Below are 57,671 nucleotides of genomic sequence, written 5' to 3'. Positions count from 1 at the left end.
GCCGTATTTCTACAGGCAAAACTCAGCGTTCAAAATAAACTCGCATTTTGACACATAAACCCCATGCCATCAATCAATGTAACGAGGTTAATCTTGCGGTGTATCGCTGGTATCGATTCTATTCAACAAGTACTGCGTTAACATTGGTACAGGTCGCCCTGTGGCGCCTTTGTTTTTACCGCTGCGCCAAGCCGTGCCGGCGATGTCTAAGTGGGCCCAATTGTATTTTTTGGTGAACTTAGATAAGAAACACGCCGCAGTAATAGTACCCGCTGCTCGACCGCCTAAATTGGTAAAATCTGCAAATGGGCTTTCAAGTTGTTCTTGATAATCATCCCAAAGCGGTAGTTGCCATGCGCGGTCGCCACTTTGTTCACCTGCTTTCAATAAGTCGTGAGCCAGTGGGTTGTGGTTTGATAATAGGCCTGTTGCATGTGCACCAAGCGCAACAATGCATGCGCCGGTTAACGTAGCCACATCTACTACGGTTTCTGGTTCAAATGCTTCTACATAGGTCAGCGCATCACAAAGAACTAAGCGACCTTCCGCGTCGGTATTAAGCACTTCAACGGTTTGACCTGACATAGTGGTCAGAATATCGCCCGGGCGATAAGCGTTTGAGCTGGGCATGTTTTCACAGCCAGCAAGCACACCTATCACGTTGATGGGTAATTGCATTTCTGCTAATGAACGCATTAAGCCTAAGACACCTGCGGCACCGCCCATGTCGTATTTCATTTCATCCATTGCTTCGCCTGGCTTGATAGAAATACCACCGGAGTCAAAAGTCAGGCCTTTACCGACAAACACAATAGGAGCTTGATCTTCTGCGCCACCATTGTAGTGGATCACTGACATCACAGATTCATTGGCACTGCCACGACCTACCGCAAGGTAAGAGTGCATGCCGAGTTCTTCCATCTCTTTTTCGCCAACTAAGTTAACCGAAACATTGTCGAACTCTTCCAAAGACTTTGCTTGCTCGCCAAGATAGCGAGGGTTACAAATGTTTGGCGGCATATTCGCCACGTCTTTACATAGTTTGGCACCTGACGCGATGGCTAGGCCATGTTCAATAGCGGTTTCACCAATGGTAAGTTCACGGCGTGTTGGTACGTTGAAAACAATTTTACGTAGTGGACGACGTGGGTCGACTTTTTTGCTTTTGAGTTGATTAAATGTATATAAGCAGTCTTGAGTTGTTTCAACGGCTTGGCGTACTTTCCAGTAGGTATCACGGCCTTTGACGTGCTGCTCCGTTAAAAAGCAAACCGCTTCCATTGAACCTGTGTCATTTAATGTATTAATAGTTTTTGAGATGATTTGTTTGTATTGCTTGTCATCCAGCTCACGCTCTTTACCGCAGCCAACTAATAACACGCGTTCACTCAACACATTGGGTACATGATGCAGCAATAATACTTGTCCTGGTTTGCCTTCTAAATCACCACGACGTAATAAATTTGAGATGTAGCCATCACTGATTTTATCCAGCTGTTCACCGATTGGAGATAAACGACGCGGCTCGTATACACCGACAACAATACAGGCGCTGCGTTGCTTCTCTGGGCTACCACTTTTTACGCTGAATTCCATTGCGACTCCTGAGTCTAAGTTATGTCTTTTTGAACTTTATGCCTTTGAGATTATCAATACCTAAATACGCTATTATATCTGGCGTGTAGGTATGCTAATTAAATTTGATGGCATATAATAAACTGACTAAAATAACCAGTTTACTCAAAATCTCCCACTATTCCAGTGAAACACGAAGTTTTATAGGGGCAAACATTGCTAATTTTTCGTTATTTAACCGCAGAGGTATTAAAATCGCAGATCGCTGTGTTTCTGACATTGATGACGATTTTTCTCTCGCAGAAGTTTGTTCGGATTTTAAGTGATGCATCGGATGGTGACATTCCCGCACAGTTGGTTGCTTCCGTATTGTTGCTCAAGCTCCCACAGCTGGCTGTTTATATTCTTCCATTAAGCTTGTTTTTAGGCATTATTTTAGCGTATAGCCGTGTTTACGCAGACAGCGAAATGACGGTGCTGAGAGCTTGTGGTGTCAGTGAGTGGTATGTGGTTCGCGTGACGCTCGTTTCCAGTTGTTTCTTCGCGCTCTTGGCTGGCGCTGTCAGTTTATATATTTCACCGTGGGCATCTGAAAAAGAGTATCAGTTAAAGGAGCGAGCAGAAGCTGAATCCGGTTTATCGGCTTTGCGTGCCGGTCGCTTTCAACAAACAGGTAATGAAAAAGCGGTGGTATTTGTGCACAATATTTTAGAGCAAGGCACTGAGCTTGATAAGGTGTTTGTTGCCCAACTGCCTAATAAAGATTCTAATCAAGCAGCACGTATTGTATATGCGAAAAAAGGCCGTGTGATAGAGCAAGAGTCAGGGGAGCAACAACTGGTGCTCAATAATGGCAAGCGATACGAAACCGATGGCCTTAGTCAGGCACTCAACAAAACTGAATTTTCGAGCTATCAAGTGCAGATCCGCGAGCAAGTGATAGAGCATCAACGAAGAAAATTAGAAGCAATTCCAACCTTACAGTTATTGGACATGGATACACCAGAAGCTGCGGCTCAGTTCCAATTGCGTTTGTCGGTCCCAATTTCAATTATCTTGCTTACTCTGCTTGCTGTGCCATTGAGTGTGGTTAATCCGCGACAAGGTAAATTTGCCAAATTGGTACCAGCTATTTCGTTGTATTTGGGTTATTTCATTTTACTTAATGCAGGCAAGTTTTTAGTTGCTGAAGGCAAAATTCCGCCCGCAGTCGGCTTATGGTGGATCCATTTAAGCGTATTGTTTATTGGTGCCTACCTAATTGCAAAAGGTCGTCCGTTTGGGGTTTGGGTTCGATCATTACTAACTAAGCGAGCGACGACAGCATGATGAAAACATTAGACTGGTATTTAGGTCGAAGCATATTGCAAACAACAGGGTTTGCACTACTTGTGTTTGTGGGCATCAATACGCTGATCAAATATATTGAACAACTTAAGTCTGTAGGTCGTGGCAGCTACGATATGGTAGATGCCATGTTGTATACCTTGTACAGCATGCCTGGAGATATTGTGGTGTTTTTCCCAATGGCTGCACTGATCGGTGGATTAACGGGACTGGGGGCACTTGCGTCAAGTAGTGAATTAGTTGTGATGCAAGCTGCGGGAATGTCTCGTTTACAAATCATTGGTTCAGTAATGAAAACGGCTATTGTATTGGCACTATGTATGATGGCGCTAGGAGAGTGGGGCGTACCTCAAGCAGAAAGAGCAGCGAAGCAATTGCGTAATAATGCTATTTTTGGTGGGGAAGTGTTCAATGCGCAACAAGGCGTGTGGGCGAAAGACGGAAATAACTTCATTAATATTGGCAATATAGAAAAGTCGGGTGATCTCAAAAATGTCAGTATTTACCACTTTAATGATGACCTTGAATTGACCAAAATGACCCGAGTTCTACAAGGTCAAAGTGTACCACAAGGCTGGATTTTTAATGGTGTTGAAGAAGTTAATCTAGGTGATGACAAGATCTCCACACATTATCGTGAGTCACAGATCTACAATTCTCAACTCACAGCGGAAAAACTCGATGTGGTATCTGTAGACCCTGAAGCGCTATCATTTAGAGGTATTTGGTCTTATTTATCGTATCTTGAGCAAAACGAACAAGATACCAGTAGCTATGATTTAGCGCTGTGGCGAAAGGTAATGCAACCTCTAACGATAGCGGTGATGCTGCTGGTGGCTTTATCGTTTATTTTTGGCCCTTTGCGCTCAGTGAGTATGGGGGCGCGTATTATAATGGGCGTTGTGACTGGGCTTGCTTTTCACCTTAGCAATGAAATATTTGGTCCTATTGTGATGGTCTATAATGTGCCTGCGTTTATCGGGGCAATGATGCCGAGTGTGTTGTTTGTGGTTGTTGCGAGCTACTTACTCAAACGCAATAGCTAATAGTAAGTGGCTCGGGATGGAATAGTACCGAGCCTGTTCATTAATCTAAGCTGTTATATACGCGCCTATTTTCTTCTTTACTTAATACAACAACTTGCGTTTTACACACCCAATCTTGTAGTGCTCTTTTTTGTTTAAAGTCGAGGAGTACTAACAAGTTACCTAATCCACATAACGCGAATGCACTTCGTAACATAGCGGTCGGCCAGGGTAAGAGCTGCCCCGATTGTGTTTCAACTCGTAAACGCCATGCTCTCATGCCAATAGTTTGCCCACTTTTAGTCCAGAAGTAGGCAAAAAATAGCATGCTTACGGTGATTAAAAGGAGTGCTCTGATTGTGTATAAAGTGGGAGATGCTTGGATGTACGCAGAGACATCCGGGTGTTCGCCTAAACTCAGTACGCCTGCGGAAATTAACCCATTAATGACGAGTAAATAGACGACAGTTGCTAACATTGAAAATGCAATAACGACGAGACCGTCGTACATCAAAGATGCTAAACGACGGAAAAAACCAGCGCGAGGAAACTCGGACATAAAACGCTCTTCTAATATTCTTAACTGCGTTCTATTTTACACAAACAGTTTAATAAAGGCGAAATCAATATATTTGCGAGTTTTTGCATCATTTTGCTCAAATACCAGTCAGTTGACACAAGTTAGTAAAAAAACTGCTTGCCCAGTTAAGCGATGTTTGTATAATGCAAAGCATAGAGACGAAGGCAGTATAAACAAAGCCCTAGCTCAAAGTGGTTTTTCTTTATTTTCTCTTGTTTTAGAAGATGAAAGAAAAATTATGCCAGTGTGATGGAATTGGTAGACATGACGGATTCAAAATCCGTTGCCTTCGGGCGTGGCGGTTCAAGTCCGCCCACTGGTACCACTTTTTATAACCCTAACCGTTCGGTTGGGGTTTTTTTATGCCTGGATTTTAGGGAAGGCTCTAGGACTCGGCCGCCACGCTGGTGGCGCTAATACAAGTTAAGAGTCCGCCCACCGGACCCACTTTTTATAACCCTAACCGTTCGGTTGGTTTTTTTTTATGCCTGGATTTTAGGGAAGGCTCTAGGACTGGGCACCACGCAGGTAGCGCTAATACAAGTTAAGAGTCCGCCCACCGGACCTACTCTTTATAACCCTAACCTTTTAGTTAGGTTTTTTATGCCTGAGTTTTAGGGGGAATATCGCTTGCTAGTTCTAGCATCACGCTGTTTCAATCTGGTTGTTTGTGCTACATTGGCAGCAGAAATTAAAGGGTAGAGGCATGAAATGCTTGAGATGAACGACGTTGTTTATAGCGTCACTGGCTATCAATTTAACGAGATGGCGAAGGTATTTAAGCACCTTGCTATTGACGAATTAGATTGGCCTTATGCACAAGCCCAAGTAGAGTTTGAGTCGCTCATTACGGCAAAGCTAGCAAATCATCGTAGACAAATATCGCCTGTATTCGAGGTTGTGTCTGGCATTCCTTTTTCTGGAAAAAGTTCGTTTATTAAAAGCAAAAGGCGTGAGTTTGAAGGCTACTTGTTTATTTCTTTTGATGCGTTGATGAAAGAATTATCTTTTTATCAAGTGCTAATGAAGGTAGACCGAGCGCTGGCCTTTAAAAAGTGTGAACTGGTTGCGAGGGTCATTGGTTACGAATTATTGCAAAGAGCAGTAGAGTTGGGGTGTCATATTATCTTTGAACATAGTTCAACACCAACGCAACATTTAGCGCTTTATGAGGTTATCGAGAAGGAGTATGGATATAAATTGGTTATTAACTATATTCAATGTTCCTTGGCGTTGGCAAAGCAGCGCGCTGAGCAAAACAACGACTCATTCAGAGATGGTGGCAGATACACACCGACTACATACATTGATGAGCGGTTTCACGCATTGCAGACGATGATGAACCACTACAAACAGCACTTTCTTGTAAAGGAAGTGAAGCAAAGTGAATTCGCTCCACATTAAAGGTAAGAGTTAGCTGCACAACAAATAGAGCCAAGCGAGCGATAAAATGATAGGTAAACCAAACGCATTAATTCTACCTAAATACTTAGCCAAACCACTGGCTCCAAAATTGATTACTTGCTGAGGTGGTTGCATTTTACGTTCAATATCAATACTCACATATGCGGCTGATACGCCACATAAAGTCAGCAGAGCACTTGCAAGGCCGACCGCCGGTAAGACTAGAGCTAGCTTAGCGTCTAAATCAAAGCTACCTGCAAACACTTTAGAATAAGAAGCAAATAAGAAGCCTTGGAAAGCAAGCATCCAACCAAGCCGTCTATGGTTCAATTCTTCTTCATGAACGATTCTATCCTTTAATTCAGCCATATGAGTTCCTTAAATAGCAGTGAAATAATGACATCAGCTGCACTGCACATAAGAGAATTTGCCCAATACAGCTATTTAGCTCATTCTCTGCGTTATTTTCACTTGTAATAGCACGCTATTGATTCGCGAAAATACCTTGATATTAAGCAAAATATCAATCATTGGATATTGAAGGAGTTGCAACGCCTCTATTCTGAGCTATCAAAACTCTTATCCACAGTTAAGGTTAATTAGAAAATGCAGTAGTGTCACTTCGAGCACAGTCATATGTTTGCACTCAAGCATTTTGTGTTATTCGCAGAGCAATATTTATACTTTACTGAGTCCGGGAGTAAAGTGAAATAGATCTTTTTATTTGCTCACACATCAGCGCAAGCATTTTCTATTTAAGTGCGCTAAAATATGCGGTTATTACTTAAGCTGCGTTAGTTAATTTTACTTTCGGTTGAATCGCTAACAGCAGATAACACACGGTTTTTATTTGGTTCTCACGGGGTTTTTGTATGTCAGATAAGTGCTATATCACCGCACAGCAGCTTTTAGAAGATTCGTTTCGCCTAGCCGCACAAGTATATAACGATGGTTTCCGTCCAGACTTTATTATTGGTATTTGGCGAGGAGGCGCACCGATCGGTATCGCGGTGCAAGAATATTATGACTACAAAGGGATTGAAACGGACCACATTGCTGTTCGAACTTCTTCTTACTATGGGATAGGTAAGCAGTCAAAAGAAATTAAAGTGCACGGTTTGCACTATATTATCGAAAACGCCAATGCGGGTGATTCTTTGCTGATCGTCGATGATGTTTTTGACTCGGGTCGTAGTATTTATGCGTTAAAAGAAAAGCTCGCTGAGCTGATGCGCTTAAATTTACCGAAAGACATCCGTGTTGCGTGTCCGTACTACAAGCCAAAAAATAAGAAGGTGCCAATGACGCCGGATTACTTTATTCATGAATCAGATGAATGGTTAGTATTCCCGCATGAGTTGTCGGGTTTGACACCCGATGAAATCATTGAAGGCAAATCTGACCTCGCTAATATTCAGGATTTATTGCTTAAGTAAGTACGCAAACTCAAAAAGCTGACTGGTAGAGTCAGCTTTTTAAACCTGTGCAAAGCTATCCACAAAATCAGCCAAAGCATCCAAATCAACAGGTTTTAAGCCTTCACTGCTTCTCACAATCAGTCCCTTATCAACAAGTTCGGTTACTACGCGTCTATATGCTCGCTCTGTTGTTGCAAAGCGTTCCGCTTCTGCATTGACTGTCGGGTAGGCCCGTAGCAAGGTTGGGTTACTGTTTTCAGCTCGAAGCAAGCAATCTTTGGCAATGTTGTAGCTTAAAGGCAGTAGCAGCTTATCTAAGTTTATTTTTTGGTTTTCCGTAAACTTAGCTGCGATAGTTTGTGCGGTGTACAAACTAAGCTCTGGCTGGTCGAGTAATAATTGTCGCCAGTGTTTTAATTCGATCAGGTTATATTGTACTTCGCTCAAGCAAGTAACCGTGTAAATACAAGGCTGATTGTTAAGAGCTTCTATTTCACCAATGAGCGTATTGTTACAATCAAGCTGTCCCAATAATAGCCGACGTCCATTTCCCACATCATAACTAAATGAAACAGTGCCACTGCGAACCAAAATTAACTTAGTTAACGGTTCGTCTTGGTGAATTAAAACTTCCTTTTTGCTGTGGGTAAACGCGTTACCAGCGAAGCTTAATAACTGCTCAACAAGGTTAGTTGAAAAATGATATTGAAACATCTAGATGGCTCTTCGGACATTTGTCCTATTTATTGATATTGAATAAAGATAGCATGAAGACAATGATTTTACGCTAACTCACACCTGCTATTGAGGTTTTCCTCGTTTAGCCCCCATCCCGTGTTAGAGCTTACTAGGGTACTAATTTAAAGGGGTTTGTGAGTTAGTTTTTTTCTTCTAGGCTATATCTTATACCTGTCGTTTTTCACGACCCACTATGCTAACTCAACTCACAGGAGAGAACAAATGACTTGGGAATATTTAGGTTATATTGCCTCAGTTTTTTTAGTTATCTCTTTAATGATGAGTAATGTGGTTAAATTACGTTGGTTTAATTTAACCGGTTGTATTTGCTTTACCGTGTACGGTGTAATGATACAAGCATGGCCAGTGGCACTTACCAATGGCCTGTTAGCTGTCGTAAATATTTATCACTTGTATAAGTTACACCGTGCCAAGTAACTCGCTCTCCAAGCGTAGCAGATTATGGCTGTTGGTAAACTAGGTTGCCTGCTAGCCAAGTTTGCAAGACCTCAATATCGTCTATTTCCGAGCTTGGCACTGCAAAATAGTCTCTATCAATTAAGATAAAGTCGGCCCACTTACCTTGTTCTAAACTACCCACTTTGTGTTCTTGGAATGCGGCATAAGCAGCATCAAGCGTAAAAGCTTTTAGCGCTTGTGCTTTGCTTAATTGCTCTTGGGCACGCCAGCCGTTTTCAGGTTGTTGCGTTCGAGACATTCGGGTTACGGCTGCGTACAGTCCGTGAAACGGATTTGCCAATTCCACAGGGAAATCTGAGCCTGCGGCAATTTTACTGCCTTGCCTTAAAAAGGTTTGCCAAGCGTAGGCTCCACGCAATTGTTTTTCGTCTAAACGTTTTTCTGCCATATGCATATCTGAGGTTGCATGCACCGGTTGCATGGAAGGGATGATGGCCAACTGTTTGAAGCGAGGGATATCGTCTGGGTGTACAATTTGTGCGTGCTCGATTCTGTTGCGCAGTAGTTTTCCGCCTACTTGCTTAAACATGTTCTCATAGCTATCAAGTACAATTCGGTTGGCTCTGTCACCAATGGCATGGGTGTGCGCGCTATAGCCGCTTTTGAAAGCTTGTTTAAGAAGGCTTTCTAACTGGTTTTGAGTCTCAAGCATTAGGCCTTTATAGTTGGGCCTATCGTGGTAGTCATCTAGTAGCGCGGCGCCACGACTTCCCAAAGCGCCATCAGCATAAATTTTAATACTACGAATAAGTAGCATATCGTCTTTTTCTTTAACGACACCCCGTTTGAGCATCTCAGGAAGTTGCTCATCGGTTGCACTGAGCATGGCATATATTCTAACAGGTAGAGCTTGTTGCTTGGCGCGTGCTTGATACAGTTGCCATGTATCGAATTCTATTCCAGCATCATGTGCTGAAGTTATGCCTAAGCTGAGCAAGTGTTCCCCAGCTTTATTTAATGCGCGTTGTCTAGCGCTATTGGATTGAGGTGGGATGTGATTTTTAATCAACAGTTCGGCTTTGTCGATAAACACGCCACTGGGGGCTTTATTCGCAAGCTTAATAATTTCTCCACCTGCAGGTGATTGCGTCTCATTGCTGATACCTGCCAATGCCATAGCTTTGCTATTGACCCAAATGGCGTGGCCATCAACGCGTGTAAGTACAACTGGGCGATCGTTGACATATTTATCTAAGTCTTTAGCCGTCGGAAATTGCTTATTTGGCCACAAAGTTTGATCCCAGCCCCGTCCAATCAGCCAGCCATCTGGCGTTTGTTTAGCATACGTTTGTAATTTTTCGCCGATGGCTTGAATTGATTGGCTACCGCGCACATCCAATCGCAACAAATTATTACCTAAGCCAATGACATGACCATGAGCATCGATAAGACCAGGTAACATGGTTTTTCCTTGCCCGTCAATTTTGGTCGCTTTGGGAAATTGCGCCAAAATTGAGTCGTCACCGGTTTTTACAATTTTACCATTTTTAAATACTAAGGTTGAAAATGAGTCTATGCTGCCTTGTTGTGTCGGGGTATACCCTTTGACGTTATATATGGCGGTAGTTTGTGCTTGTGTGAAAGCACTGAAAAGTAGCATTGCATAAGCTAACGCCTTCATGATGATGTCCCTGTTTGTTATTATGCTAAAGATTTCACAATAACTTAGTTTTAGAACTATCTCAAACTAATGATTATTAAGCTCTTTTGTTTTTAAATAAGGAACTTTTATGCAGTTATTTATGGTGTATTTAGGTGGTCGAGTCACGGGCTGTCACATAGAAATGCACGACGTTCGTTTTGTCATTGGGGAAAAAATAGAAGACTGCTATCAAAAATTAAAGGCGCAATGGGTGGGTGACAAAGCAAATGTGCATATGGACTCATATGTCGCGATTAAACACGCGGATGGATTTGATGTGAAACTTGTCCAAGAAAGACCAGCAACACCACACAAACTTTATTTTGTGAATATGGGGGCATATGTGCCTGAGCGTTTGGCTGAGCAACATGATTTTGCTTTGTTTGTCGCTAAAGATGAATTTGAAGCCAAAGAAAAAGCGAAACAAGCGCTGCTTGGCGGAATGAGCCATTTACACAAAGATAATTTGCACGATGTGGATGATTGTTTTGCGATTGATTTGTTAGATGAACAGTACTTTATTGAACTGACGCCAAGCGGTAACACGCAAGAGATCAAGCCAGACTGGTTTGGTTATCATATTCTTTAATGTTTAAATACTCACTTACTCTTGTTTATCCGCTTTAATCGCTAACTTGATGGCGATGAGTACAATTGCAAACATGAGAAAGGGCAAGGCTGCCAAGGCATATTCTACAACGTGACTGTCTTGGTAGTTAGGCTGCAAAATAAAGTGACCACCAATACACAACAAGATAGTGACAAGAAGCAAAGGGAGCATGATCAACTCTTTACGCTTGGAGTGTGCTTTCATTGTTGTTCCTCTTTCTATTGGTAATCTCTGGTAGGTAAGTTTGCCTTGTTACCAGATTTAGAATATTGATACTGATCACATCGAAGCCAATCGTATTGTCGCTTCTTTCATTGCGGCGCGATTCTAGCACCGACCAAGGTAATGAACAAAATTAACTTGTGCAATTTGCTCGCTTTGTTATAACGGTTTTTTTATCTGTGAGAATGAGTGATGGTACAACAGACAATAGTCATAAAACTGGGCACGAGTGTATTAACCGCAGGTGAGACACATTTAAATAAACCTAGAATGGTGGAGTTGGTGCGCCAATGTGCAGCACTTATTAAACTAGGCCATCAAATTGTTTTAGTATCTAGTGGTGCCGTTGCGGCGGGTCGCTCACAATTAGCACAGCCCTGCGGCGACTCAATCTCTGAAAAACAAATGCTCGCTGCGATAGGGCAAGGACAGTTGATCCATCTTTGGCAGACTTTATTTGCATTGTATGATATTCCCGTCGCACAAATGTTACTCACCCGAGCTGACGTAGAGCATCGAGAGCGCTACCTCACAGCCAGAGATACCCTGACACAACTAATCAAGCATCAAGTTGTGCCGATCATCAATGAAAATGACGCAGTTGCCACTGCTGAAATAAAAGTGGGTGACAATGATAACTTATCGGCAATGGTGGCAATTTTAGCAAACGCCGACAAATTGGTTTTGCTCACGGATCAAGTGGGCTTGTTTACCGCCGATCCTCGTACTAACCCGCAAGCTGAACTTATTTCACAAGTGCATAAGATTGATGATGATTTACGTGCCTTGGCTGGGGATAGCGGTACTTCTTTAGGCACGGGGGGAATGGCAACTAAACTGCAAGCTGCTGATATCGCACAACGAGCGGGCATTGAAACGGTGATAGCCAAGGGCAGTGAAGCCGATATTATTCTGAACGTCATGAATAAAGAAGCACAAAGTACCACGTTTATGCGTTTTGATGCGCCTTTAGAAGGGCGTAAAAAGTGGTTATTGTCAGCGCCGAAATCGACGGGCACGATTACGGTCGATGATGGTGCATGTAAGGCATTGGTAGCACAAGGGGCCAGCTTATTAGCAAAAGGGATCACTTATGTGGCCGGCAGCTTCTCCCGTGGAGATTTGGTGAGTGTGATTAACCTGCAAGGGCAATTGGTTGCAAAAGGACTATGTTGCTTTTCAGATCAAGAGCTTGAAGCGATTAAAGGACATCATAGTTCGCAAATTGCAGACGCACTGGGTTATCAAGCCTCTAGCGTTGTGATACATCGTGATGACATGGTTTTGTTTTAAGCCCCATTTTTTCTTAAGTTTTCATGCGAAATGAGTAAGTTAGTCTAAACTTTAGACAAGTTCGTTGACACAAAAAGGATGAGAATGAAAAAGCGCTCATCATGTGGCTATGAGTGGACGCTCCAGCTCATTTCGCAAAATAATGATAACCTTTTAGACCGTTGCTTACATACAATATTAAGTGATGTGCTCCGTGAGGAAGGCATTTTTAGTCTGTACTTCAGTAAAAGCCTATCTATAAAACAGCGCCCTTGTTTAATGTTAAGTAATTACAATCAGTTTTATGATGATGACAATTTAGCTGAAATACCCGAGCATGAGGTTGTTGCTTTAGTTGAGCGTTTAGCCAAGCTTAATCATGACGTAGAAATGCTCTTTTTGTCTAATCGGCAAGTCATCCCTATTCGATACCAAGGCCTTGTTTTAGGTTTTTTAGAGCTGCATATTGAGCAACTCATTCCCACTAATATTATGAGCGTCTTAATGCATGTGTTGAATGTCTATGTTCACCAACTAGCCACACTGCACTATGCGCGCGTTGACCCAATGACCCAGTTATTGAATCGTCAAACATTCGATGAGAAAGTGATGGATATAGTGTCCGGCAATGAGTCTTGGTTTAAGCGCAAGGAAGATAAAGTTAGAACATGGTATATCGGTATGGCGGATATCGATTTATTCAAGAAAGTAAATGATACCTATGGCCATGTTATTGGGGATGAAGTTATTCTACTTGTTGCTCAGTTGCTTAAAAGTAGCTTTCGTGCGGAGGATTATGTTTTCAGATATGGTGGAGAAGAGTTTGCGATTTTGTTTCCCTGTGACAATGAAGATGCCGCATGGAATATGCTTGACCGTGTTCGAGAAACGATCGCTTCAACTCGGTTTCCACAGGTGAACAATGTGACTATTAGTGTTGGTTTTGCGCAGTTGAATGATGCGGCTGAAGTCACACAGTTTGTGAATAAAGCAGACAAAGCGCTTTACCACTCCAAAGAGCTTGGACGAAACAGGGTGACAGCGTATTCGAGCATCCAAGATGATCCTAATAATCCTTACTCAGATGATATTGAATTATTCTAGCTTGTGATAATATCGCCCCCAAAGAGTTAACTATTGGGAGCAGGCATGAAGTTCGTACGTTGGTTTTTAGGGCGTATTATTTTGTTATTAGATTTTATTTTTACGCCTCGTAGTAAAAAACGTCCGTCTGATGAGCAAGTTAAGTTAGATAAACAAACTGAACAGCTTAAGTTATATCAATTCAAAGCGTGTCCTTTTTGCGTAAAAGTACGCAGAGCGATTAAGCGTGAAGGCCTAAACATTGAAGTGCGTGATGCGAAAGACAATGCACAATATCGTCAAGAACTTGCACAGCAAGGCGGTAAAGTAAAAGTGCCTTGTTTACGTATCGAACAGGGCAATAAAGTCACTTGGCTATACGAATCAAGTGATATTGTTAGCTACCTACAAAAGCTTGATAAAGCCGCCTAATTAAAGGTTATGAAACGCACTCGAGCGTTCCAGTTACAAGGTGGTTGTGCTAGCATAACCGCCCATCATCTATTGTCAGAAATTTAAAGAGAAACACCATGACTATCCGTACTCGTGTTGCCCCATCACCAACGGGTGATCCGCATTTAGGTACCGCATATATTGCTTTATTTAATTACTGTTTTGCTAAGCAGCAAGGTGGTGAGTTCGTGTTACGTATCGAAGATACAGATCAAGTGCGTAGTACACCAGAATCAGAACAAGCGATTATGGATAGCCTACGTTGGTTAGGCCTTAACTGGGATCATGGCCCTGATGTAGGTGGTGAATTCGGTCCTTACCGTCAATCTGAGCGCAGTGAGCTTTATAAAAAATATGCGCATCAATTAGTTGAACAAGGTAAAGCGTTTTACTGTTTTGCAACAGCGCAAGAGCTGGATGAAATGCGTGAACAGCAAATGGCTGAAGGCTTGCGTCCAAAATACGATGGTCGTGGTTTATTACTGAGTGAAGACGAAGTAAAAGCAAACCTTGAAGCCGGTAAGCCTTATGTTATTCGCATGAAGATCCCTGAAGAAGGCACATTCAAGTTTAATGATTACTTACGTGGCGAAATTGAGATCCCATGGGAAAACGTAGACATGCAGGTTCTGCTTAAAGCGGATGGTTTCCCAACGTACTTCCTTGCGAATGTTGTGGATGATCACCACATGCAGATCAGCCATATCTTCCGTGGTGAGGAGTGGATCAACTCTGCGCCTAAATTGTTAAAGTTGTACGAAGATTTTGGCTGGGAAGCGCCAGTGTTGGGTCACTTACCATTGTTACGTAACCCAGATAAGTCAAAGCTATCTAAGCGTAAAAACCCAACTTCAATTAACTACTATAAAGAAATGGGCTTTTTACCTGAGGCTGTATTGAACTACTTAGGCCGTATGGGTTGGTCAATGCCAGATGAGCGTGAAAAGTTTACCTTATCAGAGATGATTGAACACTTTGACATGAAGCGCGTGTCTTTAGGTGGCCCAGTATTTGATGTCGACAAACTAAGCTGGTTGAACGGTTTGTGGATCCGCGAAAATTTAACAGACGAAGAATTGATCCAACGTTTTGTTGATTGGAAGTTTAACGCACAAACGCTTGCTCGTATCTTGCCTGAAGCGAAAGCGCGTATAAATACCTTATCGGATCTAGTCGATCTAGCGGGTCACTTTGTAGGTGGTTTGCCTGAATATGACCCTGCACTTTTAACTGCAGGTAAAGCGGATGAAGACACGGTCCGTCAAGCATTACAGTTCTTTATTTGGCAATTAGAAGGGCTGCGCACTTGGAATAAATCAGAGATTTTTGCCATTGCAAAAGCTGTAGCAACATTCCATGAGTTAAAAATCAAAGATTTCCTTGAGCCTATCTTTGTTGCTATTACCGGCAAACAATCTTCAACATCAGTAATCGATGCAATGGAGATTTTAGGTTCAGATCTGTCTCGTGCTCGTTTACGTGTTGCATTAGCTCACATTGGGGTATCGAAAAAACAAGCGAAAAAACTAGAGAAAGCTTACCGCGAGTACCCTGAAGCTTAATTCATCGTTATGATTTAGAAAAAGAAAAGCCGTATACTTTCGTATGCGGCTTTTTATTTTGCATAAAAATCAACAGATACGACCTCTCTTTAGTTATATTCTGCTAACATAGCTCGGTTTTATAGTCGTGAAAGAAAAGGTTTATGTTAAGTCAATTTTTCCAACAAGATGGTGAGTGTGTCGTGATCTCTCGCGAGCAGGGCAGTGAATTTGCAAAGCGCGTGGCTGATGATTTTAACCCTTTGCATGACATTGATGCTAAAAAGTTCTGTGTACCCGGGGACTTACTCTTTTCGCTAGTACTTGCGCGTTATGGTGTGAGTGAAGATATGCACTTTACTTTTTCAGGTATGGTAGATGAAACTTCAAAACTTGAGTTCCCTGAAAGTGCCCAAGAATTTGACGTGACCTCCGAAGGCAAAGTGATGTTGTCAGTAAAGCAACATGGCGCAAACAATCAATGCCCAAGTTTGGTGAATAGCTTAACTAAAAACTATGTAGAATTCTCAGGCATGACCTTCCCGCATGTGATCATTCCATTGATGGGAGAGCAAGAGGTGATGATCAACCCTGCTCGTCCAATGGTGATTTATGAGTCGATGAGCATTCATCTTGATACGCTTGATATCAAAACGTTAGAGCTAGAAGCAGATACGCCAGAGTTCAGCTATGAAGGCAAACGTGGCAAAATCATTCTACGTTTTAACTTACACAGCGAAGGGCAGAAGGTTGGTCGCGGTGAAAAACATATGTTGGTATCGGGTATCCGCGAATATTGCCAGCAAATGGTGGATGACTTAATCGCGTATTATAACAACCGTAAAGCAACGCTGTAACACATCAGGTATAGCGCGCATCCCATGCGCGCTTTTGTTATACTGGCAGCATTATTGTTTATTAGTCAGTTTAATCATGTCTTTTGCCGCTCTTTCGCTTATTGAACCGCTCAATAAAGCCCTCGAAACCCTTAACTTTGATACACCTACTCCAATCCAACAGCAAAGTATTCCGTTGGTGCTGGCAGGCCATGATGTTGTTGCTACGGCGCAAACTGGCACGGGTAAAACAGCGGCGTTTATGTTACCTATTTTACAAGAGCTCAGCGCTTTTGAAGCGCAACAGGGCGTAGCGAGAGCTCTAGTTATAACGCCGACCCGAGAGTTGGCGCAGCAGGTTGCAAAGAGTGCACAAAGCTATGCGCAATGTACCCCGTTGCAAGTAATCTGTTTATACGGAGGCGCGAATATTGGTCCTCAAGAAAAAGCGTTGAAAACGGGTGTGGACATCGTGGTGGCAACGCCTGGACGCTTACTGGACCATTTAATTAAAGGTACCTTATCGCTAGATAATGTCTCACACCTTGTTTTTGATGAAGCAGATCGCATCTTGGATATGGGTTTTATCGGCGAAATCAAACGGATCATGCGACGTTTACCTGCCAAGCGGCAAACATTGCTGTTTTCAGCGACCATCGATGAGCAAGTACAGAGTTTGGTTAAGCAATGGCTTAAAGAGCCAAAACGTATTTCAGTCGACAAACAAAACAGTGCAGCACAAAAAATCGAACAAACTTTTTATGCAGTGGATGAAGACAGAAAACGTGAGTTAATGTCGCACTTGATTGGTAAAAACAATTGGCAGCAGGTTTTGATCTTTACTCGTACTAAGAATATGGCTGATAGCCTAGCCAAAGAGCTTAATAAAGACGGTTTAGCAACGCTTGCTATTCATGGAGATAAATCTCAAGGGGCAAGAGACAAGGCGCTGAGTCAATTCAAAGAGGGCAAAACCCGTGTACTTGTTGCGACCGATGTGGCTGCGCGTGGGATTGATATTGTTGATTTAGATTATGTGATTAACGCAGAGCTACCTTATGTTGCAGAAGACTATGTGCATCGTATTGGTCGCACTGGGCGTGCGGGCAAAACAGGGCATGCTATTTCACTGGTGAGTATTGATGAGCAGTGGTTGCTCGAAGAAATTGAGGTACTGCTAGATGAGCGCTTAACACCTCAATGGCTACCAGGCTATGAACCTGACTTAACGAAAGAGCCTAAAGATAACCGAAAGAATACCAACAAAGCACGTAAACAACGGGATAAAAAGCGTATTATGAATAAGCGCTCGTCACGTCGACGCTAGGTAACGCATCCAAAAGCAAAAAAGCACCAGCTGGTGCTTTTTTATGTTTCATCTAGCTCTTAGCTCTAAGCGATTTGTTTTTCTGCGAGGGTCAGTTCCATCGTTGCTTTAAGTAATCGATAAAGGTTGATGGATGCATCAATTTCTTCTTTACGATTGGTCAAGCTTTCGATATTTAAGCCAAGCGGTACATCCAACTGAGCACAATTTTTCAGGATTAAGTCAAGGTTTTCACGACACACTCGAATCGACTCGCTAAGCGAGTTTTGTGCATCGAGTATGCGCCATTTGGTTGCCTCTGGTACTGAGATCCCAAGCCACTCCATAAACTCGAGTGTTTTCTCACCACCGCAAGGTGTAAAGGTTAAAATAATACGTTTTGGCGCAATACCCTGCTGACGGCATGAACGTGCGTAGCTAGTAATAAGGTCAACGGTGGCTTGTGCATTGTAAACAGCTTGAGAGATAAAAAATTCGCAGCCTTGCGCGGTTTTATCAAGCAATCTTTCATGCTCGTTACGTTTATTGGCATGGCGCTCCGCGATGGTCACGCCACCTAGAAAAAACTCGTTCTGACGCGCCGATAGTGTTTGATAGGCGTCAGCTAAGCTCAGTTTTATATCTCCCGCTGAAGATGGACTTCCTACGAGCACTAGGTTTTTAAGGCCATATTCAAGTTTGGTTTGGTCAAGCCAGGTATTGAATTCAGCCGCTTCTCTTTGCGCAACGCTTTTATAGGTGATCACATCTAAATCTGACAGTTGTTTAATCAACTGACTATACTCGCATGGATCCACTGTATGCTTGAAAGGAAAAGGCCTAGGTACTTGAGTGCGGCTGCTTTCATCTTGAATGTCATAGATAACCACACCGTCATACTCAATTTCGTGTAAACGACCGAGTAGTTTATTCGCTATAGTCTCGAGCTTGGCTTTATCTGTACCAACCTTTGGTGGTGTGGTACCAATTAAATAGACCCCTTGCTTAGGGTCTAATATTTTCTCTTGTAGTGATAATGCCATGGTCCTCATTCCCAGCTCGGTATCAGTTCATAGGTATAATAATAGCAGCCATTTAGACGTCTAGATAGATCTTTTTATTGAAAGTTACTCAATAGCTATGAAATTTATTCAAGTTGAGAAAAGTAAAATGACATGTAGCGCTATATTTTTTTACATTATTTTTTACCCGCCTCATGGTTGTGAGGACGCAATTTATTGCATAATGGTAGTGATAAAAAGCGGCTCTTATTGGGTATCGCGATACATAACTAATATTATATTCAGGGAACACTATGAAATTTAAATTACTCGCAACGAGTCTTGCAGTAACCCTTGCACTAACTGGATGTGTCAGTAATAGCGCACAACATGCTGCATCGGCACAGTCCGTACAATCATCTCAAACAAATAACAAAGTATTTTCTCAAGATTATCTGCTTGAAGAGTTAGATAACGGCTTGCGCGTTATGGTGGTTAAAACTGACTATCCAGATGTGGTGTCGGTACAGATCCCAGTATCCGTTGGCTCAAGAAATGAAGTTGAAAAAGGTAAAACTGGCTTTGCTCACTTTTTTGAACATATGATGTTTAAGGGTTCTGAAAAATACCCGCAAGATGTTTATGCAGACATTTTGAAAAACTCAGGTGTAGATAACCGAGCATATACAACCAATGACTACACAAACTACTATTTGAGTTTCTCTAAACAACATCTAGATAAAGTATTAGAAATTGAAGCGGATATTTTTCAAAACCTCACTTATACCGAAGCGCAATTCCGTACTGAAGCATTGACCGTAAAAGGTGAGTACCTTAAAAATAATGCCAATCCAATTCGTCAATTACTGTCAACAGTAAGAGAAGCCGCGTTCGAAAAGCATACCTACAAGCACACCACGATGGGCTTTTTCGAAGACATAGAAGCGATGCCTGATCAAATGAGTTATGGTAAAACCTTCTTTGAGCGCTTCTATCATCCAGAGTACGTGTCATTGGTGATCGTTGGTGATGTTGAACCAAAAGAAACCATGAAAATGGTGAAGAAACATTGGGGCAATTGGAAAAAGGGCAACTATGTTGCAGATATCCCTCGAGAGCCTAAACAACAAGCGCCTAAATATGTGCACAAGCAATCAGAAGGTCTACCTGGTCATTGGTTGCTTGTTTCATATAAAGGGGCAGCGTGGCAGCCTACGCGTAAAGACCGCGCGGCACTGGATTTGATCTCAGACCTCTATTTTTCACCGAACTCAGCTCTATATCAAAAGCTCGTTGTCGACCAACAAATCGCAAGCCAAATGTTTACTTATAATCCTGAGACAAAAGACCCAGGTTTGTTACATGTGTTTGTAAAAGTCGAAAATGAGCAAGATTTAGCGGTTGTACGTGATGCGATCAATGAAACTTATGCTAAAGCGCGCACGGAGTTGGTCGATGCCGATAAGCTAGCAGCATTGAAATCAAATCGTAAGTACTCGTTTATCAATGATCTAGATTCTTCACAAGCAATTGCCTCTACGTTGGCCCAATACATGCACTTTGAACGTGATCCTGAGGTGATCAATCAATTGTATGCAACTGCTGATGCCGTGACTGCTGAAGATATCCGTGATATTGCTAATAAGTATTTTGTTGATGAAAGTCGCACTACTGTGACCATGTCGGCACTTGAGTCTATATCAGGTTTTGACAAAGAGGTGTCATTGACGAAACTGGTTGAAAAGGCAAATAAACCAGTAGCGCGTCACTTTAAGGTGTTGGATAAAACCAATAACTCGCCGCTGATTGATGTTAATTTACTCTTCTATACAGGGGCTGCAGCTGATCCTGTAGGTAAAAAAGGACTTGCAGCGATGACGGCTGCGATGATCGCAAATGGCGGTTCACAAAACAAAACTTACAAAGAAATTCAAAAAGAACTCTATCCGATCTCAGGGACTTTTAATTATCAAATTGACAAAGAGATGCTGTCTTTACGTGGCCGTGTGCATAAAGATAATGCGCAGCAATGGTATAGTTTGATCAGTGAACAACTGTTGGAGCCTGGATTTAGAGAAGATGACTTCAAGCGTTTGAAAAAAGAAATGCTGGATGCGATTAAATCGAGCTTAAAGTCTTCAAATGATGAAGAGTTAGGTAAAGAAATGCTTTATCACAAGCTGTATCAAGGGCACCCATATGAAAGCTACAACCTAGGTGACTTGTCAGATCTTGAATCATTAACGTTGGATGACGTTAAAGCGTTTTATAAGCAGCAGTTCACACAAGCGAAACTTAATGTGGGTATCACTGGGGCCATGCCAAAAGCGGTTAAAGCTCAGCTATTTGCAGATTTAAGCGCTTTACCAAAAGGTGAAGAATCTCGTCTGACTATTCCTGATGCGCCAGTACTTAAAGGCCATCATGCGACTATCGTAGAGAAAAGCGCAAAATCTACCGCCGTTTCTTTCGGCTTCCCAATTGATACGATTCGCAGTAGCAAAGACTGGACTGCCCTGTGGCTTGTTCGTTCTTACTTTGGTGAGCACAGAAATTCTAATAGTTATCTTTACCAACGCATCCGTGAAAAGCGTGGTATGAACTATGGTGATTATGCGTATATTGAATACTTCCCACGCGGTATGTTCCAAACCCAGCCAGATGCTAATTTGGGTCGTTCTGAGCAAATTTTCCAAGTGTGGTTACGCCCATTACGTTCAAATAACGATGCGCATTTCGCTACACGTGTTGCGTTATATGAACTCGATAAGTTAATTTCACAAGGGATGAGTGAGCAAGATTTTACAGCTACTCGCAACTTCTTAACTAACTATGTTGCTCAGTTAGTTGCAAGCCAAGACCGACAGCTTGGTTATGCAATGGACAGTCAGTTCTACAACATTGATAATTTTGCAGACTACGTACGTACACAGTTGGCAAGTTTAAGTGTTGAGGACGTAAATCGTGTGATCCGTGAAAACCTACAAACAGATAATATTCAATATGTATTTGTAACGGGCGATGGTAAAGACATGAAACAACGTCTAGCCGATGAGAAAGCATCGCCATTGAAGTACAACTCTGAAAAACCAGAGCAGCTACTCAATGAAGATAAACAAATCGCAACTTATAAACTCAATATTCCGAAGAAAAACATTGAAGTACTTGATGTAAAATCGGTATTTGAATAGTTAAAATTTACCTTGTAAATAAAGCCGCGCACTGCGCGGCTTTTTCTTAGTAGCCCCAATTATGTCTCTTAATTGCGCTGTAAATAGCGCTTTGTTATAACTAATTACAATATTGTTTTTTTTTCAGGTAACACTGAAGAAGTTTTCTGGTTAGAATCCAAGGTGTTTATATGAATCAAGGATCAACTATGCGTCATGAGATATGGCAACAACTTCGTACAGAAGCCAAAGAGTTAGTGAGCCGCGAGCCTTTGTTAGCCAGCCACGTTTATTCAAGTGTGCTTAATCATGAGTGCTTAGGTTCTGCGTTGAGTTTTATCGTTGCAAATAAGCTTGCAGACGCTGTTGTATCAGCATTTACGATTCGTGAATTGTTCGATCAAGCTTTTGTTGATTGTGATCATATGCTGACCCATGTTGCACATGACATTAAAGCGGTAAAAGACCGAGATCCTGCAGCAGATAGTTATCTGACCGTTATTCTTAACTTGAAAGGTTTCCATGCCATTCAAGCACACCGCTTAGCGCATTGTTTATGGCGTCAAAATCGCAAAGAGCTTGCACGTTTCATCCAAAGCCGGACTTCGGAAGTATTTGGCGTGGATATTCACCCTGCATGTAAAGTGGGTCACGGCATCATGTTTGACCATGCCACTGGCATTGTAATTGGTGAAACAGCAGTGATTGAAGACAACGTTTCGATTTTACAATCAGTGACGTTAGGTGGTACGGGCAATGAGCAAGGTGACCGCCACCCGAAAATTCGTGCTGGTGTACTGATTGGTGCTGGTGCGAAAGTGCTAGGTAACATTGAAGTAGGAGAAGGGGCGAGAATTGGTGCAGGTTCAGTGGTACTAAGTGCTGTAGCACCTCATACAACGGTTGTTGGTATTCCGGCTAAAGCAGTTGGCAAGCCTTGCAGTCCTTGTCCAGCAGAGAGCATGAATCAAAACTTTTTGGAAGACAGTGCTGACCCTGAAAATGAGTCGCACACCAGCGCTATGATCTAGAGGTGTTATGCGAGGGTTAGCACTATTGATAGTTGTTTTGTTGGCCTTTGCATCTGGTATCGTTGTGGAGCGTTTTTGGCTGAGTGCTTCATTTAATGAAACTCGGTTTATTGTCCAATCTCAATCAAGCAATAAGTCCTCATTACCACCACACAGCACCTATGTGGAAGATGATAGCCGTGCTCCGTCGGCTTCGAATAAAAGTGTGGAGGGTGACGACAAACTTTTAGCCGTAAAGCAAAACCTCGCCCGCCTAGAGCAAGAAAACTACGAACTTAAACAGCAACTTGAAGCACAATATAAACCTCTTGAACCTGATTTAAACTTGCCTGACACCGATTTAAATTCGTTATTAACGCATCAATATGAGCAAGAAGAAATCAGGGCGCCTTGGGCTGATGAAATTGAATTACACATTGCTGATTTTTTATATCAAAACAATTTCAGTCATCTTGTTGAGCTCAGTCATTATGGGTGTAAACAGACCGTTTGTAAGATTGAAATGGTGCCGCTTGAAAGCGCCGACAACTTTGATGCCACTACTTGGGAAATTGTACGCAGTAAGCTCTTTAAGCAAGAGTGGTATAAAAATTTTTCGGTCGCCACGTCCAGTAGTAATGGAGAATACATGGTGATGTTACTCAGCACACGGCAAACCAAAGACTAGTTTGGCTTTACTTCAATGACCTGCGAGTATATTTCACCATCATGCAACTGCGTGACAAGTGTATCTTTTGACGTAACTTGGTTGATTGATTTTATCACTTGGTCTTTTTGTTTGGTGATACTGTAGCCTCTCGAAAGTACGTTGAGTGGGCTGATACTGTCTAGCCGCGCGGAACATAAAGCGAGCGCATTTTGTCTTTTTTGCTGTTGTTTCTGCATTGCTTGTAGTAACGCATTCTGTAATTGTTTAATTTGTTGTTCGCTATCTGCTAGCCTTTTTTTCGGATGCTGGTGGCCTAGACGTTGTTGCATCAACGTCAGGGCATTGCTGCGCTTTGCATTTAATTGTAGATAAGCACGTGAGAGCCTATTGATAAGTTCATCAATGCGTTGTTGCTGCTGTAACAGTTGATTTTCTGGATGCTGTAGTTTGAGTCTTTGCTCTAAAGACGCGCAGTAGTTTTTTGCATGTTTTATGGCTTGCAATGCTTGGTTCGCTAAAGCGCGTTTATATTGTGCTAGTTGTTGCGCGAGCGCTTGCTGATCTGGGCTCACTAACTCAGCTGCGGCGGAGGGGGTCGCCGCGCGAATGTCCGCGACGTAGTCGCTCATGGTGGTGTCAATCTCATGACCAACGGCGCTTATCACAGGTAGAGTACTTGCAAAAATAGCGCGGGCGAGCTGTTCTTCATTGAAACACCATAAGTCCTCTAAAGAACCACCACCACGGCTAAGAATAATGACATCGACTTCATTTCTTAGGTTAGCAAGTTGCAGTTTTTCAATAAGTTGTAGGTGCGCTTCTTTACCTTGTACTTGAGCGGGATAGATGATGACTTCAAGTTGCGGTGCACGACGTTTTAAAACGGTTAAGATATCCTTGATGGCGGCACCCGTTGCTGAGGTGATCACACCCACTTTATTAATGTTTGCTGGTAATGGCTTTTTATGGGCACTACTAAACAAGCCTTCAGCGGCCAAACGCATTTTGAGTTCATCAAACTGCTGTTTCAATAAGCCTTCACCAGCCGGTTGCATTTGTTCAACAATCAGTTGGTAATCACCTCTTGGCTCATAGACTGAGACTCTCGCTTGTACTTCTACTTGTGCACCATTTGTTGGACGGTACTGACAATAGCGGTTGTTACCACGCCACATTGCGGCTTTAACTTGGGCCTTGTCATCTTTTAAAGAGAAATACCAGTGACCTGAAGCGGGAGCAACAAAGTTAGAAATCTCTCCACTTAAGCGAATTGATGCAAAACCCTGTTCCAAAATAGTGCGAATTTCTCTGTTTAGTCGTGAAACTGTGTAAGTTGCGTTCGCTGAAGATGCAAAGCTGGTCAATGACATAAGTCGCTCCATAAAAAATTCACGGTTACTTTATCATATTTTTTGATAAATTTTATTTACTCGGATAAGGAACGCTGATAAAATTTCGCCGCAATTCCTTATACTCAGTTCCAATTGAGAGAAACCGCAACCATGCTAAGAATTGCAAAAGAAGCCCTAACCTTTGATGATGTGCTACTCGTTCCGGCACATTCTACTGTTTTACCTCATACAGCAAATCTATCAACGCGATTGACGCGTGGTATTAAGTTAAACCTACCTTTGGTATCTGCATCTATGGATACAGTGACTGAAGCTCGTCTTGCTATTGCGCTTGCGCAGGAAGGCGGTATCGGGTTTATCCACAAAAACATGACGATTGAAGAGCAAGCACGTAACGTACGCAAAGTAAAAGCATACGAAGCGGGCATTGTTACTTTTCCAGTTACCGTTTCTGCTGACTTAACAATTGCACAAGCAAATGCGTTAGCTGAAGAAAAAGGTTTTTCAGGTTTCCCAGTAACTGGTGCTGATAACCAACTTGAAGGGATTGTAACCAGCCGTGATATGCGTTTTGAAACTAAGCTAGATCAGCCTGTTTCAACGGTAATGACGACTAAAGAAAATTTAGTGACGGTGAAAGAAGGTGCATCTCGTGAGGAGATTTTGGGCCTGATGCACGAACACCGCATTGAAAAAATTCTTGTAGTTGATGATGCATTTAAACTTAAAGGCATGATCACGGTAAAAGACTACCAAAAAGCACAAGAAAAACCGAATGCATGTAAAGACGAGCAAGGTCGTTTACGTGTTGGCGCAGCGGTTGGCGTTGGTGCTGGTACTGATGAGCGTATTGCGGCTTTGGTTGAGTCAGGTGTAGATGTATTGTTGATTGATACGTCACACGGCCACTCTCAAGGGGTTATTGAGCGTGTTAAAGAAACTCGTGAAGCATACCCAGATTTGCAAATCGTAGCGGGTAATGTTGCCACTGCTGAAGGTGCAATAGCGTTAGCTGATGCAGGTGTTGATGCGGTTAAAGTAGGTATTGGCCCAGGTTCTATCTGTACTACGCGTATTGTAACTGGTTGTGGTGTACCACAGATCACGGCAATTTCTGACGCAGTTGAAGGCTTAAAAGGCCGTGATATTCCTGTTATTGCTGACGGTGGTATCCGTTTCTCTGGTGATATCGTAAAAGCGTTGGTAGCAGGTGCATCATGCGTAATGGTTGGCTCAATGTTGGCAGGTACTGAAGAAGCACCAGGCGAAGTGGAGCTTTACCAAGGCCGTTATTACAAGTCTTACCGTGGTATGGGTTCTTTGGGTGCAATGAACCAAAAAGAAGGTTCATCAGACCGTTACTTCCAAAAATCAAATCAAGCAGACAAGCTGGTACCAGAAGGTATTGAAGGTCGTGTTGCTTACAAAGGGCCAATTGCGACCATTATTCACCAGCAAGTAGGTGGTATTCGTAGTGCAATGGGCTTAACAGGTTGTGCCACAATCCAAGAACTAAATACTAAACCGCAGTTTGTTCGTGTCACATCTGCGGGTATGGGTGAGTCTCACGTTCACGACGTGCAGATCACCAAAGAAGCCCCTAATTACCGCTTGGGCTAACATCAAAACGGGGCTAGCGTTTGCTGGCCCTTCTTAATTTTAAGTAAAGCGGCATTTTATGCTTTACTGAATTAGTCGTTTACTAACTAACGAGATTATCAATGAGCAAAGATATCCACGATTCCCGCATTTTGATCTTAGACTTTGGTTCGCAATATACGCAGTTGATCGCACGTCGTATCCGTGAGATTGGTGTGTATTGTGAGCTTTGGGCTTGGGACGTTACCGAAGAGCAGATCCGTGAATTCAACCCGCAGGGTATTATTCTTTCAGGTGGCCCAGAGTCTACGACTTTAGAGAATAGTCCAAGAGCGCCAGAATACGTGTTTAATGCCGGAGTACCAGTATTAGGCGTTTGTTACGGTATGCAAACCATGGCAATGCAGTTAGGTGGATTGGTACATAGCTCTGATAAAAAAGAATTTGGCTATGCGCGCGTTGAAAAAGTTGGCAACTGTAAGTTGTTCGACCAAATTCAAGACCATATTGAAGATGGTGCAGACTTCTTAGATGTATGGATGAGCCATGGTGATAAAGTGGTTGAAATTCCAGATACATTTGTCACAACAGCAAAAACAGACACTTGTCCACATGCTGCGATGTCTTGGGAAGAAAAACGTTTTTACGGTGTACAATTCCACCCTGAAGTAACACACACGCAGCAAGGTCAGCGTTTATTAGAGCGCTTTGTGATTGATATCTGTGGTTGTGAAAAGCTTTGGACACCAGCGCAAATCATCGAAGATGCGGTTGCTCGTATTAAAGAGCAAGTGGGTGATGATGAAGTTATCCTTGGTCTATCGGGCGGTGTTGATTCATCTGTGGTTGCAATGCTTATTAACCGTGCGATTGGTGACAAGCTAACTTGTGTATTTGTTGACAACGGCTTACTTCGATTAAACGAAGGCGAACAAGTCATGGAGATGTTTGGCGATAAATTTGGCCTAAATATCATCAAAGTCGATGCTGAAGAACGATTCTTGAAAGCACTTGAAGGCATTGATGAGCCGGAAGCAAAGCGTAAGTCTATTGGCCATACATTCATCGAAGTATTCGATGAAGAGGCTGGTAAGCTTAAAAATGCGAAGTGGTTAGCGCAAGGTACCATTTACCCAGACGTCATTGAGTCAGCGGCATCTGCGACGGGTAAAGCACACGTGATCAAGTCTCACCACAACGTGGGTGGTTTGCCAGAAGACATGGAAATGGGCCTAGTAGAACCATTACGTGAGCTATTCAAAGACGAAGTTCGCAAAATTGGCTTAGAGTTGGGCTTACCTTACGACATGCTATACCGTCACCCGTTCCCAGGTCCTGGTTTAGGTGTTCGTGTACTGGGTGAGATCAAAAAAGAATATTGTGATTTACTACGCCGTGCTGACGCTATCTTCATCGAAGAGTTGCACAAAGCGGATTTATACCACAAAGTATCGCAAGCATTTACCGTGTTCCTACCTGTACGCTCTGTAGGTGTTATGGGTGACGCGCGTAAATACGACTGGGTTGTTTCACTACGTTGTGTTGAAACAATTGATTTCATGACGGCACGTTGGTCACACCTACCTTACGAATTCTTAGGTCAGGTATCGAATCGTATCATTAACGAAATCGATGGTATTTCTCGCGTGGTGTATGATATTTCAGGTAAACCACCAGCGACCATTGAATGGGAATAACAGCAAGTAGCTGAAAATACATTTATACCAAGGGCGAATAGTTAAAAATTCGCCCTTTTGCTTATTTTAAAAGCAGTTGAACAGCTTTTTCATAATTTTGCTTTACCTTTGTAAAAACCTCTTTATAATGCGTCGACATTGCAGGGGCGTAGTTCCAATTGGTAGAACAGCGGTCTCCAAAACCGATGGTTGCGGGTTCGAGTCCTGCCGCCCCTGCCACTTTCTCTCCTTTGCTTTATATTCCATAAACCTTTATATTTCTTTTTAGATAACGCTCTGTAGATCAGGTTACTATGCATCCTTTGTATGCCGATATTCTCGATGTTACTTTATTAAAGCTCAACGCGCATTTTTGCACCTCTGATACTCATTGCGACGATAGTGCTGCAAATGAATTAATTGCACTGACTTTGAATGAACAGTTGTGGGCTGATATTCAACGTGCATCGGAGCAAAGATTGACGCAGGTCTTTCAGGCTAGTGAAATATCAGTTCATGATGGGGCACTTTTTCTTCCTTCTCAGAATTTAACAAGCCAGCAAAAACGCCAATTGTGGGAGTTACTTTGTGACTAACCATGAAATTTTCAGAAATAAATTGGCTGAGCTACCTCTGTCAGATTTAATGTTCGTTGAGAACGCTTGCCATTCATTTCCTTGGTCTCAAAGTACGATGCAGTCGTGCTTACAAGGACGTTACTTTAATGGTGCTGTGATCTCGCAAGGCCAATTATTAGGGTTTTATATTGGCGAGGTAGCGGGGCCTGATCATACCTTGATGGATATTTGTGTAGCGCCTCAATTTCAGCGCCAAGGGATCGCTAAAGCGTTACTCAGTGACTTCATAGAAGTGAGTGAAAAGGCTAATGCGGAAAACTTGTTTCTTGAAGTGAGGGCGTCAAATACAGGTGCGATTGCGCTTTATCATTGGGCGGGCTTTAGTGAAGTAGGGATTCGTAAGAATTACTACCCATCCGCTAATGGCAAAGAAGATGCAGTACTGATGGCTATGACTTTGGGCTTTGGTAACGAGGTTACGCAGGAGAAGTAGCGCTTTGCCTTTGAATGGTGTACTTAATGGCTTCAATAAGCGATAATATGGCGTATTGTCGTCTGTTACTGTCATTGCTGGTTAATGTTTGTTCCAAGAAGTCGGCTGCACTGTGAATGTTCATCAAACCAAAGCACCCTGCGCTCCCCTTTAGGCTATGCGCGAGTGCCCTCAAGGATTCCCAGTCATTTGTTTGATAGAAAGCCTCTAGCTCTTGCATATAGTCAGGTAATTTTTGTGTATAGTTTTGAGTGATTTGTTCGAACTTCTCGCTTTTGAGCAATGAATCCCACTTAGAATCACTGGCCGCTTGCAGTTGTAGGTGCTTTAGCAATACCTTGCCCAATTGCACTCTATCGATTGGTTTGCCCAGTGTGGCATCACAACCTGCCTTTAAATACACTTCTAAATCGTGCTTCATCACGTTCGCTGTAAGCGCGATAATTGGTCCGTCGTAGGCTGCGTGGCGCAGCATCTCAATGGCTTCCAGTCCACCCATTACTGGCATTTGCATATCCATTAAAATCAGCTGATAGTCATTGACGAGGGCTTTTTCAACAGCTTGCGCTCCATCACTGACCACATCTGGTGTGATCCCCCACGCCTGTAAAAGCAGACATATAAGCTCTTGATTATCTGGGTTATCTTCAGCTAGCAAAATTCTGGCATCAAACTGCATCTCGGCAAACCCTTGGGATATGCTTTTTTCTGGTACAGATGCGGATAGCTCGCTCATCATTGTCGGTTGCATGTCATGATAGTTACCAGCAATGGTCACTGTGAAGCTGCTACCCATACCTTGTTCGCTTTGTACCGTGACATCACCACCTAACAAAATAGCCAAGTTTTTGGCAATACATAAACCTAAACCTGTTCCACCAAAACGTCTTGTCGTCGTCGTATCAGCCTGCTCGAAAGGTTTGAATATTCGATTTATTGCTTCTCTAGACATGCCAATGCCAGTGTCTTCGATTTGAAATTTGAATTGTTGGTTGGAGGCCAAATACGCGACACGAATAGTAATGCCACCTTGCTCGGTAAATTTTACGGCGTTACTGCAGATATCAATTAAGATTTGCTTTAGTCTTGTTGTATCGCTGTATAGCATAACGGGTAGCGGAAAGAGGTAATCTAACGTAAACGACAAACCTTTTTTCTCGCTCATAGGTTGAATGATCTGTGCGATATCTTCAATGAGCGATTGCACATCGACCTCGTGCTGTTCAACCGCTAGTTTTTCCGCTTCGATTTTAGATAAATCCAAAATATTGTTGATTAGTTCGAGTAAATGTCTGGAATTGCGAAGCATGGTCTCAAGGTGACGTTGACTGAGCTCGCTACTACCTTGTTCCAGTAGTTGCTCTGTAAAACCGATAATTGCGGTCAGAGGCGTGCGAATTTCATGGCTCATATTGGCTAAAAACCGGCTTTTTAACTCATTCGCTTGTTCGGCTTGTGTATATGCCGCTTCCAACTCTTTATTGGTCCTCTCCAAGGCATGTGTGCGGTTAGATACCTTCTTTTCTAAATTATGTTTATAGTCTTCAAGTAGGTCACGGGCATCTCTGATCTGCGTGACCATTTCATTGAAATCTATAAATAATTTACCAATTTCATCTTTGTTTTGTGTGGGTAAGTATACCGATAAGTCTCCATCTCCGACTCGATGGCTTGCTTCTCCAAGTAACTCAATAGGCGTAATTAGAAACCTTTTTACGACAATGAGTATGAATAGAGGTAGCGCGAATATAGAGAGAAAAACGATTAAAAAAGTGAGATTTTTTATCGTTCTACCAGCTTCATTAAGGAGTTCTTTTGGGTAAGCTGAAAGATAGAAGTAATCGTCACTGAGTTGCACTGAGTAGCCAATGCGTTGTTGACTGTACAGCGTGGGTAAATCAAACGTGGCCAACTCTTCTTGGTCGGCGGCTTGCTCAATGGTATGCGTTTCTTGTTCTGTGAGGTTTTTGGTTTTGAGCTGAGGATCAGAACTGAATAAAACCTGCCCACTTCCTGTGACGAGCAGATTAAGTGTTTGCTCGTAGGGAGACTGTAAAATGCTGTAATTGATGATCGAAGGATCAACTTTAATAATGATATAGTGACTGGGTGTAGGTAGTTCAGGACTATATACCTCTTGTATGAAATATAAGTGCGTTGTGCTGTTGAATGCCGACTCCATAAAGTATAACTGGTGCAGGTTGCTTGATAAAACTTGCTCAAAAAATGGGTAAAAGCTGGGCGGTTGATTTAAATTACTTGCATAAAACGCCAGACTCCCCCCTAAGTGATCAACTAAATTAATATTTAAAATATCAGGGTACGCTTCCTCATAGCTTGCGAACACATCAAGCAGTGCGCTGAGCTTTTGAGTATTGTTAGCCTTGTCCCTTTGCGATAAAAAATCAAAAAGCACAGGAGAGCTGGATAAGAGCTTGGTTGTTGACTGATAAGTACTTATATAATTTAAAACTTTTTGCTGTTGTTGTGCTACGAAGCGGCTGACAGTTAGCTTGACTTGTTTTTCGGTTGAATTGCTTACACTGGTTTGCGTTAAGCCCCCTAAAAATAGCAGCGGCAATATCACCAAAGGTGAGATGTAAAGCAAAAGCTTTAAGCTTAACTTGCTTATTTTCATGGGCTGTATGATGTCCTTATGGCATGAAGTGATTGGTATTAAAACCTCATTTTAGTACAACCTATGTCAGTGTTCGAATATTCTCAAGTTACTTGTATCAACTCGTGTTTTTTAAAGTAATGCGCCTTAAAAGCTAAACGCTACAAACTTACTACATTTCTTTGCAGTAACTCACAGCTAAGTCATTTATTTTGGAATTATTGTCCTTTGTAAATAAACCACCAATTGAGTACAAGATAAGGAGATAGAGTGATGCACGGTCTAAAACACGTAACAAGAGCAGCATGTTTGCTTTTTTGTTTTACAGTGATGAGTTGTGAGGCGATGAGTGATGGCACTTTTCAAATGCGTTTGAATTTTGAAGTGGATCAACAAGTACGACGAGGCGTGTTGAGCTTACCTACGGCAAGTTCTCAATCGCTAAAAGCATGTGTTTTGTTTGTACATGGTGATGGAGACAGTAATAGTTATGCGGATGGTTATTATGAGCCGATTTGGGAGGAATTAGCGAGTAGGGGAATTGCGTCTTACTCGTGGGATAAACCGGGCGTTGATTTTTCTGAGGGAAATTGGCTACATCAGTCTATGGACGATCGGGCTTATGAAGTCCTGGCGGCATACGAGATGCTTACATCAAACTCTGAACTGAATTGCCCATCAGTGGGGGTTATCGGTTTTTCACAAGCAACTTGGGTGGTGCCAAAGGTGCTGGTTAAGGAGCATGATATTGACTTTGCGGTTTTTATATCTACTCCCATTAACTGGCTAGCGCAAAGTCAATACTTAACTGTGATTCGCTTACACAGTGAGGGTTACGACGAAGCATTCATTACAAGGCGCCTTGAGTTTGAAGCATTGCTGAATGAACAGATCATGGCAGGTATGAGTTATGACGACTTTTTGGTGTATGAGCAGAGCGTGGTACCAAAAGAGCATCGTTCGACGCCTGTAGGGCGGGATCGATATGGGTTTATTCAAAAAAATATTGGTTCTGACTCAACTGAGGATTTGTTAGATATCACTCAGCCAATTTTGCTTATGCTTGGGGAGCAAGATGTCAATATAGATGCGCAGCGTAGCTTGGAACAGTATAAAGAGATATTCAAATCTCGAGCATCGCAATTTAGTTATCGCATGTACCCCAATACAGAGCACTCAATGTTGAAAGCGGATGAGTTCTTACCAATACGTTCTCCCTATTGGTTTTGGCTAAAAATGGTGTTGATGGGTCGGGATGGATTTCATCCTGCATTCTTAAATGATTTGGGGGATTGGGTAGAGCAACAAGCAAACAAACAACCAAGATAGAATGCTATTCGCTATGGTTAGATACATTTTAACTAGCTTAAAGTGTTAACCGGCGAACAGGAACAGCAACCTGCAAAGGGAAACAAACTTTAACTTAAACAGGCGGCTTTTTTGCCCAGTGTAAAACAGGTATAATCGGCAAAATTTTAATTTGTTTGCGCGATTGAAGTCGCGACTACACAGGGCAAAAGCTGCTTACATGTCAAATATTGTCAATGAAATTCAAAAGCGACGCACGTTCGCGATTATCTCGCACCCGGATGCGGGTAAAACAACCATCACCGAAAAAGTATTGTTATTCGGAAAGGCGCTACAAAAAGCCGGTACCGTAAAAGGCCGTGGCTCTAACCAACACGCAAAATCAGACTGGATGGAAATGGAAAAAGAGCGTGGTATCTCGGTTACCACGTCTGTGATGCAGTTTCCATACAATGATGCACTGGTGAACCTACTTGATACGCCGGGGCACGAAGACTTCTCTGAAGATACTTATCGTACATTGACCGCTGTTGACTCGTGTTTGATGGTGATTGATGCAGCAAAAGGTGTAGAGGACCGTACCCGTAAATTGATGGAAGTAACACGTTTGCGTGATACGCCAATCGTGACGTTTATGAATAAATTAGACCGCGATATTCGCGATCCAATGGAATTACTAGACGAAGTTGAAACTGAGCTTAATATTGCTTGTGCACCTGTGTCATGGCCAATAGGCTGTGGTAAAGAGTTCAAAGGTGTGTATCACATTCACCGTGATGAAACGATTTTATACCAAACCGGTCAAGGTCACACCATTCAAGAAAAGCGCGTTGTTAAAGGCTTAGATAATCCAGAACTAGACGAAGCAGTAGGCGCTGAGCTTGCAGAGCAGCTGCGTGAAGAGCTGGAGCTAGTCATTGGTGCATCACATGAATTTGATCAAGAGTTGTTCTTAAAAGGTGAGTTAACGCCCGTGTTCTTCGGTACAGCGCTTGGTAACTTTGGTGTTGATCACATGCTTGATGGTTTAACAGAGTGGGCCCCTGCGCCAATGCCACGCCAAACAGAAGAGCGTGAAGTTAAAGCGGAGGAAGAGAACTTCTCAGGTTTTGTGTTTAAGATCCAAGCAAATATGGACCCTAAGCACCGTGACCGTATCGCGTTTATGCGTATTGTATCGGGCAAATATAGCCAAGGTATGAAGATGAACCATGTGCGCATTGGTAAGCAAGTGAGCATCTCAGATGCCGTGACCTTTATGGCAGGTGACCGTGAACGTGCGCAAGATGCATTTGCGGGTGACATCATCGGTTTACATAACCACGGCACAATCCAAATCGGTGATACCTTTACCCAAGGCGAAAAGTTGAAGTTCAGTGGTATTCCAAACTTCGCGCCAGAATTGTTCCGTCGTATTCGTCTAAAAGATCCACTTAAGCAAAAGCAATTGCTAAAAGGCCTAGTTCAGCTATCTGAAGAAGGGGCTGTACAGGTATTTAGACCACTTATTAACAACGACTTAATTGTAGGTGCTGTGGGTGTTCTACAGTTTGACGTGGTAGTCGCACGCTTAAAAGCAGAATATAACGTTGACGCCATTTATGAGAGCGTGAATGTCCAAACGGCGCGTTGGGTAAGCTGCTCTGACGAAAAGAAAATGGCTGAATTTAGACGCAAGTGTGAAGCGAACTTGGCTCTAGATGGCGGTGATAACTTAACCTACATCGCACCAAGCCGTGTCAACTTAAACTTGTCAATGGAGCGCTACCCAGATGTTGAGTTCCACCATACACGTGAACACTAAGCCGCAGGAAAAGGATAAAGTATGAACATTAAAACAATTCTTATTGAAAAAGCCAATGCGGCCATGTTGGCAGCTGGGATCCCAGAAGGTAGCAACCCGGCAGTAACGCAAAGCACGCGTCCACAGTTTGGTGATTACCAAATTAACGGTGCGATGGGCGCAGCAAAAGCACTTAAAACCAACCCAAGAGAGTTGGCGCAAAAAATCATTGATAACCTTGATGTAAGCGATATCGCTGCACAGACTGAAATTGCAGGCCCAGGTTTTATCAATATTCACTTAAAGCCTGAGTTTTTGTCGGCAAGCTTAGAGGCTGCAAATAAAGACACCAAGCTGGGAGTGTCTGAACATCAGCCAGCACAAAAGGTGGTTGTTGATTACTCATCACCAAACCTTGCTAAAGAAATGCACGTAGGGCACTTACGTTCAACCATTATTGGTGATTCTGTCGTGCGTGCTCTAGAGTTTCGTGGAGATACTGTTGTACGTCAAAACCACATGGGTGACTGGGGTACACAGTTTGGAATGTTGATAGCTCATCTTGAAGATTTGCTAAACCAAGGTGTTGACTTAGAAAACGTGGCGTTAGCTGATCTTGAAAGTTTTTACCGTGACGCGAAAAAACGTTTTGACGATGAAGAAGGCTTTGCGGATAAAGCACGTGATTATGTTGTTAAGCTGCAAAGTGGTGATGCGCACTGTAAAAAGCTGTGGCAAATGTTCATTGACACCTCAGTAAAACACTCTGAAGAAGTCTACGAAAAACTTAATGTGACGCTAACGCGTGACAATATCATGGCAGAGAGTGCGTATAATGATCGTTTAGTTGGTGTTATTGAATTACTTAAGTCAAAAGGTCTTGCCGTAGAAGACCAAGGTGCACAGGTTGTGTTCCTTGATGAACTAGCGAATAAAGACGGTGAACCCTCTGTATTTATCGTACAAAAATCAGGTGGTGGCTTTTTATATTCAACCACTGATTTAGCAGCCTGTGATTACCGCTCAAATGAGTTGGATGTTGATCGGATCTTAATTTTTGTAGATGCGCGTCAAGGGCTGCACTTTAATCAAGTTGAGATCACGGCGCGTAAAGCCGGTCTTTTAAAAGATAAAACCTCTTATGAGCCAAGCCTGTTTGGCACCATGATGGGTGACGATGGTAAGCCATTCAAAACTCGTACGGGTGGCACGGTTAAGCTGGCTGATTTACTTGAAGAAGCGGTGAGTCGCGCGACAGAAAAACTTGCTAACCGTGATTCAGGTTTATCTGATGAAGAGCGCGGTGAAATTGCTCGTAAAGTCGGTATTGGCGCGGTTAAATACGCTGATTTATCAAAACACCGTACGAGTGATTATATCTTCAACTGGGATAGCATGTTGAGCTTTGAAGGTGCGACGGCGCCTTACCTGCAATATGCATACACGCGTGTGCGCAGTATCTTCCGTAAAGCTGGCATCGACAGCACTACGTTAAATGCTACGGTGAGCATTGTTGAGCCACAAGAAAAAGCGTTGGCGCTTAAATTACTTCAGCTAGAAGAAGTACTTGACCTGATGATCAGTGAGGCAACGCCACACGTACTATGTGGTTACTTGTACGAATTGGCAAGCTTATACATGACATTCTATGAAGCATGTCCAATTCTTAAAGATGATGTGGCTGAAGATATACGCAATAGCCGTCTAGTACTGTGTAACCTGGTCGCTAATACCTTACGCACGGGCCTTGATCTATTAGGTATTGAAGTAATGGAACAAATGTAACCTTGCATTTTCCTAGTTACTGATAACGATATACGTGTTAATCTAAAAGCCGCATCAAACCTCGTTTATGCGGCTTTTTTGTAAGGAAAAATCATGCAGCTTGAAGATATTCGCCGAGAATATAGCAAAGGTGGTTTACGTCGTGAGATGTTGGCCGACAGTCCTATTGCCCAGTTTGAAACTTGGCTAAAACAAGCGGTCGACGCCAAGTTTACTGATCCCACCGCCATGGTTGTAGCAACGGTTGATGAACATGGCCAGCCGTCACAGCGTATTGTGCTATTAAAGCACTTAGATGAGCAAGGTTTTGTGTTTTTTACCAACACAGGCTCTCGAAAGGCACAGGAAATAAAAGGCAACGACAAGGTATGCTTGCACTTTCCTTGGCACGAAATAGAGCGTCAAGTGATTGTGTACGGCGAAGCTAAGCCATTATCAACAGCGGCAGTCGCAAAGTACTTTTTATCTCGCCCTGAAGAGAGCCAACTGGCGGCGTGGGCATCACAACAATCACGCCCAGTGTCATCGCGAAAAGCATTGATGGAAACATTTCATTCAATGAAAGCTAAATTTGCCAAAGGTAAAATACCACTGCCTGATTTTTGGGGCGGTTATTGTGTTGAGCCTACTAAAATTGAATTTTGGCAAGGCGGAGAGCATCGCTTGCATGACCGCTTTATGTACATAAAACAAAGCGATGGTTCATGGCTTGTGGATAGGCTAAACCCGTAAAGTTCGAGAATGCGCTTTGCGGCGCATTCCTAAATAGCAGGCCGTGCGTGTTATGCAATTTATCGATAGCCACTGTCATTTAGACTTTCCTGAGCTGCAAAGCACGCTCCAAGACCATATAGAACAAGCTCACAGGCTAGGGGTAACACACTTTGTTGTACCGGGCGTAACGCTACTCCAGTGCCAGCAGTTAGTCGCATTTGCTCAGTTATATCCGCAGTGTAAAATTGCCTTTGGTTTACATCCGTATTTTATTGCGCAACATGATGATGATTCGTTTGCTCAACTCAAAGCCTTAGCCATAAAACACCGAGATGGCCTAGTTGCGATTGGGGAATGTGGCATTGATGGAACATGTGACAATCTTGATTTTCAGCAACAGTTATTCATTCAGCATATACAACTGAGTAATAAACTGGAGCTGCCTTTGATTGTGCACCATCGACAAAGTCATCATTTAATTGCACAAGCGTTTAAGCAAATGCCACCGCGTTTTGGTGGAGTCATTCATGCCTTTTCAGGCTCATTTCAGCAGGCCCAGTATTATATCAAGCAGGGTTTCAAACTCGGTGTGGGTGGCACCATAAGTTACGAGCGCGCACGTAAAACTAAGCAAGTGTTCTCACAACTGCCATTAGAAAGCTTACTGTTAGAAACGGATGCGCCTTCAATGCCTTTAGCGGGTTATCAGGGTCAAGCAAATGTGCCTAAGCGGCTGGTGGAAGTATTTAAATATTTGAGTGAATTTCGCTCAGAAACTAAAGAGCAGATTGCAGCGCAGATTTATTCTTCTTCTCGTGCACTTTTTCGGATCTGACGTTTTACTTCCCAGCTTTTTAAAGCGCGACCTATTTGCCATGTAAACGCGCAAGTGATCAGTAGCATGAGTAACACCATACGGCCTAATTCGTGGAAATGGTAATGACTTTGGCTCATGGCTGATTGGGTAAGGTACACGGTGCTGACAAAACCCAAAGGTTCACCATTATCAATGATGGGCACAACGATGGCGTTTTTAAGCTGACTAACCCCTGGTACGTCATCGGGCAGACCATAAACAGATGTACTTTCTACAAAATTATCGCCCGCAATAAGTAAATGCCCAGCTTGATTGTATATCGCTACGCTCAGCATATGCTCGTCATGCTCGAGGTGATCACACAGCTCTTTTAACCGTCTCATGTCTTCATTTTGTATCGGCTTAATGGCGTTCAGCGCAAGTTGTGCAACTAGACTTCGTGCCCCCAAGTCGGCCTGCTTGTGTAATAGCTGATGTGATTGAAAACTGGTATTAAAGGCAAGCCAAGTTAAGGTAATAAAGCAGATGGCAGCCACAAACAATCGGATCAATCGACGACCTTGAGATGAACTTATTAAATCAATTGCTTGCGTATTTTTCATAAACCCTGCGTTGGTTGCTGACAGTGCCACTGATTGATGTTAAAAAGGGCGAGTTAGTTATCTAGGAGCTTTTGTATGCCAACCTCAAGTCTTGCGTTATTACCCGATCACGATTTGTCACATATCTTCACTCTAGCAAAATGGTATCAAATTGAAAATGGTGAATACCACTTGAGTAAAGGTGTACCGGATAAGCAGCTTGGGGTGTTTATTACTTTGTTTGGTGAAGCGCTCACTACGGCTAAATTACAGAATTTTCTTGATTACTTACATAGTTCTGAATTAAACGTTTCAGCTATTTGTTATTACCATCCACATCCTGCGTTGCCAGAAGCGATTGCACTATACGTTGATTATGGATTTGAAAACATCACTGAGCAGCTAAAAAAAGAGCTGAGAGAGGCTGCACACTCATTGGCATTGCAAACTGGCATTTTGGCGACACCGCCAACAACCTCGAAACCCGGTTTATTGGTGATGGATATGGATTCCACAGCAATAAAAATAGAATGTATCGATGAAATTGCGCGTTTAGCAAATGTTTATGATGAGGTAGCGTCCGTGACTGCACAAGCAATGGCGGGGCAATTGGCATTCAGCGAAAGTTTGCATCAGCGAGTGAGTAAACTTGAGGGCATTGAGCTTAGCCTTATTCAAGAGTTGAAAGAGAATTTACCTTTGATGGATGGAGTAAAAGCCTTATGCGCCCATTTAAAGCAACATGGCTGGCACTTATATATTGCATCAGGTGGTTTTACTTGGTTTGCCGAGGCTTTATTGAAGCCATTACAGCTAGATGGCTGTTTTGCTAATGAGCTTGAAATTGTCGATGAGCGCTTAACAGGAAAGGTGTTAGGCGAAGTGGTTGATGCACAAAAAAAAGCGGATATTTTGACAATGCTGATGCAACAGCATGGCTTGAGTAAGTCACAAACCGTGGCAATGGGGGATGGGGCGAACGATTTACTCATGATGGCGCAAGCGGGTATAGGGATTGCTGCACATGGTAAACCTAAGGTTGTTGCTCAGGCTGATGCTGCGATTTGCGAGGGGTCACTTCTACAGGTGCTTTATTTTTTGTCTATTCCAGTTTGAACGTGCAGCCAAAACCTAAATATTCATAAGTTTGGCATGGTGAGGTTAAAGATAAATTTAACCCACCATTAAACTGAATTAATCGACAATAGAAAAACGATACCTCTTTATTCGATACAATTTATTAGCACATAACCCTTGCTCTCGTGGGTATGTGTTTTGAGACAGAAACAACGCTCTAGAAAGCCCTTGGTTTTAAGTGCTGCCAAAGCTTGCTCACAGATATGGCATTGCTTGCCAGAGTGACCTCTGTCATCAACGCTTGTAACACCTCTTTTCTCACCTCATTACAGTTTGTTGAAATAGAGCGCTTTATGCCAACACCTAAATGTTAATTAAGTGAGGTTATTTGGTTTATTTTGTGTAAATTTTAGGCGATCGGTGTTAGATTCTTGGTTGTTGCATACTGTTTTTATTTCTCTTCAGACTAAAAGACAGTGCTGTAATTCATAGGGGTATTTCCCTTCTTCCGAATATAACAATCATGAATTTCAAGGAGTTGAGTATGATATTTTTACCGCGTTTATTCTTTATTATTATATTGATATACAGTCAGGTGACTTTGGCGCGCACCCAATTGATACAGAACGACTGTGAAACTGCATCAACATTGCTCGGCGCATTACACCTAAAAGCGCTGAGTAATGAAGTCCCTTTGAGTGCCGATCTCACACTGCGGTTTTTAGGTTTCGATGTAATTAAAAAGCAAGGTGAACCGTATTTAAGAGCCCGATTTGCTGCAAGTCAGCTCGAGTATGCATATTTTGATGTATACACAGAGGACAGCACATTGCACTGCGGAGTGCTGGTCCCCGAGTCTATCCACAGCGAAAGACAAGCATGGGCAGTCGATTTGCCCGTGAGCGAGGCGCTAAACCGTTTGCAAGATACACAAACGCTTGGTATTTGGGTGTTTAGTGAACGGCTTGTAGATGGTCAGCAGCATCAGTTTGTAACGGAGTTAAACTATGACAAAGCAGCACTGCTGGCGTTATTGCGTCACAATGACGAGACATCACTGCCGTATGCACTGAAAATGCAGCACCCTAGCGATCTGAATCATTATTCAAATCAAAAGGAAGTTGTGTACTGCCTCAATTCATGGGGGGGAGATTGTGATTATACGCATAGTGATCATCCTAATTACGACGGGCCGTGGCAAGAAATCGCACATTTGATTTTGCCGATTAAAGGTGAAGTTGTAGTGGAAGGCTACATTACTCGCTTGTTATTTAAAGAAGACATTGAACTGGAAGGGTTAAATATTGCTGCTACGGATTTTGGAATCTGGAACTATGCTAATCCTCTAAATGAATTAGGTGCACTTCGCGGTAACGCTAAAGCCTTTTTAGCGCCATTTTTTACGTTAACTTATCACAAAGAGCCAAACTCCGAGACGGTGAAAACAAAAATAGCATGGGATATTCCACTACAATATGGAGAGTTTTTACATCGCAGTAGTTATTTTCGAGATTATGAAACCTACTGGCTAATGAGCTTAGCCTACGAATATAGCTCGTCTGGCGGTCAATTAGATGGCAAACAACGTAGTTATGTGCAAAAAACAGAACAGACTCAAAAACAGATTAATTTTATTGCGATAAGTGGTTTAAATGAAGCGAAAAATGGCTCGTTTAAGCTGGCACCACTTAAAGTGACCTATCCATAAGTTATTTGCCTGCGAGGTTGGGTTTGCATTGGCTGAACCCAACTTCAAACACCACAGTGTGGGCTGAGCCGCTTAATGGCTCCATGTTATTCGCTGTGCCAGATACGCAATTATGACATTTTACTTGTTAGAATACCTTATCTGGTCAGACCTTTTGCATATTCCTTTGCAATTCGATATTTTTGTATAAAGTTTAGACTTTACGTGTGTGCATTGTACGACATTTATACGCAGATTTTTGACAGCTTTCCTTGATTTTGGTAACGTATTGCACAAATTTGGTATGACCAATTTACCTTTTGGTTTTAATAACACCGCAAATCACTGCAAGCAGCGATTGGCAGTACACTGAAATTCGGCGTTAGATCAATGTCTTTAAAGATAAAAGCAGCGAAGTTATCCGATGTTATTTTAGAGCAACTCGAGAATATGATCCTTGAGGGCTCGTTAATGCCGGGTGCCAAGTTACCTCCAGAGCGCGAGCTGGCGAAGCAATTTGAAGTCTCTCGGCCTTCATTGCGCGAAGCGATTCAAAAGCTTGAAGCAAAAGGCTTGGTAACACGTCGTCAAGGTGGTGGCACTTACGTAAAAAATCAGCTTGAAGAAGGACTTACTGATCCGTTATTTGATTTGATCAGTAAACACCCTGAATCGCAATTTGATTTACTTGAATTTCGTCATGCCCTTGAAGGCATTGCGGCTTATTATGCAGCACTGCGCGGTACCGACACCGATTTTGAAAAGGTACAGCAAAGCTTTGATAGCATCGCACAAGCGCAGGGGGATTTAGCCAAAACGGCGGCGGCAATTAATGCTTTTCATTTTGCTGTGGCTGAAGCCTCGCATAATGTGGTGTTATTGCATTTAGTCAGAGGCATGCAGTCGCTGCTTGAGCAAAATGTGCTGCAAAACTTAACCGTATTGGTGCAAAAGTCAGATGTGAGTGAACAGCTGGCTGAGCATCGTAAAGTGCTTTTGGAGGCCGTGATAAATGGCAACCCAGAGCAAGCAAGATTAGCAAGTAATGCGCACTTAGCGTTTATCGAAGAAGCATTACTGGAAGCGGGTAAAGAACGTTCACGAATTGAACGTAGCTTACGCCGAACAAAGCAGCAGTAAGCGTGCTGGTTACATTAAAACTGAATAATAAATTCGTATTTTAAACATAAGGAAAATTCCATATGTCTGAAGTCAATAAATTTGACGTAGACGCGTTAGAAACCCAAGAGTGGTTACAAGCGCTTGAGTCGGTAGTGAAAGAAGAAGGTGTAGAGCGCGCGCAATTCTTGCTAGAGCAAGTACTTGAGCAAGCACGCTTAGACGGCGTTGATATGCCAACTGGTATCACGACTAACTATGTGAATACTATTCCAGCGGATCAAGAACCAGCTTACCCTGGTGATGTAAACATTGAGCGTCGTATTCGTTCAATCGTGCGTTGGAATGCCATCATGATCGTATTACGTGCGTCAAAGAAAGATTTAGAACTTGGCGGACATATGGCGTCTTACCAGTCGTCAGCAGCGTTCTACGAAATGTGTTTTAATCACTTCTTCCGCGCATCTAATGAGGTGGACGGTGGTGACTTAGTTTATTATCAAGGTCACATTTCACCGGGTATTTATGCCCGTGCTTTCTTAGAAGGTCGTTTAACTGAGCAGCAGCTTGATAACTTCCGTCAAGAAGTGGATGGCAACGGTATTTCTTCATACCCACACCCGAAATTAATGCCTGAATTCTGGCAGTTCCCAACAGTATCTATGGGCTTAGGTCCAATCGCGTCTATCTATCAAGCACGTTTCTTAAAGTACCTAGACGGCCGAGGCTTAAAAGACACTAAGAATCAGCGCGTTTATGCATTCCTAGGCGACGGTGAGATGGATGAGCCAGAATCACGTGGCGCGATTTCGTTTGCTGCCCGTGAGAAGTTAGATAACTTATGTTACCTAATTAACTGTAACCTACAGCGCCTAGACGGCCCAGTAATGGGTAACGGCAAGATCATTCAAGAGCTTGAAGGTCTATTTAAAGGGGCTGGCTGGAACGTGATCAAAGTTGTATGGGGCTCTGGTTGGGACAAACTGCTTGCTAAAGACACCACAGGTAAATTACTACAGTTGATGAATGAAACCATCGACGGTGACTACCAAACTTACAAAGCAAAAGATGGCGCCTACGTGCGCGAGCACTTCTTCGGTCGTTACCCTGAAACAGCGGCATTGGTTGCTGATATGACCGACGAAGAGATCTTCGCGCTGAAGCGTGGTGGTCATGAACCTTCTAAGTTGTTTGCTGCATTTAAAGCAGCACAAGAAACCAAAGATCGTCCAACTGTGATCCTAGCTAAAACTGTAAAAGGTTACGGCATGGGTGAAGCGGCTGAAGGTAAAAACATCGCACACCAAGTTAAGAAAATGGATATGACGCACGTTGAACACTTACGTTCACGTTTAGGTCTACAAGACTTGGTATCTGACGAAGAGTTGGTGAATCTACCTTACTTGAAGCTTGAAGAAGGTTCAAAAGAGTACGAATACTTACACGCTCGTCGTAAAGCACTACACGGTTATACGCCACAGCGTTTACCTAACTTTACTCAAGCATTGACGTTACCAGAAGTTGATGCGTTTGCGCCTCTACTACAAGAGCAAAAACGTGATATCTCAACAACAATGGCGTTTGTACGTGCATTGAACGTGTTACTTAAAGACAAGAATATTGGTCAAAACATCGTGCCAATTATTGCCGACGAAGCACGTACCTTTGGTATGGAAGGTTTATTCCGTCAAATCGGTATTTATAACCCACATGGCCAAAACTACACGCCTCAAGACCGTGACATCGTTTCTTACTACAAAGAAGCAACTTCTGGTCAGGTACTACAAGAAGGTATCAACGAGTTAGGTGCAATGTCATCATGGGTTGCAGCAGCAACATCATACAGCACTAACGATTTACCGATGATCCCGTTCTACATCTACTATTCAATGTTTGGTTTCCAACGTGTTGGCGACATGGCGTGGATGGCGGGTGACCAACAGGCACGTGGTTTCTTACTGGGTGCAACGGCTGGTCGTACAACGCTAAATGGTGAAGGCTTGCAACACGAAGATGGTCACTCACACATTCAAGCGGGTACTGTGCCTAACTGTATTTCTTACGACCCAACATTTGGTTATGAAGTTGCAGTGATCATGCAAGACGGTATTCGTCGTATGTACGGACCAGACCAAGAAAACGTGTTCTACTACCTAACGTTGATGAATGAAAACTATCATCAACCAGCAATGCCAGAAGGCGCTGAAGAAGGTATTCGCAAGGGTATCTACAAGCTTGAAAGCAACGCGGGCGACAAAGCACACGTTCAGCTACTAGGCTCAGGTACTATCTTAAATGAAGTACGCAAAGCAGGTGTTATTTTAAGTGAAGAATACGGTGTTGCTTCGGATGTGTTCTCAGTAACTTCATTCAACGAGTTAACGCGTGACGGTCAAGACGCTGAGCGTTTTAACATGCTTAACCCTGACGCAGAAGCAAAAGTACCTTACATAGCATCGGTACTTGGTGAGACACCTGCGATTGCAGCAACGGACTACATGAAAAATTACGCCGAGCAAGTACGTGCATTTATGCCAAGCGCATCATATAAGGTATTAGGTACTGACGGTTATGGTCGTTCAGACAGCCGTGAAAACCTGCGTCGTCACTTTGAAGTAAATGCGGGCTATGTCGTTGTAGCTGCATTAACGGAGCTTGTGAAGCAAGGCAAACTAGACAAGTCAGTTGTTGTTGAAGCTATCAAGAAATTTGATATCGATACAACCAAAACTAACCCACTTTACGCATAAAGGGCCGAACGAATGACTATCGAAATTCATGTTCCAGATATTGGTGCTGATGAGGTTGAAGTAACTGAGATCCTAGTAAATGTTGGGGATTCAGTAAGCGAAGAGCAATCGCTGATTACTGTTGAAGGCGATAAAGCATCAATGGAAGTACCTGCTGCACAAGCGGGTACAGTTAAAGAAATTAAAATCAAAGAAGGTGACTCGGTTTCAACGGGCTCTCTTATCATGACTTTTGAAGCAAGTTCTGGCGCGCAAGAAGCGCCAGCAGCTGAAGAAGCTACGCAGTCTGCGCCAGTCGCATCGGGTGCGAGCGAGCTCAAAGAAGTACACGTACCAGACATTGGCGGTGATGAAGTTGAAGTCACTGAAATCATGGTATCAGTGGGCGATACGGTTGAGGCTGACCAATCAATCTTAAACGTTGAAGGGGATAAGGCTTCAATGGAAGTACCTGCGCCATTTGCAGGTACGGTTAAAGAGATCAAAATAGAAGTGGGCGGTAAAGTGTCTACGGGTTCTTTGGTATTCGTATTTGAAACGGGTGCATCTGAAGCTCCAGTAACTTCTGAAGCAGCGCCTGCGCCAGTAGCACCAGCTGCAGCTGAATTAAAAGAAGTACACGTACCTGACATCGGCGGTGATGAAGTTGAAGTCACCGAAGTGATGGTTGCAGTAGGTGATGTAGTCGCCGCTGATCAATCAATCCTGAACGTTGAAGGTGACAAAGCGGCAATGGAAGTACCAGCGCCATTTGCAGGCACCGTCAAAGAAGTGAAGGTGGAAGTAGGTGGTAAAGTATCAACTGGTTCATTGGTGTTTGTATTTGAAGTGGCGGGCAGTGCGCCAGTAGCCGCTTCTAGCCCTGCGGCGGCTCCAGCATCTGCACCAGCAGCAAGCCCTGCGCCAGCGGCTAAAGCAGCTACACCAGCGACTTCTAGCGTTAAAGAAGACTTTGAAGCAAACTCATCTTACGCGCATGCATCACCTGTTGTTCGTCGTTTAGCTCGCGAGTTTGGTGTAAACCTTGCGCGTGTTAAAGGCACAGGCCGTAAAGGTCGAGTGATCAAAGAAGACGTACAGAACTACGTTAAAGAGCTCGTGAAGCAAGTTGAATCTGGCAAAGCTGCTGGTTCTAACACGGGTGGCGGTGAGCTTGGTCTTATTCCTTGGCCGAAAGTTGACTTCAGCAAGTTTGGTGAAGTGGAAGAGAAGAAGTTATCTCGCATCCAAAAACTATCAGGTGCTAACTTACACCGTAACTGGGTACAGATCCCACACGTTACCCAGTTTGATGAAGCAGACATCACAGGCTTAGAAGCATTCCGTAAAGAACAGAATGTCTTGGCTGAGAAGAAGAAAATGGGCGTGAAGATCACGCCATTAGTATTCGTGATGAAAGCTGCGGCGAAAGCACTGGAAGACTTCCCAACGTTTAACTCTTCATTGTCTGAAGACGGCGAAAGCTTGATCTTGAAGAAGTACGTACACATTGGTATTGCGGTTGACACGCCAAACGGTTTGGTTGTGCCAGTGGTACGTGACGTGAACAAGAAAGGCATTATTGAACTGTCGCGCGAGTTAATGGAAATTTCTGCTAAGGCACGTGAAGGCAAGCTAACTTCATCTGACATGCAAGGTGGCTGTTTCACTATCTCAAGCCTAGGTGGCATTGGCGGTACGGCGTTTACGCCAATCGTGAATGCGCCAGAAGTGGCTATCTTAGGTGTATCTAAGTCTGAGATGAAACCGAAGTGGAATGGTAAAGAGTTTGAGCCGCGCTTAATGGTGCCGCTAAGCTGCTCGTACGACCACCGAGTCATTGATGGTGCGTTAGCAGCGAAGTTTACTGTGACGCTTGCAAGCTACTTGAGCGATATTCGCCAGTTAGTGATGTAATTTGTTGTCCCGCCTACTATTTAGGCGGGACATCTTTTTGTGCGGATGATACACTTTCGCACACTTAAAAAACTCTCTCTGCCATGTACCACAGTTTTGTATGCGGCAGGCATTTTTGGGTGCGGATACTCAAAAGAGTACAGTCCCGTTCGAATAATAGTTAAGGTAATAACATGAGCAACGAAATCAAAACTCAAGTTGTTGTACTAGGCGGTGGTCCTGGTGGTTACTCAGCAGCATTCCGTGCTGCAGATTTAGGTTTAGAAGTTACACTTATTGAGTCTCGCAATACCCTAGGTGGTGTTTGCTTGAACGTAGGTTGTATCCCTTCAAAAGCACTTTTACACGTTGCTAAAGTAATTGATGATGCATCTGAAATGGCATCACACGGCGTGACTTTTGGTGCACCGCAAATTGACCTAGACAAAATTCGCTCTTGGAAAGAGTCTGTAATTGGTCAGCTAACAGGCGGCCTAGACGGCATGGCGAAAATGCGTAAAGTTAAAGTAGTCAATGGCTACGGTAAATTTACAGGCGCTAACACCATTGCTGTTGAAGGTGAGTCAGGCACGACGACCGTTACTTTCGATAACGCTATTATTGCTGCGGGTTCTCAACCAGTTAACTTACCTTTCATCCCAGAAGATGAGCGCGTAATTGATTCAACTGGCGCACTAGAGCTTAAAGACGTACCAGAAAAACTACTTGTACTAGGTGGTGGTATCATCGGTCTAGAGATGGGTACTGTTTACCGTGCACTAGGTTCACAAATTGACGTAGTAGAGTTTGCTGATCAACTAGTACCAGCGGCTGACAAAGACGTTATCAAAATTTACCAACGCTACGTAAAAGACAAGTTCAACGTAATGCTTTCAACCAAAGTTGTGGCTGTTGAAGCGAAAGATGACGGCCTATACGTGACATTTGAAGGTAAGAATGCACCTGCAGAGCCAGTACGTTACGACAAAGTATTAGTTGCTGTTGGCCGTACGCCTAACGGTAAGCTACTTGACGCTGAAAAAGCGGGAGTTAACGTTGATGAGCGTGGCTTTATCAGCACTGACAAGCAAATGAAGACTAACGTAAACCACATCTATGCGATCGGTGATATCGTTGGTCAACCAATGCTTGCGCACAAAGCGGTACATGAAGCACACGTTGCTGCTGAAGTTATCTCTGGTAAGAAACACTTCTTCGATCCTAAGTGTATTCCTTCAATCGCGTACACAGATCCAGAAATTGCATGGGTTGGTGTAACTGAGAAAGAAGCGAAAGAGCAAGGCCTTAAGGTTGAAACTGCGGTATTCCCGTGGGCAGCATCTGGCCGTGCTATAGCTTCTGCACGTACTGAAGGTCAAACAAAGCTTATCTTTGATAAAGATTCAGGTCGTGTTATCGGTGGTGCGATGGTTGGTATCAACGCCGGTGAAATGCTAGGTGAGATTGGCCTAGCTGTTGAAATGGGCGCAGACGGTGAAGATTTAGCACTGACTATTCACGCTCACCCAACTCTGAATGAGTCAATTGGTCTGGCTGCTGAAATCTTTGAAGGTTCAATTACAGACTTACCAAACAAAAAAGCAGTGAAGAAAAAGTAATTCATTACTTTGACTGGTACTAAAAAACCCAGCTTAAGCTGGGTTTTTGTTTAATAGTTTCTGACTTCGTCAGGATGACTTAATGACGTGCGATTAGTGGAACCGCTCGTCATTCTGAACTTGTTTCAGGATCTATTAAACTTGATTAACTAGGGCTTAAAATACGTAGTGATATGAGATACCAATATGGTTACCACTAATGCTTGGTACGCCTTGCACGTTTGCTGACTCGTTCACATTGAACCCCCAAACTTTACCGACGCTTACTTTGTCCGCATCGTATGAAATTTTAACGAAACGCGCTTCAAGCCAGCCGTTGTGGTTTTCAAACTGGTAACCGAGTGATGCAACTACACCCGCTGTGTTATCAAATGATATAGTGCTGTCGGTGTTGTTCATATCCATTTCTAACTCAGTATTTAAGTGATACGTGATACCCACGCCCACTTTAAATGAGTCGTTTAACTTGTAGTAAGGGATAACATCTAGAGCCCAACGCGAGAAAGTAATGTCGGCGTTGTTGGTGTTATCAGAATCGAAATGATAGCCTAGGTTTGATTGTAAAGACCATTTGCCATTGAATTGGTAGTTTAAACCCGCACCTAAGTTAATCGCACCACCAGCGCGAATATCTTGATCAGAGCGACCTTCGTATTGTATTTCTACCAGTTTATCGCCGCCATGCGTAAAACCAGCGTACACAGAAAAGTGAAGTGGGTTGAAAGTTTCTTGGTTTGTTGCTGTTTCAGTTGCGAAAGCTTGTGTGTTTGCAAGGACTGCTGCTGCGAAAGCGAGTTTTTTAAGTTCCATTATGTACTTCTTCCAAATAGTAAGGGAGGGCGTATTTTAATGGGAACGAAGGGAAAGGCAATAAAACAGCCTCTTGCTAGGAGGCTGTTTTGTAAACGAGGGTAACTAGCCTCGAAGCTTTTTATACTTGTTCTGTTCAGGCATATTTTTGACGATAAAACACAAACTCAATACCAACAAAAACAGCAGTGTATTCGCGGGGGCTTGCAGGTTAAAATCAACGGTATTGTGTTGAAGCATATGCAATATCGCCATACAGCAGCCAAAAGCCACACCTTTAAGTAACTTGCTGTTGCGCTTTTGCATGGTGCGAATGCTTAACCACAAGCAATACAGCACCCAGACTCCCAAAAGTAGCGTAACGGGCACGCCGAACTCAACCATAAACTGAATATACTCATTATGAGCATGGTCATAATAGGCTGAATATACATTGGGCTGTATTTGTGGAAAGGCGGTATAAAAAGTGCCTGCACCTGTGCCGGTTAACCAATTTTGCTGAATAAGTGGAATGCTATCTATGACTACTTCATCGCGGGTTTCTGAGGCAAAGCTGGTGTCTTCAATACGTTGTTGTAGTTTCTCCAAGCCAAAAATAGAGCCCACAATCACCATATCTAGCACGAAGATACTGATCAGCAGCGGCTTTAACATAGTTGGTGGTCGCTTATAAATAAATAAGGCCAATACACCCGTGATCATAAGCGCGGTAAAAAATCCGGCATTACCCATACGAGAGCGGCTTAATATCAGGCCAATTATCATAATGATAATGGCCAAACGCAGTAACATCTTTGAGCTAAGCAAGGTTTGCATGGCATCGCTGACAAAGGTTTTGAATTTAAAACGTTGTTTTGAGGTTTTTAGCTCAGAGACCAACCAACCGATGGCTAGCGACAAACTAATGGCTAAAAAGTTGGCAAAGTGATTTTGGTATACAAAGGAGCCTCTGGCTCGATTGCCTTCAGGGTAGCCAAATATGGGTGAATGACTGAAATTAAGCAGGTTCAGCACCGAACCATAAAAGGCTTGTAAGCATGCCGATAATACAACGGCAAACAGCATTATTTTGAGCGCTCTTTGGCCCGTACAGTATTGGGTTACAAGCCAAACAAACCCAGTGTACATCAGCGTTTTGACCAGCATGGTTTGTGTCATATAGGGATCGATTGAACCTATTCGAAATACAGAACTAAAATCGGTGGCGTTTTTTAATGCGATAAGCTCATTGGCAGTGTAAGGGTTGAGTAACTGGAGTAACTGAAAGGCAGCTAACGCTAACAGTGGACCGAGCAATCCCCATTGCCATTTATAGCGCACCAGTGTTTTTTTTCTCCAAACACAGAATAAGCAGTGTGCGAGTACGAGCAAGCTAACCCAAAATACAAATATCGACCATGCCCAAATGCGATTGCTTGCTAAGGGAACGGGTACCAGCACAACAATGGCGGCTAACATAAAAAGTATGGTGGATGAAAAACGCAGTGAAGTCATTGTATTCTCGTAACTTAGGCGGTAAGAAATAACAATTAGATGTAATAGGTATAATTTAGGCGCTAGAGTACGCATTCATGCGCACGATGGCAATCAATGGCGATGACTTAACACAAAAAAGCTCCCAAATTTGGAAGCTTTTAATACTAAATACTGAGTCTAAAACTCAATTAGTTACCTGATGCCGTGCCGCTACCACCGCCAGTGTCAGGCGTGCCTGCACCCGCTTGTGGGTTAGTCGGTACATTGGCATTGTTTTGCGCAGGTACTGCAGCAACTGTATTTTGCGCCGCAGGTGCTGAATCAAGATTAGATTGCACCGTGTCTTGTGCTACACCGCTCGCCAGTGCAACTGTTTGTACAGTCTCTGTATTAACATTAGCTTGAGTTGCCGCTGACATGACTTGGTTTACGGCCGCTGTATTGTCTGCACCAACTGCATCAATAGCCGCAGCTATAACTTGGCTTGACGCTGCGTCGTTATCGGCACCGACAGTTTCAACAGCTGCTTGAACTACAGCACTAACAGCCGCTTCATTATTGGCACCAACAGTTTGGATAGCAGCTGTTACAATGCTTTGTGCAAGCTCAGGGTTTGCTGCAATCAGTTGCTTGATAACTGCCGCAACATCTTGACCTTCAGCTTGAGCTTGCGCAATTTGCTGTACAATATTTTCAGGTAAGGCTGCAGTATCCGCTGCCATGGCACTACCAACACTCAAGAACGAAGAAAGCAATAAAGCTGCCTTTAAGTTTTTCATACTATTCCTCATGGGTATGATCATTTAAATACTTGCACTGCTTGCTTCTTGGCAAACCGTGCCATTTTTCCTTTCAGTGTACTCAGTATAACTTGAAACGGGAACAACGCCTAGCCCCTGAAGGGCATCAATTTTCATTGTAAGACATAAATTTGCGGCATCTTGGCTTTCAACATGGGCGGCAATGACTTTTATATTGATACCATGACAAAGGGTGGTGACGGTATTAATAAAAAAGCGATAATCGGTCTGTTCGCAGTTTTTAATCAAGCCGCCGTCAATTTTCACATAATCCACACGTAAGTTCTGAATATACTGAAAGCTGCTAAAACTAGTACCAAACCTATCTAACGTAATTTTGATGTTGTGATCTTTGGCGCGATTAATAAAGTCGCGGCACACCTTAGCTGAATAAACCAAAGCAGATTCATTCACTTCAAAAATAAGCGGCGGCAACAGGTGCTGCACTTCAGGTAATGTATCAAATAGCCAGTCATTAAAGTCATGATCATACAAAGAGCAATTACTGATGTTGATTGCGACAGGCGTGTGTTTTATGGCTTTGATTTTTTGCAAAATATAAGACACCACCGCACGCTCTAAACTCAACACAAAACCATACCGCTCGGCCATGGCAAATACGTCTGAAGTATCTAAATGTTCATTGTTATGTTTAAAGCGAATAAACAACTCTTGATATTCAACTTCTTGGTTCGCGTTTACAACAGGCTGTATAGAAATATCGAAAATTTGCTCATATACATTGAGTGATTCATCTAATAAGGTGTCGGAAAAGTGCGTTGCCACCTCAATAATGTCAATTAGCGAGGTGTATTCAGTCAAAATACTGTGCCATTCATCTTTAGTTTTACCTGAGATGGTTTCATCAACGAGTGGCATCACCTGACCAAAGTGCTTTTCTTTGCTGATATGGGCGTCGATACGCATTAATAGTGCTTGAATTCGCTCATTTTTTCTTACTTTAACTAGCACGGGTTTGGATATTTGTGTGCCATGCTGTGCGATGGAAAAGGCACTGAATGATTGGCGAAGCTGATCAATTAAAAAGTCAGCTTGCTTGGCGGTCAATTTACCAAATAATGCGAATTCTGACCCTGATAGCTTGTATACTTTAAATTCATCATACAAGTCTGTAGTTTGCAGAATCAATTTCGCGCTGTGCGTGAGATAGGCGTCACCTTTTGCATAGCCTTCATTTTGATTAATAGTGCGCAGTTCGCTTAGGGTGACTAGGCCAAAGTAGAACTCGTCTTCGCGCGCTTGAATAGCGTTAAATTGCGCATCAAAATCTCGAATTAGTGCCTTTCGGTTACCAAGCCCTGTATGTTCATCGGTGTACACTTCTTGGCGTAACAACTCAATTTTTTGGTTTTGATTACTCAACAGGTTTTGCGCATGTTGAATATAACCGTTAATCGCAGAGGTGATCGCGTTCAACTCAAAAAGGCGTGATGGTGAGTTGAACTGCTCAAGCGTATCACTATTTTTATTTGCACTGTGGTTTTCTATCGCACTAATAAATTGCCTATACATTTTACCCAATACAAAAAATGCCAATGCCAATAAAACGACGATTCCAAACGCATTGAGTATATTGATTTTAAGCTGCTGATAGAGTGCTGAGTAAGCCGACCCCGAGTGTGCTTGAATATGCAGTGTTCCTGCGATATTCCAACCATTGGAGACTTCTTGCGTGACGCTTGGTGTATTTAAATCAATGAGATTAATTAGCCATGTGGGCACATCGTGCGGATGTTGTTTTACTTCAAATGTAAAACTGAGCGTAGGGTCGTTCGCTTCAAAAGTTATATTGGCATAATAGCCTGAATCAAATTGCGCCTTGACCATGGTCTGTGCAAGTACAATTTCATCGCTTGATATATAAGGAGCTATAGACATACCCAAATTCGTCGCGGTGTTTTGCGCTTGGTGGGTTAATTCGTTTTCTAAATATTGCTTAGTGACTTTTAAATCCTTAATAAAAGTCACCGACGTGAGCACAATAAACACAATTAACAGCGTGCTAAGCATAAGAGATTTAATTGAGAGTAAATAGCGCACGTTAAGTCCTTTTAATTAAATTGAGGTTTAGTTGCTTGTTTCTATTCTTGCGAGCATGGCGCTCCAATGCGTCATACGCGCGGTATCCGACAGCTTTTTACCCACACCATGGGCACGTGCTTGCCAAAGCCCCTTTGCATTAAAGGCATACACCGGTTTTAGGTCGGTTCGCCGATTTGCAGATAAAATTTTATTTATTGTGTTATCCAGCACCATAGGTACTTCGTTAGGCTTCTCGTAATACACTAAAACCATATGGGGTTCGTTGCTTGCGGCTATTCTAACATACATTAAGCGCATTTTGCTTTGCGCAATACCTAAGGCTCTGAGTGTCATATATTTAAATATCACATAGTCTTCGCAATCACCATAGCCTGTACCTAAACTTTCCACTGGCGTGGCCCAATAGTCACTCGCTTGCCAGTGTTGTTGATCGCTTAAATATTGAATGTGTTTATTAGCAAAGTTGTTGACCACATTTAGCTTTTGCCACGTTGAATCTTGTATGTGTGTGTTTATTAATTCATGCCATGCTTGAAAACGAGTTTGCGCTTGCGCGCTATAGTGTGTTTTGGCTTGGGCTAAAATCTGCTCTTCAAAAAGCTTATCAATATATTGGCTGTCGTCGCTCAAAATAAAAAAGGGCAATATGAGCGCAGCGACAAGGTAATAAGCTTTGAATGGTCGCATTTTTGTAACATTTGAGGAGGTTAAGTGAACAAAGACTAGCAAATATCACACTTGTGCGCAAAAAATACGGCTTTATCCTTTTTTTATTCACAATTAGCGGTTTTAATCGCCGCTTGTTTCCAACATGTTTCCTGTTAAAGAGCGAGCGCTTTGTAAGCTTCTGTTTGTTATTTAAACATGCAGCCAATAAGGGAACAAGGTTTATTTCCATGCGAAATTTTCACTCAGAAAAATGACTGAGTTTGCTTGCTATAGCGGTATTTTTCTAGGTACAATTGTCGCGCTTTGGTAAATAAATTTGTACCTAATTCTTAATTTAGTCTACTTACCAAAGTAAGTTTGTTATGTAACTCATATACTTACATAACGGTGGAGTAGTTTTTTAAAGGGACGTAACGTGACCAGTTTTGCCCAAAATAATGTTGCCAGCACGCAGCAACCTTCAAACATGCCTAAAGTAACTAAAGCCGTGATCCCAGTTGCTGGGCTTGGTACACGTATGTTGCCTGCAACTAAAGCCATCCCAAAAGAGATGTTACCCTTGGTTGATAAGCCGCTTATTCAGTATGTAGTGGCTGAAGCGGTAGCGGCAGGTATTACCGAAATAGTGCTCGTTACTCATTCGTCAAAAAACAGCATTGAAAACCACTTTGACACCAGCTTTGAGTTAGAAGCCACGCTTGAAAAGCGTGTAAAACGCCAACTATTGGAAGAAGTGCGCGCTATAGTGCCTAAAAATGTGACTGTGATCTCTGTACGCCAGCCAGTAGCAAAAGGGCTGGGCGATGCTATTTTATGTGCTCGCTCCGTGGTGGGGGAATCGCCATTTGTAGTGATGCTACCAGATGTGATCATCGATCAATACCACAGTGATTTAAAGCAAGACAACCTTGCGGCTATGATCAAACGCTTTAATGACACCGGTGTAAGCCAAATTATGGTCGAGCCTGTGCCACAGGAACGCGTAAACCAATACGGTATTGTAGACTTAAACGGTCAACAACCAGCTGCGGGTAACACAGCACCAGTAAAAGACATGGTTGAAAAACCTGATGTAGACACAGCCCCTAGTAATTTATCTATCACAGGTCGTTATGTATTGTCTCACAATACTTGGGACATTTTAGAATACACCCCACCAGGTGCTGGCGATGAAGTGCAGCTTACCGACGCATTACACCAACTATTACTCATGGAACCAATCGAAGCCTATGAAATTGTGGGTAAGTCTCATGATTGCGGCAGCAAGTTAGGGTATATGGTCGCGAACTTGGAGTATGGACTGCGTTGCTCGAATTTGGGTGAGGACTTCAAACAGCACATTAAGCAAACTCTTACGGTTGCCAACTCTAAAGTAGAGCTAATAGCTTAACCGTTTATTTAAATAAGTAAGTAAAAAATTATGGAATTTGAAAAAGCACGCCGCACTCATTTAAAGCAATTAGAAGCTGAATCAATTCATATTATTCGCGAAGTTGCTGCCGAGTTTGATAACCCAGTAATGCTCTATTCAATTGGTAAAGATTCTGCAGTAATGCTGCACTTAGCGCGTAAAGCATTCGCACCGGGTGTGCCACCGTTTCCATTAATGCACGTAGATACAAACTGGAAGTTTAAAGAAATGATCCAGTTTCGTGATGCCATGGCCAAAAAGATTGGTATGGACTTAATTGTTCACCAAAACCCTGAAGGCATTGCGATGAATATGAACCCGTTTGACTTTGGTTCTTCAAAGCATACCGATGTAATGAAAACACAGGGCTTGAAACAAGCATTAGATAAATATGGTTTTGATGCTGCTTTTGGTGGTGCTCGCCGTGACGAAGAAAAGTCACGCGCGAAAGAGCGCGTATATTCATTCCGAGATAAAAACCACCGTTGGGACCCAAAAAATCAGCGCCCTGAGCTTTGGAATGTGTATAACGGCAAAGTAGATAAAGGTGAGTCAATTCGCGTATTCCCGCTAAGTAACTGGACTGAACTTGATATTTGGCAATATATCTACCTTGAGAACATTGAAATTGTGCCGCTTTATTTAGCAGCTAAACGCCCTGTTGTTGAGCGTGATGGCATGTTAATAATGGTAGATGACGAGCGTATGCCGATTGGTGAAGACGAAGTAATTGAAGAAAAAATGGTACGTTTTAGAACGCTAGGCTGTTACCCGTTAACTGGTGCCGTTGAATCAGAAGCAACATCACTCACTGAAATCATTCAAGAAATGTTATTAACAACCACATCTGAAAGGCAAGGCCGAGCAATTGACCACGATTCATCTGGTTCTATGGAAAAGAAAAAGCGTGAGGGGTACTTTTAATGAGCCATGCATCTGATTTAATCGAAAAAGACATTGAAGCTTATTTAAAGCAGCACGAAAACAAAGATCTCTTGCGCTTTTTAACCTGTGGCAGTGTCGATGATGGTAAATCCACTTTAATTGGACGCTTGTTATTTGATTCAAAGCTTATATATGAAGATCAAATGGCGGCGATTGAAAGCGACTCTAAAAAGTTTAATACCACAAATGAAGACTTCGATTTAGCATTATTAGTCGACGGTTTGCAGTCAGAGCGTGAGCAGGGCATTACCATTGATGTTGCATATCGTTACTTCTCTACAGATAAGCGTAAGTTTATTATTGCAGACACCCCAGGCCATGAGCAATACACTCGTAATATGGCAACGGGTGCGTCTACTGCCGATTTAGCCATAGTGATGATTGATGCACGTAAAGGCGTTCTTACTCAAACACGTCGTCATTCATATATCGCAAGTTTACTTGGTATTAAGCATATTATTGTGGCTATCAACAAGATGGATATTGTCGACTACAGCCAAGAAGTTTATGAAAACATTAAAGAGCAGTATAAAGGGCTAAGTGACAAGCTTAACTTGCAAGACGTGCAATTTGTACCACTTTCAGCATTGAAAGGTGACAACGTAGTAAACCCAAGTGAAGATATGCCTTGGTATACAGGCCCTACCTTAATGCAGTTGCTTGAAACCGTAGAAATCGCCAGT

The 57,671-nt window shown here is 42.9% G+C and carries 48 protein-coding genes and 2 tRNA genes (1 of these 50 only partly in view); 35 read left to right on the top strand and 15 right to left on the bottom strand.

Annotated elements, in window-relative coordinates; genetic code table 11:
* Positions 1-87: 87 nt before the first annotated feature.
* Positions 88-1,596 (bottom strand): leucyl aminopeptidase, encoded by a 1,509-nt coding sequence (gene pepA, locus ACW689_RS03925; RefSeq protein ID WP_476288588.1) that lies wholly within the window; start codon positions 1,594-1,596, stop codon positions 88-90.
* 195 nt (positions 1,597-1,791) lie between these two features.
* On the opposite strand from pepA, the gene lptF reads away from it, so the two are divergent.
* Together lptF and lptG are read left to right on the top strand one after the other, a co-directional pair.
* Positions 1,792-2,904 carry an LPS export ABC transporter permease LptF gene (lptF, locus tag ACW689_RS03920; protein WP_476288587.1) on the top strand — a complete coding sequence of 371 codons (1,113 nt, stop codon included), beginning with the start codon at positions 1,792-1,794 and terminating at the stop codon, positions 2,902-2,904.
* The gene (gene lptG / locus ACW689_RS03915) at positions 2,901-3,968 is read left to right on the top strand and encodes an LPS export ABC transporter permease LptG (protein ID WP_476288586.1); all 1,068 of its coding nucleotides are present in this window, start codon (positions 2,901-2,903) and stop codon (positions 3,966-3,968) included. The genes lptF and lptG overlap by 4 nt, the downstream gene beginning before the upstream one ends.
* 40 nt (positions 3,969-4,008) lie before the next feature.
* Here the strand turns inward: lptG and ACW689_RS03910 are convergent, their stop codons facing one another.
* Positions 4,009-4,506 (bottom strand): RDD family protein, encoded by a 498-nt coding sequence (locus ACW689_RS03910; RefSeq protein WP_476288585.1) that lies wholly within the window; start codon positions 4,504-4,506, stop codon positions 4,009-4,011.
* A gap of 261 nt (positions 4,507-4,767) precedes the next feature.
* Here ACW689_RS03910 and ACW689_RS03905 point away from each other — a divergent pair.
* Positions 4,768-4,852, top strand: a tRNA-Leu gene (locus ACW689_RS03905).
* Positions 4,853-5,238: 386 nt separating this feature from the next.
* Positions 5,239-5,931: a zeta toxin family protein gene (locus tag ACW689_RS03900; protein ID WP_476288584.1), complete on the top strand. Its 693-nt coding sequence runs from the start codon at positions 5,239-5,241 to the stop codon at positions 5,929-5,931.
* 9 nt (positions 5,932-5,940) lie between these two features.
* Here ACW689_RS03900 and ACW689_RS03895 read toward each other — a convergent pair whose 3' ends face one another.
* Complete coding sequence (locus ACW689_RS03895) at positions 5,941-6,300, bottom strand: hypothetical protein (protein ID WP_476288583.1); 360 nt, start codon at positions 6,298-6,300, stop codon at positions 5,941-5,943.
* A gap of 503 nt (positions 6,301-6,803) precedes the next feature.
* Between ACW689_RS03895 and ACW689_RS03890 the strand changes: the two genes are divergently transcribed.
* The gene (locus ACW689_RS03890) at positions 6,804-7,367 is read left to right on the top strand and encodes a phosphoribosyltransferase (RefSeq protein ID WP_476288582.1); all 564 of its coding nucleotides are present in this window, start codon (positions 6,804-6,806) and stop codon (positions 7,365-7,367) included.
* 39 nt (positions 7,368-7,406) lie between these two features.
* Here the strand turns inward: ACW689_RS03890 and ACW689_RS03885 are convergent, their stop codons facing one another.
* Entirely contained in the window at positions 7,407-8,063 is a 657-nt protein-coding gene (locus ACW689_RS03885) for a Crp/Fnr family transcriptional regulator (RefSeq protein ID WP_476288581.1), read from the bottom strand.
* A gap of 195 nt (positions 8,064-8,258) precedes the next feature.
* Here ACW689_RS03885 and ACW689_RS03880 point away from each other — a divergent pair, with 195 nt between their 5' ends.
* A complete protein-coding gene (locus ACW689_RS03880; protein WP_476288609.1) occupies positions 8,259-8,525 on the top strand; it encodes a YgjV family protein in 267 nt (88 codons plus the stop codon).
* A 22-nt stretch (positions 8,526-8,547) separates the two neighbouring features.
* On the opposite strand, the gene ACW689_RS03875 is transcribed toward ACW689_RS03880, so the two are convergent.
* Entirely contained in the window at positions 8,548-10,188 is a 1,641-nt protein-coding gene (locus tag ACW689_RS03875) for an amidohydrolase (RefSeq protein WP_476288580.1), read from the bottom strand.
* A 109-nt stretch (positions 10,189-10,297) separates the two neighbouring features.
* On the opposite strand from ACW689_RS03875, the gene ACW689_RS03870 reads away from it, so the two are divergent.
* Entirely contained in the window at positions 10,298-10,798 is a 501-nt protein-coding gene (locus ACW689_RS03870) for a DUF1543 domain-containing protein (RefSeq protein WP_476288579.1), read from the top strand.
* A 15-nt stretch (positions 10,799-10,813) separates the two neighbouring features.
* Here ACW689_RS03870 and ACW689_RS03865 read toward each other — a convergent pair whose 3' ends face one another.
* Positions 10,814-11,023, bottom strand: a complete 210-nt coding sequence (locus ACW689_RS03865; RefSeq protein WP_476288578.1) for a hypothetical protein — start codon at positions 11,021-11,023, stop codon at positions 10,814-10,816.
* Between the two features lie 207 nt (positions 11,024-11,230).
* On the opposite strand from ACW689_RS03865, the gene proB reads away from it, so the two are divergent.
* The 6 genes from proB to ACW689_RS03835 all read left to right on the top strand — a co-directional run bounded on the left by proB (position 11,231) and on the right by ACW689_RS03835 (position 17,553).
* Positions 11,231-12,334, top strand: coding sequence for a glutamate 5-kinase (proB, locus tag ACW689_RS03860; RefSeq protein WP_476288577.1), 1,104 nt, complete (start codon positions 11,231-11,233; stop codon positions 12,332-12,334).
* Positions 12,335-12,418: 84 nt separating this feature from the next.
* Positions 12,419-13,417, top strand: coding sequence for a GGDEF domain-containing protein (locus tag ACW689_RS03855; protein ID WP_476288576.1), 999 nt, complete (start codon positions 12,419-12,421; stop codon positions 13,415-13,417).
* Between the two features lie 45 nt (positions 13,418-13,462).
* Entirely contained in the window at positions 13,463-13,828 is a 366-nt protein-coding gene (locus ACW689_RS03850) for a glutathione S-transferase N-terminal domain-containing protein (RefSeq protein ID WP_476288575.1), read from the top strand.
* A gap of 98 nt (positions 13,829-13,926) precedes the next feature.
* The gene (gltX, locus tag ACW689_RS03845; protein ID WP_476288574.1) at positions 13,927-15,411 is read left to right on the top strand and encodes a glutamate--tRNA ligase; all 1,485 of its coding nucleotides are present in this window, start codon (positions 13,927-13,929) and stop codon (positions 15,409-15,411) included.
* A gap of 143 nt (positions 15,412-15,554) precedes the next feature.
* Positions 15,555-16,247 carry a DUF3581 family protein gene (locus ACW689_RS03840; RefSeq protein ID WP_476288573.1) on the top strand — a complete coding sequence of 231 codons (693 nt, stop codon included), beginning with the start codon at positions 15,555-15,557 and terminating at the stop codon, positions 16,245-16,247.
* Between the two features lie 76 nt (positions 16,248-16,323).
* Positions 16,324-17,553, top strand: a complete 1,230-nt coding sequence (locus ACW689_RS03835; protein ID WP_476288572.1) for a DEAD/DEAH box helicase — start codon at positions 16,324-16,326, stop codon at positions 17,551-17,553.
* 65 nt (positions 17,554-17,618) lie between these two features.
* On the opposite strand, the gene ACW689_RS03830 is transcribed toward ACW689_RS03835, so the two are convergent.
* Positions 17,619-18,575 (bottom strand): methylenetetrahydrofolate reductase, encoded by a 957-nt coding sequence (locus tag ACW689_RS03830; protein ID WP_476288571.1) that lies wholly within the window; start codon positions 18,573-18,575, stop codon positions 17,619-17,621.
* 272 nt (positions 18,576-18,847) lie between these two features.
* Here ACW689_RS03830 and ACW689_RS03825 point away from each other — a divergent pair, with 272 nt between their 5' ends.
* The 3 genes from ACW689_RS03825 to ACW689_RS03815 all read left to right on the top strand — a co-directional run bounded on the left by ACW689_RS03825 (position 18,848) and on the right by ACW689_RS03815 (position 23,401).
* Positions 18,848-21,724: a M16 family metallopeptidase gene (locus ACW689_RS03825; protein ID WP_476288570.1), complete on the top strand. Its 2,877-nt coding sequence runs from the start codon at positions 18,848-18,850 to the stop codon at positions 21,722-21,724.
* Positions 21,725-21,912: 188 nt separating this feature from the next.
* Positions 21,913-22,734, top strand: coding sequence for a serine O-acetyltransferase (cysE, locus tag ACW689_RS03820; protein WP_476288608.1), 822 nt, complete (start codon positions 21,913-21,915; stop codon positions 22,732-22,734).
* A 7-nt stretch (positions 22,735-22,741) separates the two neighbouring features.
* Positions 22,742-23,401: a hypothetical protein gene (locus tag ACW689_RS03815; protein WP_476288569.1), complete on the top strand. Its 660-nt coding sequence runs from the start codon at positions 22,742-22,744 to the stop codon at positions 23,399-23,401.
* On the opposite strand, the gene xseA is transcribed toward ACW689_RS03815, so the two are convergent.
* Positions 23,398-24,753 (bottom strand): exodeoxyribonuclease VII large subunit, encoded by a 1,356-nt coding sequence (gene xseA / locus ACW689_RS03810; protein ID WP_476288568.1) that lies wholly within the window; start codon positions 24,751-24,753, stop codon positions 23,398-23,400. The two genes, ACW689_RS03815 and xseA, sit on opposite strands and share 4 nt — an antisense overlap.
* 132 nt (positions 24,754-24,885) lie before the next feature.
* Between xseA and guaB the strand changes: the two genes are divergently transcribed.
* The 5 genes from guaB to rimI all read left to right on the top strand — a co-directional run bounded on the left by guaB (position 24,886) and on the right by rimI (position 29,081).
* Positions 24,886-26,355, top strand: a complete 1,470-nt coding sequence (gene guaB, locus ACW689_RS03805; protein WP_476288567.1) for an IMP dehydrogenase — start codon at positions 24,886-24,888, stop codon at positions 26,353-26,355.
* 101 nt (positions 26,356-26,456) lie between these two features.
* Positions 26,457-28,031, top strand: coding sequence for a glutamine-hydrolyzing GMP synthase (guaA, locus tag ACW689_RS03800; protein ID WP_476288566.1), 1,575 nt, complete (start codon positions 26,457-26,459; stop codon positions 28,029-28,031).
* A gap of 142 nt (positions 28,032-28,173) precedes the next feature.
* Positions 28,174-28,250, top strand: a tRNA-Trp gene (locus tag ACW689_RS03795).
* A 74-nt stretch (positions 28,251-28,324) separates the two neighbouring features.
* Positions 28,325-28,606, top strand: a complete 282-nt coding sequence (locus ACW689_RS03790; RefSeq protein ID WP_476288565.1) for a hypothetical protein — start codon at positions 28,325-28,327, stop codon at positions 28,604-28,606.
* A gap of 49 nt (positions 28,607-28,655) precedes the next feature.
* Positions 28,656-29,081, top strand: a complete 426-nt coding sequence (gene rimI, locus ACW689_RS03785; RefSeq protein WP_476288607.1) for a ribosomal protein S18-alanine N-acetyltransferase — start codon at positions 28,656-28,658, stop codon at positions 29,079-29,081.
* On the opposite strand, the gene ACW689_RS03780 is transcribed toward rimI, so the two are convergent.
* Positions 29,065-31,719 carry an ATP-binding protein gene (locus ACW689_RS03780; RefSeq protein WP_476288564.1) on the bottom strand — a complete coding sequence of 885 codons (2,655 nt, stop codon included), beginning with the start codon at positions 31,717-31,719 and terminating at the stop codon, positions 29,065-29,067. The two genes, rimI and ACW689_RS03780, sit on opposite strands and share 17 nt — an antisense overlap.
* A gap of 252 nt (positions 31,720-31,971) precedes the next feature.
* Here ACW689_RS03780 and ACW689_RS03775 point away from each other — a divergent pair, with 252 nt between their 5' ends.
* The 5 genes from ACW689_RS03775 to ACW689_RS03755 all read left to right on the top strand — a co-directional run bounded on the left by ACW689_RS03775 (position 31,972) and on the right by ACW689_RS03755 (position 38,123).
* Positions 31,972-33,027: an alpha/beta hydrolase family protein gene (locus tag ACW689_RS03775; RefSeq protein ID WP_476288606.1), complete on the top strand. Its 1,056-nt coding sequence runs from the start codon at positions 31,972-31,974 to the stop codon at positions 33,025-33,027.
* 199 nt (positions 33,028-33,226) lie between these two features.
* Positions 33,227-34,810 (top strand): peptide chain release factor 3, encoded by a 1,584-nt coding sequence (gene prfC / locus ACW689_RS03770; RefSeq protein WP_476288563.1) that lies wholly within the window; start codon positions 33,227-33,229, stop codon positions 34,808-34,810.
* 21 nt (positions 34,811-34,831) lie between these two features.
* Entirely contained in the window at positions 34,832-36,574 is a 1,743-nt protein-coding gene (gene argS / locus ACW689_RS03765; protein WP_476288562.1) for an arginine--tRNA ligase, read from the top strand.
* A gap of 90 nt (positions 36,575-36,664) precedes the next feature.
* Positions 36,665-37,306 carry a pyridoxamine 5'-phosphate oxidase gene (pdxH, locus tag ACW689_RS03760; RefSeq protein ID WP_476288605.1) on the top strand — a complete coding sequence of 214 codons (642 nt, stop codon included), beginning with the start codon at positions 36,665-36,667 and terminating at the stop codon, positions 37,304-37,306.
* A gap of 52 nt (positions 37,307-37,358) precedes the next feature.
* The gene (locus ACW689_RS03755; protein WP_476288561.1) at positions 37,359-38,123 is read left to right on the top strand and encodes a TatD family hydrolase; all 765 of its coding nucleotides are present in this window, start codon (positions 37,359-37,361) and stop codon (positions 38,121-38,123) included.
* Here the strand turns inward: ACW689_RS03755 and ACW689_RS03750 are convergent.
* Entirely contained in the window at positions 38,090-38,707 is a 618-nt protein-coding gene (locus ACW689_RS03750) for an AhpA/YtjB family protein (protein ID WP_476288560.1), read from the bottom strand. The two genes, ACW689_RS03755 and ACW689_RS03750, sit on opposite strands and share 34 nt — an antisense overlap.
* A gap of 75 nt (positions 38,708-38,782) precedes the next feature.
* Here ACW689_RS03750 and serB point away from each other — a divergent pair, with 75 nt between their 5' ends.
* The 6 genes from serB to lpdA all read left to right on the top strand — a co-directional run bounded on the left by serB (position 38,783) and on the right by lpdA (position 48,813).
* Positions 38,783-39,802, top strand: coding sequence for a phosphoserine phosphatase SerB (serB, locus tag ACW689_RS03745; protein ID WP_476288559.1), 1,020 nt, complete (start codon positions 38,783-38,785; stop codon positions 39,800-39,802).
* A gap of 505 nt (positions 39,803-40,307) precedes the next feature.
* Positions 40,308-41,471 (top strand): hypothetical protein, encoded by a 1,164-nt coding sequence (locus tag ACW689_RS03740; RefSeq protein WP_476288558.1) that lies wholly within the window; start codon positions 40,308-40,310, stop codon positions 41,469-41,471.
* Positions 41,472-41,840: 369 nt separating this feature from the next.
* Positions 41,841-42,590 carry a pyruvate dehydrogenase complex transcriptional repressor PdhR gene (gene pdhR, locus ACW689_RS03735; protein ID WP_476288557.1) on the top strand — a complete coding sequence of 250 codons (750 nt, stop codon included), beginning with the start codon at positions 41,841-41,843 and terminating at the stop codon, positions 42,588-42,590.
* A 62-nt stretch (positions 42,591-42,652) separates the two neighbouring features.
* Positions 42,653-45,319: a pyruvate dehydrogenase (acetyl-transferring), homodimeric type gene (gene aceE / locus ACW689_RS03730; RefSeq protein ID WP_476288556.1), complete on the top strand. Its 2,667-nt coding sequence runs from the start codon at positions 42,653-42,655 to the stop codon at positions 45,317-45,319.
* Between the two features lie 12 nt (positions 45,320-45,331).
* Complete coding sequence (gene aceF, locus ACW689_RS03725) at positions 45,332-47,215, top strand: pyruvate dehydrogenase complex dihydrolipoyllysine-residue acetyltransferase (RefSeq protein ID WP_476288555.1); 1,884 nt, start codon at positions 45,332-45,334, stop codon at positions 47,213-47,215.
* A 173-nt stretch (positions 47,216-47,388) separates the two neighbouring features.
* Positions 47,389-48,813: a dihydrolipoyl dehydrogenase gene (lpdA, locus tag ACW689_RS03720; protein WP_476288554.1), complete on the top strand. Its 1,425-nt coding sequence runs from the start codon at positions 47,389-47,391 to the stop codon at positions 48,811-48,813.
* A gap of 156 nt (positions 48,814-48,969) precedes the next feature.
* On the opposite strand, the gene ACW689_RS03715 is transcribed toward lpdA, so the two are convergent.
* From ACW689_RS03715 to ACW689_RS03695, 5 genes are all read right to left on the bottom strand, one after another.
* Positions 48,970-49,623 carry a transporter gene (locus tag ACW689_RS03715; RefSeq protein ID WP_476288553.1) on the bottom strand — a complete coding sequence of 218 codons (654 nt, stop codon included), beginning with the start codon at positions 49,621-49,623 and terminating at the stop codon, positions 48,970-48,972.
* A 105-nt stretch (positions 49,624-49,728) separates the two neighbouring features.
* Positions 49,729-51,117: an O-antigen ligase family protein gene (locus tag ACW689_RS03710; RefSeq protein ID WP_476288552.1), complete on the bottom strand. Its 1,389-nt coding sequence runs from the start codon at positions 51,115-51,117 to the stop codon at positions 49,729-49,731.
* A gap of 170 nt (positions 51,118-51,287) precedes the next feature.
* On the bottom strand, positions 51,288-51,878 hold the full coding sequence (locus ACW689_RS03705; RefSeq protein ID WP_476288550.1) for a hypothetical protein: 591 nt from the start codon (positions 51,876-51,878) through the stop codon (positions 51,288-51,290).
* A gap of 24 nt (positions 51,879-51,902) precedes the next feature.
* Positions 51,903-53,960, bottom strand: coding sequence for a bifunctional diguanylate cyclase/phosphodiesterase (locus tag ACW689_RS03700; RefSeq protein ID WP_476288549.1), 2,058 nt, complete (start codon positions 53,958-53,960; stop codon positions 51,903-51,905).
* Positions 53,961-53,987: 27 nt separating this feature from the next.
* Positions 53,988-54,650 (bottom strand): transglutaminase-like cysteine peptidase, encoded by a 663-nt coding sequence (locus ACW689_RS03695; RefSeq protein ID WP_476288548.1) that lies wholly within the window; start codon positions 54,648-54,650, stop codon positions 53,988-53,990.
* Positions 54,651-55,098: 448 nt separating this feature from the next.
* Between ACW689_RS03695 and galU the strand changes: the two genes are divergently transcribed.
* The 3 genes in view from galU to cysN are tightly spaced (at most 30 nt apart) and all read left to right on the top strand, a layout consistent with a single transcriptional unit that may run on beyond the window.
* Entirely contained in the window at positions 55,099-56,022 is a 924-nt protein-coding gene (galU, locus tag ACW689_RS03690) for a UTP--glucose-1-phosphate uridylyltransferase GalU (RefSeq protein ID WP_476288604.1), read from the top strand.
* A gap of 30 nt (positions 56,023-56,052) precedes the next feature.
* Entirely contained in the window at positions 56,053-56,967 is a 915-nt protein-coding gene (gene cysD / locus ACW689_RS03685) for a sulfate adenylyltransferase subunit CysD (RefSeq protein WP_476288547.1), read from the top strand.
* Positions 56,967-57,671 carry the 5' end (the start) of a sulfate adenylyltransferase subunit CysN gene (cysN, locus tag ACW689_RS03680; protein WP_476288546.1) on the top strand. It continues 723 nt past the right edge of the window, so only the first 705 of its 1,428 coding nucleotides appear in the window; its start codon is at positions 56,967-56,969; its stop codon lies off the right edge, out of view. The genes cysD and cysN overlap by 1 nt, the downstream gene beginning before the upstream one ends.

The sequence above is a fragment of the Pseudoalteromonas sp. ABE4_541 genome, assembly GCF_056312285.1.
The sequence above is the reverse complement of the archived record's forward strand: the minus strand, read 5'-3'. Positions and strand labels throughout refer to the sequence as shown.

Excerpts from the sequence above, each read along its gene's own strand:
- gltX (WP_476288574.1), top strand. The coding sequence starts at position 13,927 with ATGACTATCCGTACTCGTGTTGCCCCATCACCAACGGGTGATCCGCAT.
- lptG (WP_476288586.1), top strand. The coding sequence starts at position 2,901 with ATGATGAAAACATTAGACTGGTATTTAGGTCGAAGCATATTGCAAACA.
- aceF (WP_476288555.1), top strand. The coding sequence starts at position 45,332 with ATGACTATCGAAATTCATGTTCCAGATATTGGTGCTGATGAGGTTGAA.
- ACW689_RS03865 (WP_476288578.1), bottom strand. The coding sequence starts at position 11,023 with ATGAAAGCACACTCCAAGCGTAAAGAGTTGATCATGCTCCCTTTGCTT.
- ACW689_RS03825 (WP_476288570.1), top strand. The coding sequence starts at position 18,848 with ATGAAATTTAAATTACTCGCAACGAGTCTTGCAGTAACCCTTGCACTA.
- argS (WP_476288562.1), top strand. The coding sequence starts at position 34,832 with ATGAACATTAAAACAATTCTTATTGAAAAAGCCAATGCGGCCATGTTG.
- ACW689_RS03740 (WP_476288558.1), top strand. The coding sequence starts at position 40,308 with ATGATATTTTTACCGCGTTTATTCTTTATTATTATATTGATATACAGT.
- ACW689_RS03750 (WP_476288560.1), bottom strand. The coding sequence starts at position 38,707 with ATGAAAAATACGCAAGCAATTGATTTAATAAGTTCATCTCAAGGTCGT.
- ACW689_RS03715 (WP_476288553.1), bottom strand. The coding sequence starts at position 49,623 with ATGGAACTTAAAAAACTCGCTTTCGCAGCAGCAGTCCTTGCAAACACA.
- ACW689_RS03890 (WP_476288582.1), top strand. The coding sequence starts at position 6,804 with ATGTCAGATAAGTGCTATATCACCGCACAGCAGCTTTTAGAAGATTCG.
- guaA (WP_476288566.1), top strand. The coding sequence starts at position 26,457 with ATGAGCAAAGATATCCACGATTCCCGCATTTTGATCTTAGACTTTGGT.
- lpdA (WP_476288554.1), top strand. The coding sequence starts at position 47,389 with ATGAGCAACGAAATCAAAACTCAAGTTGTTGTACTAGGCGGTGGTCCT.
- ACW689_RS03900 (WP_476288584.1), top strand. The coding sequence starts at position 5,239 with ATGCTTGAGATGAACGACGTTGTTTATAGCGTCACTGGCTATCAATTT.
- ACW689_RS03850 (WP_476288575.1), top strand. The coding sequence starts at position 13,463 with ATGAAGTTCGTACGTTGGTTTTTAGGGCGTATTATTTTGTTATTAGAT.
- aceE (WP_476288556.1), top strand. The coding sequence starts at position 42,653 with ATGTCTGAAGTCAATAAATTTGACGTAGACGCGTTAGAAACCCAAGAG.
- galU (WP_476288604.1), top strand. The coding sequence starts at position 55,099 with ATGCCTAAAGTAACTAAAGCCGTGATCCCAGTTGCTGGGCTTGGTACA.
- serB (WP_476288559.1), top strand. The coding sequence starts at position 38,783 with ATGCCAACCTCAAGTCTTGCGTTATTACCCGATCACGATTTGTCACAT.
- ACW689_RS03695 (WP_476288548.1), bottom strand. The coding sequence starts at position 54,650 with ATGCGACCATTCAAAGCTTATTACCTTGTCGCTGCGCTCATATTGCCC.
- ACW689_RS03775 (WP_476288606.1), top strand. The coding sequence starts at position 31,972 with ATGCACGGTCTAAAACACGTAACAAGAGCAGCATGTTTGCTTTTTTGT.
- ACW689_RS03705 (WP_476288550.1), bottom strand. The coding sequence starts at position 51,878 with ATGAAAAACTTAAAGGCAGCTTTATTGCTTTCTTCGTTCTTGAGTGTT.
- ACW689_RS03815 (WP_476288569.1), top strand. The coding sequence starts at position 22,742 with ATGCGAGGGTTAGCACTATTGATAGTTGTTTTGTTGGCCTTTGCATCT.
- ACW689_RS03710 (WP_476288552.1), bottom strand. The coding sequence starts at position 51,117 with ATGACTTCACTGCGTTTTTCATCCACCATACTTTTTATGTTAGCCGCC.
- xseA (WP_476288568.1), bottom strand. The coding sequence starts at position 24,753 with ATGTCATTGACCAGCTTTGCATCTTCAGCGAACGCAACTTACACAGTT.
- ACW689_RS03870 (WP_476288579.1), top strand. The coding sequence starts at position 10,298 with ATGCAGTTATTTATGGTGTATTTAGGTGGTCGAGTCACGGGCTGTCAC.
- ACW689_RS03910 (WP_476288585.1), bottom strand. The coding sequence starts at position 4,506 with ATGTCCGAGTTTCCTCGCGCTGGTTTTTTCCGTCGTTTAGCATCTTTG.
- ACW689_RS03835 (WP_476288572.1), top strand. The coding sequence starts at position 16,324 with ATGTCTTTTGCCGCTCTTTCGCTTATTGAACCGCTCAATAAAGCCCTC.
- ACW689_RS03895 (WP_476288583.1), bottom strand. The coding sequence starts at position 6,300 with ATGGCTGAATTAAAGGATAGAATCGTTCATGAAGAAGAATTGAACCAT.
- guaB (WP_476288567.1), top strand. The coding sequence starts at position 24,886 with ATGCTAAGAATTGCAAAAGAAGCCCTAACCTTTGATGATGTGCTACTC.
- ACW689_RS03875 (WP_476288580.1), bottom strand. The coding sequence starts at position 10,188 with ATGAAGGCGTTAGCTTATGCAATGCTACTTTTCAGTGCTTTCACACAA.
- ACW689_RS03830 (WP_476288571.1), bottom strand. The coding sequence starts at position 18,575 with ATGGCATTATCACTACAAGAGAAAATATTAGACCCTAAGCAAGGGGTC.
- ACW689_RS03780 (WP_476288564.1), bottom strand. The coding sequence starts at position 31,719 with ATGAAAATAAGCAAGTTAAGCTTAAAGCTTTTGCTTTACATCTCACCT.
- ACW689_RS03755 (WP_476288561.1), top strand. The coding sequence starts at position 37,359 with ATGCAATTTATCGATAGCCACTGTCATTTAGACTTTCCTGAGCTGCAA.
- ACW689_RS03885 (WP_476288581.1), bottom strand. The coding sequence starts at position 8,063 with ATGTTTCAATATCATTTTTCAACTAACCTTGTTGAGCAGTTATTAAGC.
- ACW689_RS03840 (WP_476288573.1), top strand. The coding sequence starts at position 15,555 with ATGTTAAGTCAATTTTTCCAACAAGATGGTGAGTGTGTCGTGATCTCT.
- ACW689_RS03790 (WP_476288565.1), top strand. The coding sequence starts at position 28,325 with ATGCATCCTTTGTATGCCGATATTCTCGATGTTACTTTATTAAAGCTC.
- rimI (WP_476288607.1), top strand. The coding sequence starts at position 28,656 with ATGTTCGTTGAGAACGCTTGCCATTCATTTCCTTGGTCTCAAAGTACG.
- ACW689_RS03855 (WP_476288576.1), top strand. The coding sequence starts at position 12,419 with ATGAAAAAGCGCTCATCATGTGGCTATGAGTGGACGCTCCAGCTCATT.
- pdhR (WP_476288557.1), top strand. The coding sequence starts at position 41,841 with ATGTCTTTAAAGATAAAAGCAGCGAAGTTATCCGATGTTATTTTAGAG.
- prfC (WP_476288563.1), top strand. The coding sequence starts at position 33,227 with ATGTCAAATATTGTCAATGAAATTCAAAAGCGACGCACGTTCGCGATT.
- pepA (WP_476288588.1), bottom strand. The coding sequence starts at position 1,596 with ATGGAATTCAGCGTAAAAAGTGGTAGCCCAGAGAAGCAACGCAGCGCC.
- cysE (WP_476288608.1), top strand. The coding sequence starts at position 21,913 with ATGCGTCATGAGATATGGCAACAACTTCGTACAGAAGCCAAAGAGTTA.
- cysD (WP_476288547.1), top strand. The coding sequence starts at position 56,053 with ATGGAATTTGAAAAAGCACGCCGCACTCATTTAAAGCAATTAGAAGCT.